Genomic DNA, 57179 nt, shown 5'->3' with positions numbered 1-57179 from the left:
CAGGCGCTGACGGACGAGTGGGGCAAGGAGACCGTCCTGATGGGGTCGGGGGCCTCGATCCCGATCGTCACCGATTTCAAGAAGACGCTCGGCCTCGACTCGCTCCTGGTCGGCTTCGGTCTCGACGACGACAACATCCATTCGCCGAACGAGAAGTACGACCTCAAGAGCTACCACAAGGGCATCCGCTCCTGGGCGCGCATTCTCGCCGCGCTCGCAGAGATGCCGCGCTGATGCTCTAAACCAAGATCACGGTTCGATGGCGGGAGAGGTGTCCTCTCCCGCCATTTTTGTTTCGTGAGAGCGAGGCCGTCTCAGCCCGACGTCCGCGCCCGCGCGCGGTCATCCGCGACCGGCGCGACCTCCACGGTGGCATTGCCGAGCGCGCGGTCGCGTTCGAAGACGAGGCGGACGCGCTGCCCGACCGGCGTCAGCCCGATCAAATTGCGAACCTGCGTTGCGCTGCGCACCGGCATGTCGTTCGCCTTGACGATGATGTCGCCCTTGCGCAGGCCCGCGCGTTCGGCCGGCGAGCCTGCGGTCACGTCGGCGACGCGCGCGCCGACGACGCGGCCGTCTGTCGTCGAGTCCAGGTCGAGCAGCGTGACGCCGATGCGGCCGCGATCGACGCGGCCGTTGACGACCAGTTGCTCCATCACCCGGCGCGCCATGTTGATCGGCACGGCGAAGCCAATGCCGACATTGCCGCCGCCGGGCGAAATGATGGCGGTGTTGATGCCCACGAGCTCGCCGCGCAGATTGATCAGTGCGCCGCCGGAATTGCCGGGGTTGATCGCTGCATCGGTCTGGATGAAATCCTCATAGCCCTGCTTGCCGAGCCCAGTTCGTCCCAGCGCGCTGACCAGGCCCGAGGTGACGGTCTGTCCCAAGCCGAAGGGATTGCCGACGGCGATCACGAAGTCGCCGACCTCGAGCGCGTCGCTGTTGCCGAACGCGATCGCCCTGAGATCGGCGGGATCCTCCATCTGCAACAGCGCGATGTCGGTGGCGGGATCACGCCCGACAAGGCGTGCGGCGAATCTGCGGCCGTCCTTCGTCCTGATCTGCACCATGTCGGAATGTTCGACGACGTGGTTGGCCGTCATCACATAGCCGCGCTGCGCATCGACGATCACGCCCGAGCCGGTGGCGCTGATCTGCCGCTCGACCTGCTTGGGGATGTCGCTGAAGTCGCGGGATCGCGAGTTCTGATAGAGCGGATTGTCCTGCCGGATCTTGCCCTCGACCGAGATGTTGACGACCGCGGGGGTGACCTCCTTGACCAGCGGAGCCAGCGTCGGCACGCGTCCGAGCTTGAGATCGGGGATCTGAGCCGGGGCAGGGCTTGCCAGGAGCGAGAGCACAATAACCGGCATCAGGACCAAAGGCCGGACACAACGCAGAAGCTGCATCGTTTTTCCTCGACGGGATGGGGCGGATTTTGGCGCCAGTAGAACTGGTCAGGACGGCGCCCCCGGTCAAGGGTCGTCCTGGCAATCGTTCCCACCGGCTGCCAAAATTTTGCGTGACCCCCCTTGAACGTAAACTTCGGCTTTCCCAAGTCGATCGTCGCCCGGGGGCCTCATGGGACCCGAGGCTTATGACATCGCTGATCTGTAAAGGAGGATGTGCATGCATTTCCGTCCATTGCACGACCGCGTGCTCGTGCGCCGTATCGATGCCGACGAGAAGACCAAGGGCGGCATCATCATTCCCGACACCGCCAAGGAGAAGCCGCAGGAGGGCGAGATCGTCGCTGCCGGCCCGGGGGCGCGGAACGAGCAGGGGCAGCTGGTCGCCCTCGACGTGAAGCCGGGGGACCGCGTGCTGTTCGGAAAATGGTCCGGCACGGAAGTGAAGATCGACGGCAAGGATCTCCTGATCATGAAGGAGAGCGACCTGCTCGGCATCATCGATGCTCCCGTGACGGCGAAAAAGGCCGCTTGATCAAGAGCAGTAACCGACAGTCATCGGAGAAAGGAGACGACCAACATGGCTGCCAAGGACGTGAAGTTTTCCACCGACGCCCGCGACCGCATGCTGCGCGGCGTCGACATCCTCGCCAATGCCGTCAAGGTCACGCTCGGTCCCAAGGGCCGCAACGTCGTGATCGAGAAATCGTTCGGCGCGCCGCGTATCACCAAGGACGGCGTGACCGTCGCCAAGGAAATCGAGCTGGAGGACAAGTTCGAGAACATGGGCGCGCAGATGGTGCGCGAGGTGGCCTCGAAGACCGCCGATCTTGCCGGCGACGGCACCACTACTGCTACCGTGCTCGCCCAGGCGATCGTGAGAGAAGGCGCGAAGTCCGTAGCTGCCGGCATGAACCCGATGGATCTCAAGCGCGGCATCGATCTCGCCGTCGAAGCCATCGTCAAGGATCTCAAGGCGCACGCCAGGAAGATCACCAGCAATGACGAGATCGCCCAGGTCGGCACCATCTCAGCCAATGGCGACCACGAGATCGGCCGTTTCCTCGCCGAGGCCATGCAGAAGGTCGGCAATGAAGGCGTGATCACGGTCGAGGAGGCCAAGAGCCTGGATACCGAACTCGAGGTGGTCGAGGGCATGCAGTTCGACCGCGGCTATGTCTCGCCGTATTTCGTCACCAACTCCGAGAAGATGCGGGTCGAGCTCGAGGATCCCTACATCCTGATCCACGAGAAGAAGCTGTCGGGCCTGCAGACCATGCTGCCGCTGCTGGAGGCCGTGGTGCAGTCCGGCAAGCCGCTGCTGATCGTCGCTGAGGACGTCGAGGGCGAGGCGCTGGCAACTCTGGTCGTCAACAAGCTGCGCGGCGGCCTGAAGATCGCTGCCGTCAAGGCGCCGGGCTTCGGCGACCGCCGCAAGGCCATGCTGGAGGACATCGCGATCCTCACCGGCGGCACGACGATCTCAGAGGATCTCGGAATCAAGCTGGAGAACGTCACCCTGTCGATGCTCGGCCGCGCCAAGAAGGTCGTGATCGACAAGGAGAACACCACGATCGTCAACGGCGCCGGCGCCAGGAAGGACATCGAGGCGCGGGCGCAGCAGATCAAGCTCCAGATCGAGGAGACCACCTCCGACTACGACCGCGAGAAGCTGCAGGAGCGGCTGGCCAAGCTCGCCGGCGGCGTCGCGGTGATCCGGGTCGGCGGCGCCACCGAGGTCGAGGTCAAGGAGCGCAAGGACCGCGTCGACGATGCGCTGCACGCCACCCGCGCGGCGGTGGAGGAGGGCATCCTGCCCGGCGGCGGCGTGGCACTGCTGCGCGCCACCAAGGTGCTCGACGGCGTCAAGACGGCCAACTCCGACCAGAAGGCGGGCGTGGACATCATCCGGCGCGCCATCCAGGTGCCGGTGCGGCAGATCGTCCAGAACGCCGGCGATGACGGCTCGCTGGTGGTCGGCAAGCTCCTGGAGAAGGACACCTACAGCTGGGGCTTCAACGCCGCGACCGGTGAGTACCAGGATCTGGTGCAGGCCGGCGTGATCGACCCGGCCAAGGTGGTCCGCACCGCGCTGCAGGATGCGGCCTCGGTCGCCTCGCTGCTGATTACCACCGAGGCGCTGGTAGCCGACAAGCCGAAGAAGGCCGAGCCTGCCGCAGCGGCGCCGGCGATGGACTTCTGATACCCTGTTGGCCGCGGCGGATGTGCGCTGGCACGTCCGCCGCGGCTGCTCTGGAATAAAAGGTCTTGCCGCCGCGGCTGGCCGTGGATCGGCCACAACGCGCAGCTATCAATCAGATCTACGATCGCAAACCGTCCAGAACCCGCCACAATCATAGACGCGGCCGGGCTTGGGGGACAGACGATCGACGGGAGGTGCGGCCGCGCTGACGCGCCGCCCGGAGTTGGCCCAGCGCTCTTGGGCAGGGGCGATCATGCCTTCGTGGCAGTACGACCATCCGCCGCCGAATCTGGCCGCTGTCATGAGCGCGACGGATCCCCGGCGCCTGACCCGCTTCCTGATCGCCAGCGAACAGCGCGTCGTCGCGCATTGCCAGACGGTGTTGTCGCAGGGCGATCTCGACGCCCGCGAGCGCGACCGGCTGGTCAGCGTGCTGCGCGAGGCCACGATGCGGCTGCAGCGGCTGTCGGCGGTGGCCGCCTGACGGCAACTCGCCGCAGGAGATGCGACAAAAAAATCGAAGGCCACCTCTTGAAATCGGCTTCGGCTTTTTCTAATTCGTTTTTCGCCGCTTCGGCGGCGCCGGGTGCCATCAGGGCCCGGTTGTGATCTGGGCGCTGACCGGTTGTTGGTCCTCGGAAAAGTCCTGCATCGGCTGGCGCTCCTTCGTATCCATCTTGCTCCTAGGAGGACTTGGCTATGAGGACTTATGACTTCGCCCCGCTGTGGCGCTCCACCATCGGCTTCGACCGCCTGTTCGACATGCTCGACGAGACGCAGCGCGCCGTCGAGGACAATTATCCTCCCTACAATATCGAGCGGCTTGGTGAGGACCGCTATCAGATCTCGTTGGCGCTGGCCGGCTTCGCGCCGGACGAACTCGCCATCACGGCCGAGCACAACGTGCTCACCGTGGAAGGGCGCAAGGCCGACATGGAGAGCCGCGAGTACCTCTATCAGGGCATCTCGGCGCGGCCGTTCAAGCGGCAGTTCAATCTTGCCGACTACGTGCAGGTCACCAGCGCCTCGTTCGATAATGGCCTGCTGCGCATCGAGCTCGTGCGGGAAATTCCCGAGGCGATGAAGCCGCGGCGAATTGCGATCGGCACGCCGCCGGTGGAGCAGATCGCACGGCAGAAGGCGGCCTGAGATCGTTCTGGTCTGCGACGCGGGCGCTTGATTGCCCGCGTCCTTCATCATCCGTCTCTCGTGAAAGGAGCGTAGGAGGAGACATCTCATGAGCGAGCGCAGTCTTTCGATCACCGCTGGCGGGGCCGCTTTCCACCCGGTCTCGCATTATGCATCCCCGACGAGCCTGCTGAACGACGCCGGGCTTTCCATCGCCGAGAAGCGGCTGATCCTGTCGTCCTGGGCCTCGGACATGTACGCCGTCGAGTCGCGGCCGGGCCTGCGCAAGATCCCCGGCATCGCGCGTCCGCTGCATCTGGCCGACATCCTGAGCGCGTTGCGGCAGCTCGACCGCGAGGATCAGCCGCCACGGCCGGGCGGTGGTGCAGCCATGCGCATCGTTCCGCGGGTGGACGTCGAAGCCGTTGGTGCCGCGGAGACGTCGCCGGGCGCGGCGAGCGTCCGGATGCGGCCGCCCGCCCGCCTGCGGTTTTCCCGGGAGGCCAACGTGCGGCGTCATCGCCGGCTGCTGGCGACCAAGCTTGCCGATCACGAGCGCCGGTTCGTCGAACGGCGTCTGGCCGCAGAGCTGAAGGGGCTTTGCGGGCCGCAGTCGTGAGCGCGAGCTCGATCGACTCAAGCCAAACGCAAAAACGCCGCCCGGAATTGGACGGCGTTTCATTCCAAAAAGCGCAGAGGGTGATGGGCTCTTGTTAGCCGATCAGCGCGCGAAAATCAATTCCGGTAGCCGGGATTGACCCGATCGAGCCGGCGCAGCAGCGGCGGCCAGACCAACTGGGTGGAGCGGAGTTCGACGCGCTCTTCGTTGTCGAACAGCTTGGCATTCTTGTCGATCACCTCGTCGCGGACAGGATAGGCCGACGGACCGAGCGTGCGCGTGCGAACCTGGATCGAGCAGGCGCGCTCCAGGTGATACATGCGCTCGAAGGCCGAGGCGACCGAGCGGCCTACCGTCAGCGTGCCGTGATTGCGCAGCAGCATGCAGTTCTTGGTACCAAGGTCGCGCTGCAGCCGCGGCCGCTCGTCATGATCCAGCGCCACGCCTTCATAGTCGTGATAGGCGAGGTCGTGGGTGACGTATTGCGCGATCTGGTTCAGCGGCAGCAGGCCGTCGGCGCAGCTCGACACGGCCACGCCGTCCAGCGTGTGCAGATGGATGACGCAGCCGGCATCCTCGCGTACCTCGTGGATCGCGGAATGGATGGTGAAGCCCGCGGGGTTGATGCTGTACTCGCTCTCGGAGAGCTGGTTGCCGTAGAGGTCGACCTTGATCAGGCTCGAGGCGGTGATCTCCTCGAACAACAGGCCATAGGGATTGATCAGGAAGTGATGCTCGGGTCCGGGCACGCGGGCCGAAATGTGGGTGTCGACCAGATCATCCCAGCCGAACATCGCGACCAGGCGGTAGGCGGCGGCGAGATTGACCCGCTGCGACCACTCCGCTTCCGTCATGTTCGACGGGACTTCCTTCAGGCGGGCTTCCGCGGGCGACATGGCATCCTCCGATCTCTTGCTTGGTCGGAGCGTAAGCGGCCTCTCCCGGCTCGGCAAGGCGCGGAGCCGGGAGGGCTGTCATGTCGTTTGGCTGAGCCGATCGCGTCAGGGCGCGGGGATCGACAGCAGGCTCGAAATGCTGCGGCCACGGATGTCGTAGACCCGGGCGAACACGACGTCGTCGCGCTTGATCTCGACCATGACAGGCGCGGTCAGTCCCTTGCAGTAGAACTCGCCGAGCGTCATGGCGAAATCCGCCGCATGGCTGTCCCAGCCGATGGTGAAATCGGGGCCGAGCGCAACCTGGGCCGGGCGCTGCGGACCGCACACCGCGACCTTCCATTTGTGCCCGATCGGCACCTCCTGGCGCTCGTCGAGCTGTTCCTTGAGCCCGTCCGAGGCCTGTTTCAGCGCCAGCCCCCAATAATCGAGCATGAAGCGGGTATCGGCCTCGCGTACGGTGCCGGCGATGAAGTTGAAGTGGGTGTACTGATAGGGGTGGAGGCGGATCATCTCGGCCAGCGGCAGCAGCAGGCCGAAGCAGAAGGCTGCGATCGCCACCGGCTGCCAACTGCGGCGCTCGTCGGGATTGAGCCACGACAGCAGCCAGGAGAACGCGACGCCACCGAGCAGCGCCATCGGCGGGATCACGAACACGAAGTGGCGGATGCCGTTGTAGAGTGCCGGGCGTTTGACGATCGCGATCAGGATCGGCAGCGTCGCCGCCAAGGTCAGCATCAACAGGATGGTCTTCTGGCGGGCCGGCATGTCGGGCCGCGACAGCGACATCAACGAGGCCACCACGCCGGCCACGAACAGCGCGATCATCAGCTCGGGCATCTGCAGCGCGAACAGCGTCGGCAGATAGGACCAGGGCATGTCGGGAACCGACACCAGCGCGCCGTCGAACATCTCCTTCCACGGCTTCTCGAAGAAGTGCGAGAAGTAGGTCAGGGCGCGCAACGGATTGGCCGGTTCGATGATCGACCACGGCCAGATCAGGCCCATGATCAGATAGCCCAGGATCAGGCCGGGGATCAGAACGTAAAGCACGTGCGCAAAACGGCGGATCGCCTCGCGCGCGCCCTGCTTGCGGTATTCCTCCAGCAGCAGGGGCATGAAGCCGACCAGGGCATAGACCACGGCCATGCCTCCGAGGATGCGCGAGCCGATCGAGAAGCCGGCGCCGAGCCCGAGGATCAAGACCGTGCGCGGCGAGGGGTAGGGATACTCCTCGGCCAGGCGGACGAGTCCCATCAGCAGGACGACCATGGCGACCGCGAAGGGGGCATCCTTCGGATTCATGAACATGTGGCCGTAGAAGATCGGGCACAGCGCCAGCAGCAACAGGGCCGCGACGCCGGCCACGGCACCGCCTATGCGGCGCGCCAGCCGCCAGGTGACGGCGAGGCCGATCAGCCCGACGATCGCGCCGACCAGCCGGCGCGTCTCGAACAATTCCAACGGCAGGATCTTGTGCAGCAGTGCTGCAACCATGTCGAACCCGCCGCCGTACATATAGAGATTGGCGAACGACAGCGCCGCCGTGTCCCTGAAACCGGAACCGTACATGCGCAGCAACAGATCGGCGTACTCGGCATGGGTGTAGTCGTCCCAGCCCAGGCCATAATCCCGGAACGTCAGTCCGGCCACCACCGCGACGGCGGCGAGCACGAACATGGCGAGATCGTCACAAGTCCGCTCGAGTGTCCGCCGTGTCGGCGTCTCGAGGACCGAAGTGGTTATCGATGTCATGGCTGATAGTGACCCGGCGTCCCCCAACGACCCCGCTTCCGCGCTTCAGGTCTGTTTCCCCACCTGCGTATAGCGCGTCCCGATTTTCGAGGTGTCGGAAATATGAGCGTCACGCGTCCATCGCACTGCAGCAGGAACCCGAATTTCGGCTGCTTGGCGCCATATTGCCACAGCGACATGAACGCGTCCTGAACCAGCGGCACGGGACAAACCTGGAGGAACCCAAGCTGGTTCCACGGGTTGCGGGAGGAGATTGTGTCATGATCGAGGCGCATCTGGTGGTTTTGGCGGGGATGGTGCGGCGCGATAGCCGAACTTCTGCTGCAAATTGTCGCGGATTTCGACTAAAATCCGAACGGGGGACGCGGGCAACCGCAGGCTAACTCATGTGATAAGGGTCGGACGCCGTCCGGGACTGACGCATTAGAGGATGGGTTCGATGATGAGTGCTATGTTGGTCGCTGGGGCCGTCGCCGTATTGGCCGGGCTCGGAGCGATCGCCTATGGAATTCCGATCAAGGACTTCAGCGTCGGGAACACGCTGATCCAGTCGGGCACTCTCGGCGTCTGCAGCGGCTTGCTCCTGTTTGCACTGTCGGCCGTTCTCAACGAGCTGAAGATCATCTCGAGCCGGTTGCGGCAGCAGCGCCCGGCGTCCGACGAGGTCCGGCCGCTGCAGCTGCCGGCCCTCGGCAAAAGGCCCGAGCTCGAGCCTCCGCCGGTGCCGCCCACCGAGGAGCTCTGGCGGGAGAGCGGCTCATCGCGGCTGCGCCCGCGCATGCCGGATCTCGCCTCGCCGCTGTCGTCCTCGCCGTTGCCGTCGTCCCCGCTGCGTCCCGCCGCACCGGAGCCTGCCGGCGAGGAGGTTGCGGCGGAGCCGGTGGAGCGGCCGAAGCGCAACCTGTTGTTCGCCTCCACCTCGCGCCGCGAGCGGGAACGTGCGGAAAAGCGCGGCGCGGAAGCGCTCGGCTCCGATTTCCGTTCGCCGCCCCTGAGTGAACCACCGGCTGCGCCGGTCGACGAGCCGTCGCCGGCCGAACCTGCGCCACCGGCTTTCGAGGATGGCTGGTCGAGATCGGAACGGGCCCGCGAGAGCGACGCGCCGCGGCCGCCTTTTCCGCGCCGCTTCACCCGCGCCGCGCCCGCCTTCGTCGAGCCCGAACCTGCGCCCGAGCCTGAGCCGCCGGCAGCAGAGGCCCCGCCTGCCGTCGTGATCGTCAAATCCGGCGTCGTCGATGGGATGGCCTATTCGCTCTATTCGGATGGCTCGATCGAAGCGCAAATGCCGGAGGGGATGATGCGCTTCGCCTCGATCGACGAGCTGCGCACCCACCTCGAGGGCCGCGGCTGAGCGGCGCCTGGCGTCACGGGCCCGATCGCGAAAGCTTGGTATAAGGCAACCGATACTGCTGATTGGACAGATCTTCTCAAGAAGAGGTCTTCACCTTCTTGTCATTTCGCCAGTCATTTGCCCATATTGACTGGAGAATTGCCGGACAACGCGGTCGCTCGATCGGAGCGATACTTGCGAATGATAGTCACCGGACAAAGCGTGGCGAGGGGGACATGACGGACGGGGCCGGCAAGAGCTTCATCGATCTGACGGCCGACATCGTCTCGGCCTATCTCAGCAACAACCCGACGCCGGCGGCCGAAATTCCTTCGCTGATCAGTCAGGTACACGCGGCGCTGACGCGGGTGGCGTCCGGCCGCAGCGAACCGGCGCCGGAGCCGGCGCGGCCGGCGGTGCCGGTGAAGAAGTCGATCCACGCGGACTATCTGGTCTGCCTCGAGGACGGCAAGCGCTTCAAGTCGCTGCGCCGGCATCTGCGGACCCAGTACAACATGACGCCCGAGCAATATCGCGACAAATGGAACCTGCCGCCGGACTATCCGATGGTGGCCCCGAACTACGCGGTCACGCGCTCCCAGCTCGCCAAGAAGATGGGCCTCGGCCAGCAGCGGCCCGAGCGCGAGAAATAGCAACGGAACCGGTTCAGGACGCCGCGGCCAGCGCTTCGCGGGCGTCGGAGCGGATGCGCTCGACCATCGAGCGCAGGCCGTTGGATCGCTGTGGCGTCAGGTGCTCGCGGAACCCGAGCTCGTCGAACACGGCGGGCGCGTCGACCTTCAGAATGTCCTGCGGGGTCCGGCCCGAATACAGCGTGAGCAGGATCGCGATCAGGCCGCGCACGATGTGGGCATCGCTGTCGCCGAGATAGTTGAGAATCGGCACGGCGCCGTTGTGGTCGACGTGACGGGACAGCCAGACCTGGCTCGCGCAGCCCTGCACCTTGTTGGCGGCGGAATGCTCGTCCTCGGGCATCGGCGCCAAGGTGCGGCCGAGCTCGATCACGTAGCGGTAGCGATCGTCCCAATCGTCCAGCAGGGCGAAATTGTCGCGGATCTCATCGATCGTCATGGTGCTCTCAATATCCCGGTTCGAGCTTTCATATAGGCGCTCGGCGGGATGAAAGCGACAGCGGTTCCGTGCGTCAGGGCGTCGGCGGCAGGTGCCATTCGGCCGCGAGGTCATCGGCGGACAGCGTGTCCACCGTGGCCGGGCCGGCCGGCACTTCCTCGACCATTGGCGCGTCGATCGAGCCGGTGTGATCGTTAGAACGCTTGTCGAGATTGGACGGCTTCACCGGCCCGATGAACTTGTCGGCGGCGCCGGATTTCTCGGCGGCTTCGGGCTTGTCGGTAATGATCTGGTAGATCTTGCGCGCGCCTTCCTGGGCACGGTGGCCGATCACGGTGGCGGCCTGGCCTCCGACCTCGCAGGCCTGCGGCTGGCGCTTGCAGAACTGGCTCATGTCGGAGACGGCGGCGGTCGCGGCCTGCACCGCTTCGTGCGCATGGATCTGCGGCAGCTTGTCGGTGTCAGGGCTCTTCTCGCGCGGCAGCAGTACGAGCACGAGCCCGAGCCAGAATGCCATTCGAAGCAGAAAGAACATCACGCAACCCCGACCGTCGCTGCGATCTCGCGCCTGTCCTCACCGACGCCGTCGAGATCCACAGCTGTCTTGTTCTATGTCGCGCCTCTTGCATTGCGCCTAATTGGTTGAGAATTCGCCAAGCGAAGCTCGGAACTTTTTTCGGCGTAAATTTTTCGTTGGCGTGAGCCGAAATCGAAATGCAACCGGCTGGAGATCGCGACGCTTTCGCAACCGCCCGCGCGGCCGGAAACGATGCGTTCACCATCCCGGCCGAATGGCGCGGCCGCCGCATCCTGGCCCTTAGCGTTCGCTTAATGCGAGTCTGACACGGTGACTTCCGACGACAGGGGGCGTCCCGGCGCGTTCTTCGCTTCCGAAGAGCGACCGACAGGCCGAGGCGCGAGAGCCGTGAGTGTGTTGAGTATCATCCGCGATTGTCTTGATGCCTTGTTGCATCCATCGGCTCGAACTGATGCGATGACGCGCGCGCGCCATCGTGCCTTCATCGCTCCGCGCCTGCTCGGCAGCCTCGCCGCCTTCGCCGTCTTCCCCGCCTATCTCGCGATGCGCGGCGCGCCGAGCGCGCTGGAAGTCGGCGCGCTCGCCTGGCTGATCGCCCCCATTCTGCTGTCCTGGTATCTGTCGCGGACCGGCCGCTATGAGAGCGCCTGCGCGTTGTCGTCGCTCGCATTGTCGGCACTGATCATGGCGGTGTCGATCGAGACCGGCGGCATCGAATCCTTTGCCGCTGTATGGCTGATCGTCATTCCCCTGGAAGCGGCGTTCTCGGCGTCGCGCCGCGTCGTGCTGTTTTCGGCCGCGCTGGCGCTGTCATGCGCGCTGCTGCTGATTCTCATCGGCCATCTGGGATGGCTGCCGAAGCCGGAGACCAATCCGGCGCTGCGCACGAGCCTGCTCGCCTTCGGCGTCGCCTCGGCCACGCTCTACGCTGCCGTGCTCGCCTTTGCCGCCGACACGCTGGCGCGCACCAGTGTGACGCTGCTGTCGAGGGAGGAAGAGCGCTATCGTCTGCTCGCGCGCAACATGAGCGACGTGATTTCCCGTCACCGCCGCAACGGCGCGGTCATGTTCATCTCGCCGGCGGTAGAGAATCTGCTCGGCACGCCCGTGACCCAGCTGCATGGCCACGGCCTGTTCGAGCGTGTTCACGTCGCCGATCGCCCCGCCTATCTCACGGCGCTGTCGGAAGCGGCGCGCGGCAGCGAGGCGTCGAGTGTCGAGTTCCGCCTGCGGCGCGATGCTGCCGGCGAGCAGCGCACCACGCATGATTTCATCTGGGTCGAAATGCGCTGCCGTCCGCTCGATGCCGCCGGACCAGTGCCGAGCGGATCGGATCAGGAGGTCGTCGCGGTCATGCGCGACGTCACCGATCGCAAGCTGCAGGAGCAGGCGCTCGAGCTGGCACGCAGTGCCGCCGAACGCGCCGATGCGGCCAAGACGCGGTTCCTCGCCACGATGAGCCACGAGCTGCGCACGCCGCTCAACGCCATCATCGGCTTCTCGGAAATGCTGATGCAGGAGCAGGTGCTGATGCTGAATCCGGCACGGCGCCGCGAATATTCTCAGCTGATCAACGATTCCGGCCAGCATCTGCTGTCCGTCGTGAACGGCATCCTCGACATGTCGAAGATGGAGTCGGGCAATTTCGAGCTGACGCCGGAGCCGTTCGCGCCCCGTGCCGCGCTGATCAATTGCTGCAATCTGCTGGCGCTGCGGGCGCGGGAAAACGGCGTCGATCTGTCGGCCGATGTGCCGCAGGATCTTCCCATGATCACTGGCGATCCGCGTGCCTTCAAGCAGATCGTGATCAACCTGGTTTCGAACGCCATCAAGTTCACCGAGCGCGGCGGTCGCGTCGCGGTGTCGGCCGGTGTCGACGGGTCGCGGCTGTTGCTGCGCGTCACCGACACCGGCGTCGGCATTGCGGCCGATGATCTCAAGCGAATCGGCGATCCGTTCTTTCAGGCCGGCAAGACCTATCAGCGGCGTCACGAGGGAACCGGGCTCGGTCTCTCGATCGTGAAGAGTCTCGTGAACTTGCACGGCGGTGAAATGTCGATAGAAAGCAAGCTCGACGAGGGGACGACGGTCACGATCGGACTTCCCATCGATTGCCTTGCTGCGGCGAGCGCCACCGTGACGCCGTTGTCGCCGTCGCGATCCGCCCAGGCCGGGCCGATGATTCAGGTGAAGAAGAGTGCCTAGACGAGCTGCAGACGAGGATGAGGCGCCGCCGCGCCGCCGCAAGCGTGCCAGGGCCGCCGCGGCCGTGATCGACGTCGCGGAGGAGCGCGGCTGGCTGATGCGGGCCATGCTCCACAGTCCGAAGGATCTGTTCGCGGGGCTGCTGGCCTGTGCGGCGGGCAGCGCGATCATCGTCAATGCCGTGTTCCTGCAATCGGGACCGCATCCCGCACCGATGTTCGGTTCGATCGTCACGATCCCTCCGGTGCTCACCAGCGCGAATCCGTTGCCGCGGCCCCGGCCGATGGAAGCCGATATGTCGCCGTTCGATCCGAAGGTGATCGAGACGCGGCCTCCCGAGACCCGGGCGGTGGAACAAAGGGCCGCCGAGCAGCGCGCCGCCGATGCGCGATCGGATCAGAAATACGCCGATCCGCTCGCCGATCTCGTGCGCTCGGTCAGCGGTGGCCAGGGCGCTTCACGCGGGCAGCCGACGCAGGGCGGCAATGCGCGCCGCGTCGCCGCAGTTCAGCGTGCGCTGACTGACTATGGCTACGGTCAGCTCAAGCCGACGGGAATGATCGGCACCGACACCCAGGCCGCGATCCAGAAGTTCGAGCGCGAGCGCAAGCTGCCGGTGACGGGGCAGGTGACGGATCGCCTCGTGCGCGAGCTCGCAATTGTCATCGGTCACCCGATCGAATAGAGCAGGCGGGCGGCTGCCGATCACGGCACGCGATCACTCGGCTTGAATCATCATGCGCCTGAAGACGAGCATCTGGGTCAGCGCCTATCTGCGCCGCTGTCAGTCGGCGGGCGCATTCAGCGCAATCCGCCGGCGTGGCGCCGAGGAGGCGGGTGCGGTATTCGTGAAGGTTGCGCTGATGGACGGCACGGCCCAGCTCTACGTTCCGGCGCCGCAGACGGTCTATGACGACAGCCGCCCGATCGAGCGCCTGTTCGTTGCGATCGCTCCGCAGCCGGTCGCGGAAGCGCAGATCGAGGAGCGTCTGGTCAAGGAGCAGCGCTTCGATCCGGACGCCTGGATCGTCGAGACCGAGGACAAGCAGGGCCGGCACTTCCTCGATCTGGTGCGCGACCCGTCCTAGCCGGTCGAGCGTCCGCGTGGCGAACGCATTCTCATTCTGACGATACCGGCGCGCGCAGCGGGCGACGACGCACGTCAGCGCTTGAACCCGTCCGTCCCGGTGCGGATGATCGGCCGGACCGATGTCGCCGGCCGCGCCGCGCCGGCGCGAACATGCTGCCGTTCATCGTCATAAAGTGCCGGGCGATGCTTCGCCCTCATCGCCGCCACCGCCGAGCCACGCCACGCCGCCAGCATGATCAGGGCCGCGCGATCGCTCAGCCGCTCGTAGAAGCGCGACAGCCGGAACACGGTCTGCACCGACTGACCCATCTCCGGCTTGAGGAACAGCAGCACCCGCTCGAACACCGCGTTCGGCATGCCCAATGCCTTCGCGGCGCAGGCGAGCGGCTCGCCGCTCGCATCATCCATCACCTCCTGGGTGACGCGTGCGGGCAGGATCAGGCTTTCGCCGAGCTCGATCGTGAACGTCTCGACGTCGGCATTGAAGGCCGCCATCTCCAGCGCCTCGATCGCCTGCGCGGCGCGGTGCTGCGGCGTCGGTGCGGCCGGCTTCAATGGCGCCGTAGCCAGATTTTCGAGGATGGCGATGCGCTCCTTCGCGCCGGCGCGCAGGAACATCTCGCTGAGCTCGGCGGCGTCCCTCGGCTGCATCGCCAGGTCGGCGGAATTTGCATCGTCGCGCGCGGGCGACCGAGACGGCGCGCGGAGGTTCGGCGGAATCAGGCTGGCGAGCGGCAGCTTGGGCTCGTCCTGCGCCGGCCGCAGCCCGAGCTTGCCGAGGATCTCGATCGGTGTGCCCGGATAGATGGCGAGGCGCGCGCGCACCGCCGCGCGGGTGGCGTCATCGACATCGTCGACCAGTCGCGACACCAGCTCGACGAATTGCCGCTCCTCATCAGCCGAATGAGTGCTCGCTTGAACGTAGAGGTCGGTCAGCACGCGGAGCAGCGTGGGTTTGATGTCGACACCCTCGCGTCGCGAGAGTGTGAGCAGCCCGTCGAAGCCGGGGAACAGCGATGATCTTGTCATGTCGGGTACGCAACTTCGGCAATCGTTGCGCCGATTAGAGCCGAGTTGTTTTAATGGGGCGTTAAGGAAAACAATCGGTGAAGATGGCCGAATTTTCCCGGTGAGACCGAGGCGCAACGCTGGCTTGCCATTTCCCCACGCTCTGCACGCGATCCGTGTCCGAGGCCCGCGCATTAAGAACCTCTTAACCACGTCCTGATCTTAATCGAACCGTTCGATGATCTCGCCTTGGCTGCGTCACGCCGCCGGTTTGATCATCTCCGTGCGAATGCCGCGGCCTGTCTCGTCGTGATGCGCATTCGTGATCGTCAGTTTTGCGTGCCCTCTTGCCTGCGAAGTTCGGGCAGCGGGGAGTTTGGGGGTAAGAACTTCGGGCACGAAAGAGAGTAGACATGGCGACCATCATTGACTTCCCGGCGGATGCTGCGCGTCGCGCGCGACCTGCCGCGACCGGCGCGCCGAAGGAGGGCATGGGAACGATTCTTATTCTTCCCGTCGTTCGGATCGAGCGCGAAAGTTCGACCGACGATCGCGGCCCCCGCGAGGGTGCCGCACCGAGCCGCCGCCGCCGTCGTCGCTGACAGGCCGGAGACATGGGAATGCCGGCCATGATGCTCCCGGTCCGGCGTGTTGCGCCGATCCTTGCACTTCTTCTCGCGGGTCAACTGCTCGGCGCCTGCAGCGGCGGTGATTTCGGCCGCACCCGCGCGGAGATGCGCAACGACGACATGCACAAATGGATCGGGGCGGAAGCCACGGCCAGCGTCGGCGTCAAGCCATCGCAGTTCCAGCTGACGGACAATGAGCGCCAGCTGCGCGATCTCGCTTATCCGCTGATCGAGCCGCCGCATTCACGTCCCGCCTGGAAGACGGTGTTCGGCGACTATGCGCCCTCGGCGCCGCCCTGGCGCCAGAAGGTGGCGTTCGACCGCACCGCCTATGGCCGCACCCTGATCGACGAGCCGCACCGCTCGCATGCCTCGCGCTATCAGCAGCTGATCGAGGACGTACGCGACGACATCACGCGCTTCGAGCCGTTCTTCTCCTCCGCAATCCGCGTCATCGACCTCGACCGCAAGCGCGACGCCAGCATGAAGTTCATGACCGAGCTGTCGCCGCGCGAACGTTCCGACGCGGTCGCGCGCATGCAGGAGAATTCGCTGATCGTGCAATGGGTGCAGATCAGCCTGGAGCAGCGCGTCTCATCCTATCGCTGGGCGCTGGAGCGTCTCGTGCTGCAGGCACCCGACGGAATCGCCGCCGATGCCGATCGCCTCATCAGCGAGCTGGCGTCGCAGACCGCCAACCCTCCGGTCGCGGCACGGCCCCTGATCGAGCGCCCGCTGACGACGCGCGGCTGAGGCGACGACGTCCGTAGCCCCGTCAGTCCGGCCTGAGCAGGCGGAACGCCTCCTCGAGCAGATGCGGCGAGTGCTTGCCGGTCGAATCGCGGCAGGCGCGTTCGAAATAGTCCGACAATGCAGGGCGGAATTTCGGGTGTGCCGTCGTCTCGATGATGATGCGCGCGCGCTGTTTCGGCGACAGACCGCGCAGGTCGGCGAGGCCATGCTCGGTGACCAGGATCTGGACGTCATGCTCGGTGTGATCGACATGCGTGACCATCGGCACGATGCAGGAGATGGTGCCGCTCTTCGCGGTCGACGGCGTCATGAAGATCGACAGATAGGCGTTGCGGGCGAAGTCGCCGGAGCCGCCGATGCCGTTCATGATGCTGCTGCCGCGCACATGGGTCGAATTGACGTTGCCGTAGATGTCGGCCTCGATCAGGCCATTCATCGCGATGACGCCGAGCCTGCGGATCACCTCGGGATGGTTGGAGATCTCCTGCGGCCGCAGCACGATGCGGTCGCGCAGGAACTCGATCTCGCGGTTGAACTCAATGGCAGCGTCAGAGCTCAGCGACAGCGCCGTCGCTGAGGCGAGTTCCATCCGTCCGGAGCGGATCAGGTTCAGCATGCCGTCCTGCAGCACCTCCGTATAGGCGGTCAGATGCGGGAAGGGGCCTTCGTCGAGCCCGGCCATCACGGCGTTGGCGACGTTGCCGACGCCGGACTGCAGCGGCAGCAGGTTGCGCGGCAGCCGGCCCTGCTTCACCTCGTGTTCGAAGAACTCCAGGATGTGGCCCGCGATTGCGCCGGAGATCGCGTCCGGCGCGGCAAAGGTCGTGTTGCGGTCCGGCGCGTAGGTCTCGACCACCGCGATGACCTTGTCGGGGTCACAGCGATAGGTCGTCTCGCCGATACGGTCGCCGGGGGCGATGATGGGAATCGGCTTGCGATGCGGCGGCAGCCGCGTGCCGTAATAGATATCGTGCATGCCGAGCAGCGCCGGGTTCATCCACGAATTGACCTCGATGATGACACTGTCGGCCTGATCGAGCCAGGTCTTGTTGTTGCCGATCGAGGTGGACGGAATCAGCCGTCCGTCCGGCATGATGCCGGCGCATTCGATCACGGCGACGTCGAGATGGCCGAGAAAGCCGAACCAGACAAACTGCGCGACATGGCTGAGATGCAGGTCGATGTATTCGATGCTGCCGGCATTGATGCGCTGGCGCGTGGTCGGGTCGGACTGATAGGGCAGGCGGAGGTCGATGCCATTTGCTTTGGCGAGAGCGCCGTCGAGCTCGGGCGCGGTCGAGGCGCCGGTCCACACGCCGATACGAAACGGCTCGCCGCGCGCATGCGCAGCCTCGATGCGCCGGGCGAGGGCAAGCGGCACGGCCTTGGGATAGCCCGAGCCGGTGAAGCCGCTCATGCCGACATGGCTGCCCGGCTTGACCAGCGCGGCGGCCTCGTCCGCCGACACGATCTTGGCGCGCAGCGCCTGCGACATCACCTGCGATGAACTCATCCTGGCAAAACTCCGTGTGCAGGCCATTCAGGCCCGCCAAAGTCCGCGCTGTTTAAGATGGGCGTCGCAGGGGCGGTTTGACACCGGTCAATCAGGTGATACGCGCATCACAGGCCTGCAAGACGCGCGCGGCGCAGCTCGCGCACCGTTGCCGCGCGCAAGCGCTCGGTCAGCATGTTGGCCTTGCTGTAGCGCGGATCGCCGGTGACCTCGTCGCCGACCCAATCGGGCAGCGTCACGACGGTCGTTTCGCTCGGCAGCTCGATCTCGGCGATGACGATACCGTCGAGCTCGCCGTGATAGACGTCGACCTCCCAGATGCCGCTCTCGCCCGGCACGTAATGGCGCGTCTTCTCCATGATGCGCCCCTCGCAATGCGCGAACAACGCCTCCGCATGATCACGGGGAATTTCGTATTCGAATTCCTCGCGCGACAGGCCGCGCCGGCCGCTCTTCACGCAGAGCGTCGTCCGGTTGCCGTAGCAGCGGACGCGGACCTTCAGACCGTCCTGGCGCGCGACGAGACCGTCGCGAAGGGATTCACTGTGTGTCGCCTGATCCCGCCAAGCATCGGTCTTGACGAGAAACTTCCGTTCGATTTCGAGAGGCATTGACCTGTTGGTGAGCGAGGCGTCGCGGAGCTGCGGCAACATATCAGCTGATCGCTCCAGCCTCTATGCCACGAAGGGTGAAGACAGGGTTGCGCTGCCGGCTGCGGTAGCGAAACTTACCGCTTTCCGCGCGGCTTTTCCGCCTTGGCCGGAGCTTCGCCCTGCACGCCGCAACTGGCCGCTGCAAGGGAGGCCTGCGCCTGCGGCATGAGACCGGGTTCGGCGGCCAGCGCCTTCAGCACGATCAGGCCCGTCGTGCTCGGCGAGTCGATGATGAGGCGATCGGCGGCCGTGATCTCCTCATCCTCGGGCAGATCCTCGTGCTGATTCTCGGTCATCAGATCGAGCTCGATGACGCGCTTGCCGGCGGAGCGATCGTTGATCGCGTAATAGGCGATCTCGTTGCGGGTGTAGAACGACACCGACGTATAGGCTTGGCTCACCGGCACGGTCAGCTTCAGCGGCCCGTCGGAGAGATCGTAGCGGCAGATCGCCATCGCGAAGGCCGGGTCCATGAACGGCATCGGCGAATTGCCGGGATCGGCGATCGGCAGCGGCGTGACGGCGTTGAGCTTGGTCATCGGCGTCAGCCGCGAATACGCGTCCTGGGTCGAGATCCGCGGCAGCGCCAGCACGCTGACGAGATGGACCACGCCGCCGAGCAGCACACCGACGACGACCGTGAACAGCAACCGGATCATGACGGGCAGCCCACCGTGGTGATCGACGGCATCGGCGCGTCACGCTGCGTGCGGGTCGCGACCCCGACCGGCGTGTCGTAGAGCCGCAGCATCAGCGCATAGCGCTCGATGCCGCCGGTCGGCAGCCAGTTGCCGGAGCGCGAACGTGCGGCGACGCGGATCTCGAACGAGCCGTCGGCGCCACGCACCAGCTCCTGGCTGGTGAAGCCGTAGCGCTGCAGCGTGTTGGCGACGAGGTGGCCCTTGCGATCGTAGAGCGTCAGTGTCCAGAACCGCGCCGGCGGCGTCACGCCGCTGACGACGATGTCGCAGCGGCCGTCGAGCGGCTTCTTGGTGTCGTCGGCGATGGCGGTGAAGGCGACGCCGTCGCCGGTGCCGATCGGCAGCTCGCCGTTGCGGGTGATGGTGGCGCGCGCATACGGATCGACATCGGCGGTGCCGGTCTTCGGGCGAGCGGTCCAGGCGCCGATCGTCAGGGTGCCGAATTCGGTGCCGCGCGTCGTGGTCATCCAGGTCGCACCGATGCCGACGCCGGTGGCGATCAGGAGCGTGACCAATGTAATGAAGAGCAGCCGCACGGGAAATCGCTGTCGTCAGTTCTTGCGAAGGGCAGGGGTCGCCGCGCCATCGGCTGTCGCAGCGGCGTAGTTCTCGGGGAAGGCCAGCGCGCTCGATGACACCGGCTTGCCCGGCTTCTTCGGATCGGCGGGCGCCGTCTTTTCGGCGACGCGCGCGGCATCGTCGAGCATCTTTTCGACCTGCACCAGAACATCGGCGCCGCGACGGGTCAGCACCGGCGGCGGGCCAGGCTTGATCTCGAGCGTTTTCGGCTGGCCGGCCTGCGCCATCGCCGCGGACGCCGGCTGCGGCAGCTTCTCGCCCATGCCGACGCCGGGCAGTTCCTTCACCTCGACGCCCTGATGCGCAGCAAGCATGATGTCATGCCAGGTCTGCGCCGGCAGCGAGCCGCCGGTCATGCGGTTGGTCGGCGAATAGTCGTCATTGCCGTACCAGACGGCGCAGGTGAAGTTGCCGGTGTAACCGACGAACCAGGCGTCACGATACGCGTTGGTGGTGCCGGTTTTGCCGGCGGTCGGGATGCCGTCGAGCGCGGCGCGGCGCGCGGTGCCCTCGCTGACGACGTGGCTCATCATGCCGGCCATGTCGGCGGCCACCGAGGCCGGGATCGCCTGGCGCGGCTTCGGCCCGTCGCGGTCCCAGCGCCAGACCGGATCGCCGGCGCCGGTGCGCACCTCCAGCACGGAATGCGGCGTCACCGCCTTGCCTTTGTTGGGGAAGGTCGCATAGGCGACCGCGTGCTCCAGCACCGTCACCTCGTCCGAGCCGATCGGCATCGACGGGGTGTCGGGCAGCGGCGCCTTGATGCCGAAGCGGCGGGCGACCTCGACGATTTTGGCGCGGCCGGCCTTCGGACCCTCCTTGCCGCCGAGCATGATCGACAGCTTCACCGGGACGACGTTGATCGATCGGGTGATCGCCTGGGTCAGGGTCACCGTGCCGGAATAGGAATGACCGTAGTTCTGCGGGCACCAATTGCCGATGCAGACCGGGCCGTCGACGATGGTCGAAGTCGGCTTCAATCCGTTCAGCAGCGCGGTCGTATAGACATAAGGCTTGAACGACGAACCAGGCTGCCGGTAGGCATCGGTGGCGCGGTTGAACTGGCTGGAGCCATAGTCGCGGCCACCGACCATGGCGCGGATGCCGCCATCGAGATCGGAGACCACGGTCGCCGCCTGGGTCGCGTGGTAGTCGCGGCCGAACTGGCGCAGCTGGTTCTCGATCGCCTCGTCGGCGGCATGCTGCACGTTCATGTCGATCGAGGTCCGCACCACGAACACGCGCTCGGTGTAGGACTTCGGGAACGTGTCGACCAGCTTGCGCATCTCGTCGAAGGCATAGTCGAGGAAGTAGTTGGGCGAGCTTTCGTCGCGGCGGTCGACCGCGAAGGCAGGATTCCGGCGGGCACCAAACACCTGGCCCTCGGTCATGAAACCGGCGTCGACCAGATTGTCGAGCACGACGTTGGCGCGGGCGCGCGCGGCGGGCAGGTTGATGTGGGGCGCGAACTTGGTCGGCGCCTTGAACAGGCCGGCCAGCATCGCCGCTTCCGACAGGTTGATGTCGCGCACCGACTTGTTGAAATAGAAATGCGCCGCGCCGTCGACGCCGAACGTGCCGCCGCCCATGTAGGCGCGGTCGAGATAGAGCTTGAGGATCTCGTTCTTGGTCAGGCGGGTTTCCAGCCAGATCGCCAGGAACGCCTCGTTGACCTTGCGCTCGATGGTGCGCTCGTTGGACAGGAACAGGTTCTTGGCGAGCTGCTGGCTGATCGAGGAGCCGCCCTGGCGGACGCCGCCGGCCTGGGCGTTGGTCACCAGCGCGCGGGCGAGGCCGGGGAAGTCGATGCCGAAATGGTCGTAGAAGCGGCGGTCCTCGGTGGCCAGGGTCGCCTTGATCAGGTTGTCCGGGAAGTCTTCCAGCGGGATCGAATCATTGTGCTTGATGCCGCGGCTGCCGATCGGCGTGCCGTAGCGGTCGAGGAAGGTCACGGCGAGGTCCGACTTCTTCAGCCAGTCCTCGTCGGCGGTCTCGCGGAACGCGGGGATGGCCAGCGCCAGCATCAGCACCAGGCCGCCGAGGCCGATCGTGGCGGCTTCCGAGAACGGCTCGACGAACACCCAGCGCTTCCAGCCGCCGACATAAAAGCGGTCCATGAACGCCGAATACCGCTCGTACAGTTCGCGGGTCCCGCGCAGCGAGGAGAACAGCGCCGAATCGAACCGCGCGTCGAGATCCAGGCGGAAATTGTTGATCCGCTTCTTCCAATGGTCTGGAATGATCTGCCGCACGGGGACCCTGGTCGTTTCGAAAGCGTGTCAGCGGGCTTCGAAAGCACTCAGCACGCGGGCTGGGAGCCATCGGAGGGTCTTGCGCGATTGTTGCGGCAAACCCAAGGCACTAGACGGGTAACGCTGGGCGCCGCCGTCGCAGTGACTCAAGCTCATAATCTAGCCGAGCGGGGGTCACAAACCAATGGTTCCCCTCACAATTTGATGCACAAAGCTAACGTCCCGCTTGAACCGCAAGGGTGCCCCTTGCGCCGCGCGGGGCAGGCCACCTAGATGGCGGCCACGCCCCGCCCCGCCTGGATTCGACCGATGACCGCACCGCTCAAACGTCCCTCGGGCCAGGAGGGAATGTTCTGGAAGACCAAGACCTTGGAGGAGATGTCCGAGGCGGAATGGGAAAGCCTGTGCGACGGCTGCGGGCGCTGCTGCCTGGAAAAGCTTGAGGACGAGGATACCGGCGACATCTACTTCACCCACATTTCCTGCAAGCTTCTGGATGCCGGCCTATGTGCCTGCAAGGATTACCCGAACCGCTCCGAACAGGTGTCCGATTGCGTTCGCCTGACGCCCGAGAACGTCCGCACCATCACCTGGTTGCCGCCGAGCTGCGGCTACCGCCTGGTCGCGGAGGGACGTGATCTCTATTGGTGGCACCCGCTGATTTCCGGCGATCCTCAGACGGTGCATGAGGCCGGTGTGTCCGTGCGCGGCCGGGTCGAGGGCACCGAGGACGACGTTCCCGACGACGAACTCGAAGACCACATCGTGCAGTGGCCCGTGCTTTTACCGAAGCTCGCCAAGCTGAAGCGCCGGCCGAAATAGGCAGATCACTTCGCACTCGCAGCAAGTCACGATGATGCGACCAGTCCCGTGCTGCCGGGAGGCACCCATGCGCGCGACCCGCTGCCGCAAGGGAAAATTATGCCTTAAGTAGTTCGCTATCTAAGCGAATCCGCGCGGCGTTCGTCGCGCCTGGCACAGCATTCATCTCATGAACAAGTTCGAACGGCAGAGCCAATATCCTGCCGCGTCCCAATCCTTGTCCGAAGAGCTCGCCGCCGAGCTGCCGGCGATTCCGCCGCAGGTCCAGGCGATCGAGGATGCGCCCCCGCTCGCTGCCCCGGTGCCGCTGACCCCGGCCGAGGTGCGCACCATCCTGATGAGCCTGCTGCTGACGATGTTCCTGGCGGCGCTCGACCAGACCATCGTCGCAACCGCGCTGCCGACCATCGGCCGCGAGTTCCAGGACGTCACCAATCTGTCCTGGGTGATCACCGCCTATCTACTGGCCTCCACGGCCGTGGCGCCGGTGTTCGGTACCCTCTGCGATATTTACGGCCGGCGCTCGATGATCATCACCGCGCTCAGCCTGTTCGTGGTCGGGTCCGTGGTCTGCGCGCTGGCGCCGAACATGCCGGTGCTGATCCTCGCGCGCGGCCTGCAGGGGCTCGGCGGCGGCGGTATCATGCCTGTCGTGCAGACCGTCATCTCCGACGTCGTCAGCCCGCGCGAGCGCGGCCAGTACCAGGCCTGGTTCAGCGGCGTCTGGCTGCTCGCGGGACTGCTCGGGCCGGTCATCGGCGGCTTCTTCGCCGATCACCTGCACTGGTCGATGATCTTCTGGATCAACGTTCCCCTCGCAATCGCGGCGCTGGCGCTGCTGCTGCCGAAGATGGGCCGGCTGCCGGTCTATCACCGCCTGCGCAAGGTCGACTGGGCCGGCGGCCTGCTGCTGATGGCCTCGGCGATCGTGTTCATGCTGGTGCTGACCTGGGGCGGCCACAAGCTGGCCTGGCTGTCGCCGACGATCCTGGCGATGATCGGCAGCGCCGTGGCGCTGGGGCTGGCTTTCGTCTGGCACGCCAAGCGCGCGGACGAGCCGTTCCTGCCGCTGTCGCTGATGGGTGGTACGGTCGTGCCTTATGGCCTGCTGGCGAGCGGCTGTGCGCTCGGCGCCCTGATCGGGCTCACGGTGCATCTGCCACTGTATTACGAGCTGGTCTACCACCTGACGCCGAGCGAGGCCGGCCTCGGCCTGATCCCGATCGCGGCGATCTCGACGTTCGGCGCAGGGATCGCCGGCCGCACCATGGCCCGGGTGAAGCACTACAAGCGCGTCGCCATCATCGGCACGCTGATCGGGACGATCGCCGCCGCGGTCATGACCGTGACGACGCCGTCGCTGTGGGTGCTGATGGTGCTGCTGTCAATCTTCGGCATCGGGCTCGGCACCGCGTTCCCGATCTCGGTGGTGTCGCTGCAGAACGCGGTCGACCGCTCGCAGATCGGCACCATCACCGGCGCGATGAACTTCTTCCGTTCGATGATGTCGTCATTCACGGTCGCGGCCTTCAGCGCCATCCTGCTGATGGTGCTCGGCGCCGACATCTCGCTCGCCGAGGGCGCCCACGGCGCGGTCAGCGGCATCGCCGAAGCCGACATGATCCACGCCTTCCGCTTCGTCTATGCCGCAGCCACCGTGATGCTGGCCTGCGCTTCGGTCTGCATGATCCTGATGGAGGAGCGCCCGCTGGCCGGCCCGTCGCGCAGCGAGCCGGTGGAGATGGCGGAGTAGAACCGTAGGATGGGCAAAGGCGCGAGGCACGACCGTCATTTCAGGCAGGCTGTCGCGCGCCGTGCCCACCATCTCACAGCATGGCCGGCGGCAAGACGGTGGGCACGGCGCCATCGTGATTGCGGGTGTGGAGAGGGCGCGTCAGCGCCTTTGCCCACCCTACGAACCGTTTGCTTGGCGCGCTACTCGCGCGGCGGGGTGACCTCGACGTTGTCCTGCCCGCGCGAGCCGTCGTCGAGCGAGGATTTGACGAGACCCGCTTCGGCGCGACGGGAGAATTCGGTCGTGCCGCCGCTCGCCAGCTCCCTCGCCTGGCTGATCCATTGCTCGCGCTCGATGCGGCCGGCGAAGGCGAGATAGGACCCGACCCATTTGGCATGTTCGGCGGTCCAGGACGCGATCTGGGCGAAATGCCAGATGCCGAGGCCATGCAGCCGCGCCTCGTTCTGCTTGCCGATGCCTTTGATCAGCTTGAGATCGTCAGCCTGACCGCCGCGCGGCGCCGCCAGGCCGAGCGGCCGTGCACCGCCATGGGCGTCCTGGTTCTCGACCGGCGGCATCAGTGCCGGCAGGTGGGCGAGCAGGTAGCTGGCCTCGTCCTCGCTCAGCGGCGCGTCTGCCTGGTCGTCGATCGTGATCGCGCCCGATTTCACCGCGGTCGAATGCGCCGTGTCGAGGCCGGCGGCAAGCAGCTTGGCCTGCGCGATCCAGTGCTCGCGCTCGATGCGGCCGGGGAACGCCATGTGGTGGCCGACCCAGTCCGCATGCGCCGGCGACCAGTCCGCGATCTGGCTGAAATGATGCACGCCGATGTCGTTGAGGATGGCCTCATTCTTCGGCCCGATGCCCTTGATGAGCTTGAGATCGTCGGCGCTGCCGTCGGGCGCGGGCAGGGCGGGCGGCCGTCCATCATCGCTGCTGCTAGGCGCCGGCTCGTCAGCCGACGCAGCGACTTCGGCGGCGAGGCGATCGGCTTCGGCATTCGCTGCGGCGTCGGCGGCCGTACGATCCGCTTCGGCCTTTGCGGCGGCCCCAGCCGCCAGACGTTCGGCCTCGGCCTTGGCCATCGCCTCCGCGGCAACGCGCTGCGCTTCCGCCTCCGCATGTGCGACGGCTTCGGCAGCCAGACGTTCGGCCTCGGCCTTTGCAGCCGCTTCGGCGGCGAGACGGTCAGCCTCGGCCTTTGCCGCAGCTTCGGCAGCAAGACGGTCGGCCTCGGCCTTTGCGGCGGCTTCAGCGGCGAGACGTTCGGCCTCGGCCTTTGCCGCGGCTTCGGCAGCAAGACGATCGGCCTCGGCCTTTGCTGCTGCTTCAGCGGCGAGACGATCCGCCTCGGCCTTTGCGGCGGCTTCGGCGGCGAGACGGTCGGCCTCGGCCTTTGCTGCGGCTTCCGCGGCGAGACGGTCGGCCTCGGCCTTTGCAGCCGCTTCGGCGGCGAGACGGTCGGCCTCGGCCTTCGCGGCGGCTTCAGCGGCGAGACGGTCAGCCTCGGCCTTTGCCGCAGCCTCAGCAGCGAGACGGTCAGCCTCGGCCTTTGCGGCAGCTTCAGCGGCGAGACGATCGGCCTCGGCTTTTGCGGCAGCCTCAGCAGCAAGACGATCCGCCTCGGCCTTCGCCGCAGTTTCAGCGGCAAGACGATCAGCCTCGATGCTGGCCGCAGCCTGCGCGGCCGGCGATGGGCTGTCGGCCCAGGGGGGACGGGTTGGCGCCGTGAACGCCGCCACTCCGCCCGGCCCACCGGGGGCCATCGCGCTGCCGTCGCCAAGTCCGACATATTCCTTCAGCTGTCCGCCGACCAGGCAACCGACCACATAGGCGCCGACCATCAGCAGCGCGACCTCGAGCCACAGCCCGGCGCGGCCCGGCAGCACGCTCAGCATCGCCATCAGCGAGCCAATGATGAAGGCCAGGATGACGGGCAGCAGCCAGCTCCGCATCCAGTCCGGCTGCTTCGCATCCGACCAGGTGTGCCAGCCGACGAAGCCGCCGATGATGACGCAGAGGATGATCCAGAACAGAAACGTCGCAAGGTCGTACATCATGATGTCAGCGCCTCACTTCACGACGAATTCGATGCGGCGATTCTGCGCGCGGCCTTCCGCGCTGTCGTTGGAGGCAACCGGCTTGGTCTGACCGTAGCCTTCCGAGCTCATGCGTGCGGTGTCGATTCCGGCCTCGCCGATGTAGCCGACCACGGCCGCCGCCCGCCGCTTCGAGAGGTCCATGTTGCTGTCCTCGTCGCCGACATTGTCGGTGTGGCCTTCGATCGCGATCTCGGCCTCCTTGCAGCGCTGCGCCACGTCGACGATGTGGTCGAGCAGCGCCAGCGACTCGCGGCTCAGCTCGGCGCTGCCGGTCGCAAAGCGGATGCGGCCCTTGGCGAGCAGGCCTTCGAACGCCGGTTGGCATTCGGCCACGGCGAGGGGCGGGCTCGCCGGCTTGACCCCGATCTTGACGTCGGTGAGCTTGATGTCGCCTGCGGCGGCATCGGCAAGCTCCTTGCGGACCTGCTCGGCTGATTTGTCGTAGATCGCGAGCGCGTCGACCGAGAGGGCCGCATCCTTCGCGGTCAGCGCGCCGGACCACAGCCGCGCCAGCGCCGGGAACGTTGCCTTGAGCGATGCGACGAAATCCTTCGGTGCGCCGTCGCCGAGCTTCAGCGCATCCTCGACCGTCTCGGTGACGAAGGCCTGGGTTGCTGCGTCGACGAGATCGCGACGGGCGGCGTCATTGGGCACGTAGCCGGTCAGCCTGACGCGGCCATCCTGCTTCTGCAGTTGGAACGAATAGGGCGACACCGGACCGTCGCGGACATCGACCGCGGCGATCGTGAACGGCGCGGGCAGGGCGCCCGCCAGCTCCTCGCGCACGGCGGCGCCGGTGACGTTGGCAAGGCCGGCGCCATTGAGCGAGACCTTGGTCTCGTTGATCTCGGCGCGGCCCTGCGCCAGCCGGGCGAGCTGCTTCAGCAGACTGGCGCTCGCCTTGGCAAGGTCGCCATCGGGGGCACCGCGGGCGATGCCGATCTCGCTCTTGATCGGTTTGCCGTCGAACTGTCCGCTGGCGGAGCCCAGCATCGCTTCGCGCACGGCGGTCGCGGGGGCAAGGCCGGCGAGGTTCAGCGCGGTGCCGTTGAAGTCCGCCGACCAGCGGTACGGCTTGATCTCCGGCGGCAGGATGTCGGCCTTGGCCAGGGTCAGCCCGCGCGGCAGCTTGCCGACGCCGGCCATCGCCTCGTCGTAGGCCGCGCTGGACGGCGCCTCGCCGGAGATCGTGTAGTTCGCATCGGAGATGACGACGCGTCCTGTGCTCAACCGGCCGAGCTCGGCCAGCGCATAGGTCGTGTAGGCGTTGAAATCGCCCGATGGCGCACCGCGTGCGATCTGCATCTGATGCATCACGGATGATCCGGGCCACGCCTTGACCGCCGCGGCCTCCAGCGCGCGCCGGATCTCATCGTTCGGAACGACACCGGACATCACGACCGACTTGTCGTCGCGCACCGCGCTCCAGATGAACGGCTTGGCCTCGGGCGGCAGGATGGCGACGTTGGCGAGCACGGCGCCGCCGGGCAGCTGCCGCGTCGCGGCGATCGCCGCCTCATAGATGTCGGACGAGGTCGCGGCGCCGGCGAGCGAATAGGCCTTGTCCGCGAGCGAGAAGGTCCCGCCATTGAGTTTCGTCGCCTGGACCACGCCGTGGCTGGCGATGGCGGCAAAATTCCCCGGGGCGCCCAGGGCATAGCCGAGCCGATCGACGACCTCGCCGCCGGTGGTCGCAGAACGCGCGGCGGTGAGGACGGCGACGCGAACGGCGGGCGTCGGGACGCCGCCCTCGAGCACGACCTGGCTGCCGTTGCGTGCGGCGCGGAAGGCATAGGGTTTGGGGGTCGGCAGCTTGTCGTAGCTGTCGTCGACGAGGCGGACGCCGTTGACCGTCGCCGCATCGCTCAGCCGTTCGGACTGGTCGGCGCTGAACTCCGGTCCCTGGATGAAAACGTCGCGGCCTCTGACCGAGACCTTCAGTGCCGCGGCGGTATCGGGGGCGGCCGCTGCGACAGCGGCTTGCGCTCGCGGCGCAATATCGTCTTCCACGCTCGCCGTCTTGAAACTGATGGCCGCGAGCCAGAGCACGCTGACCACGATCAGTCCCGGCCACCATTTCGATGGTTGATGCATGTGAGAGCCCCCCGTTTCCCCACCTGCGCTTGGTTCACTCGGATCGTCCCGTCGTCGTGAACCACGCGTCGAGCGTATCAGAATCACCCTCGGAGACCAGCCGTCTGCGCGTTGTGTAGCAAACTATGCACAAGCGGAGATGGCGTTCGTGTTCGCAGCCGCACTTCCCCGGGACGGCCGCTGCGCGATGATCTGCCAGCGGATCGAGGTTGCGATCAAACTGTGACCGTTCGACGACGAGATCGTTCCGGCCACGGGGGCCGTCACCCCTCCAGCGCCCGCCTGAGGCGGCGGATGATGACGCCGCGGGCGCGGTCGTCGGCGGCCTGCTCGATGCGCTCATGGATGTCGAGCAGCAGGCCCGACATGTCGTTGTGCCAGTCGAGCCGGGTCACCGCGTCCGGCGCCAGGCGCCGTCGACGCGCCGCTTCGAGCGGGGTCGGCACGCTGCTCGTCAGCTCGTAGATGTCGTCGAGCAGGGGCGAGAACACCTTGGCGGACGGCACGATGCGCTCCGCGACGCGCCCGGCCAGCGCGGCGATCGCGGCCTCCTCGCCATGCGACAGGAACAGCCCGCGCGCGATCGGACGGCGGGCCGCGATCCAGCGGGCGATCTCGGCGCCGTCGGCGTGGCCGGAATAGTCGTCGATCATGCGGATGCGCGCCGCGACCTTGATCTCGTCGCCCTGGATGCGCACCGCCTTGACGCCGTCCTGCAGGAAGCGTCCCAGCGTGCCATTGGCCTGATAGCCGACCAGCAGCACGGTGGCGCGGTTGTTCCACAGCCAGCGCTTCAGATGATGACGGATGCGCCCCGCGTCGCACATGCCGCTCGCGGCGATGACGATGTGGAAGCCCGTCAACTTGGCGATCGCCTTGCTCTCGTCGACCGTCTCGGTGAAGCGCAGATGCGGCGAGGACAGCAGCCGGCCGACGTCGCTGCCGCCGTCGAGGCTCGCGGCGTGCGTGCGAAACACCTCGGTGGCGTGGATGGCGAGCGGGGAGTCCAGGAAGATCGGCGCGACCGGGATCTCGCCTTGCTCCATCAGGCCGACGAGATCGACGATCAGCTCCTGTGTCCGTTCGACCGCGAAGGCCGGGATGAGCAGCGCACCCTTCGCGTCTGCGGCGTCGCGCACCTCGCCGGCCAGACGCGCGCGGCGCTGCTCGGGCGTGGTCGGCTCGCGCATGCGGTCGCCATAGGTGGCTTCCGAGATCACGTAGTCGAAACCTTCGGGCGCTCGGGGATCGGGCTGCAGCAGCTTGGCGTCCGGGCCGACATCGCCCGACGCGAGCAGCCGCAGCGGCGCGCCGTCGCTGCCTTGTCCCGCGAATTCGATCTCGATCGAGGCCGAGCCCAAAAGATGCCCGGCATTCCAGTAGCGGGCGCGGACGCCGGGGATGATGTCGGTCCAGCTCTCATAGGCGACGGGTTGAAAATATTGCAGCGAGGCGATCGCATCGGCCTGGGTGTAGATCGGGCTGACCTCCTCGCGGCCGCGCGCGATGTTGCGCCGGTTCAGCGCCAGCACCTCCTGCTCCTGGATGTTGCCGGCATCGGGCAGCATCCACGAGCAGAGATCGATGGTGCCGCGCGTCGCGAAGATCTTGCCGTCGAATCCCAAGCGCACCAGCTTCGGCAATAGGCCGCTGTGATCGATATGGGCATGTGTCAGCAGCACCGCGTCGATCTCTTCCGGGCGAAACGGAAAGTCGCCGTAGTTGAGCTCCTTCAGCGTCTTCTGGCCCTGGAACAGGCCGCAATCGATCAGGATCTGGCCCTGGTCCGTCCGCACCAGATAGCAGGCCCCGGTGACGGTATGTGCGGCACCGCAGAAGCGAAGGGTCACACTCATGCGGCGGTCTCCTGCAAGGAATGGAGGAAGCTTCGACTTGGGCTCATCACCGGTGGCCGTTCGGCGTGTCGGCGAAGGCATAGCCGTTGTCGGCGTCGGCTGCGGCAGCGGCGAGATCATGCTCCGACGGATCGCAGGTGAACACGCGGTAGAGTGGCTCACCCCGCTCGACGCGGTCGCCGATCTTCTTGAACAGGCTGATGCCGGCGCCCTTGTTGACGGGCGCACCGGCGGTGCGGGCCAGACGGTTCAGCCGCAGGCAGTCGATCGCCGAGACGACACCGTCGCTGCCGGCCTTGACGTCGAAGGCGAGATCGCCGAGCTCGCTGCCGCACTCCGGCGGTCCCTGGGCATCGATGATCTTCAGCATCTGCTTCAGCGCCGCGCCGCTGTCGAGCAGCTCGCGTGCCCGCGCATATCCGGCGCCGCCGCGCAGCTTCGGATCGTATTCGAGCAGATGCGCGGCGAGCCGCAGCGACTTCTCGCGCAGGTCCGCGGGCGCCGACGGCTCGTTGCCGAGCACCGCCATCACGTCCCGTGCTTCGAGCACCGGACCGATGCCGTTGCCGATCGGCTGGCGGCCGTCGGTCGTGATCACCTCGACCTTGAGGCCAAAGCGGTCGCCGACGAATTCGAACAGCTTGCGCAGCCGCATCGCATCAGCGCCGCTGGTGAGCTTGGCGGTCGGGCCGACCGGCAGGTCGAGCAGGAGATGAGTCGAGCCCGCGGCGATCTTCTTCGACAGGATCGAGGCGACCATCTGCTCGCGGGTATCCAGGCTGAGCGGGCGCTCCACCGAGATCAGGATGTCGTCGGCCGGCGACAGATTGACGTGGCCGCCCCAGATCACGCAGCCATTGCAGGCCGCCACGATCGATTTCATTTCCTCGGCGCCGACATTGACCCGCGCCAGCACCTCCATCGTGTCGGCGGTGCCGGCCGGCGAGGTGATCGCGCGCGACGAGGTCTTCGGAATGGTCAGGCCGTGCGCGGCAACGATGGGCACCACCACCATGGACGTACGGTTGCCGGGGATGCCGCCGATGCAGTGCTTGTCGACCACGACGGGCTCCGGCCATGTCAGCTGCGTCCCCGCATTGGCCATGGCGCGGGTCAGCGCCAACAGCTCGCCCGAGCTCATGAAGCTGGCCGAGCCGATCAGGAACGCCGCGATCTCCATGTCGGAGTAGCGATAATGCGCGAGATCGTCGATGACGGCTGCGATGGCCTCGTCGCTCAAGGTCTCGCCGCGGATTTTGGCGCGGACGGCTTCCAGGCTGTCGGGCGGAGTCGCGGGCGACACCGTGGCGAGCGTGCCGGCCGGCTCGGCGAAGCGCCGCAGCGCCGGCTCGGACAGGCCGATCTCGTCGGGGCCGACCAGCGCATCATCGTCGGTGATCAGCAGCGTTGCCAGCAGCGTTCGCGAATTGCAGCGCAGCTCGACCCGAGAGAAGCCGCGGAAGACTTCGGGCCGCAACGCCTTCGAACGGCGCGAGATCACGACGACGTTCTCCCGCCCAGTATCGAGCGCGACACTGCGGAGCTTGAGTTGGGGGCGAGTCGAATCTGCTGGTGTCATGGTAGTTAGTATAGACCTTAGCGCCGCAGCTGCCATGATCGTTGACCGAGATCATGCCGCGTCATCCGGCGAACAGGCCGAATTTTTTCTGAATGCGTCGACGAGGGATTGCGGCGATCCGCTCGCGCAGCGGGATTGCCGGCAGGCTGGCGACCTGGAGCGAACGCGAGGAGATTCAGATGTTTGCACCCGGGCCCGGTTCCAGACTCTGAACCGCTGGAGGCGCGCGATCGCGGGCCGGCAGCCGGCTTCGAGGACGCCGCCTCCTCGATCAGTTAACCGTTTGTTCAAGCCGATGATCGAGGGTTTTTCTGGGGCATCCGTCCCGGCCTTTGCGCGCGCCGTGTCGGCGCCTCAAACGATCGAGCCCGAGCGGAGTGGTAGATGCGGCAGTTGATTGCGAGCTTCCTGAAGAACGAGGCTGGCGCGACCTCGATCGAATACGCCATCATCGCGGGCGGGCTGAGCATCGTGATCGTGGCCGCCGTCAATGGGCTGGGCACCCAGCTCAGCAGCAAGTTCTCGTCGATCAACAGCTCGCTCAAATAGGCGCCGAGCGCCTTTCAGATCATGCTCGTTCGCGAGGGCTCGCCTGCCCAGGCCTGCTGAGCAGGTTTGGCTTGGCCGGTCACCCGGCCTTTTCACCCGGCCTTGCGTGAGCGCGCCGTGGTCCGGGCCGGCTTCTCGGCCTTCTTCGGCTCTTCCGCCTTCTTCGGCTCGTCCTTGGCCTTCTTGCCGCTGATCGGCAGCAGCATCTCGCGCTGGCCCTCGACGCGCTTCTTCGCCTTCTTGGGCTTCGCTTTCGGAGCAGGAGCGGAGGCGGCGGGCGCCTTGTCGCCTTCGCCGGCAAGGCTGCGCTTCAGCGCATCCATCAGGTTGATGACGTTGCCGCTCGACTTCGGCGCCGCTTTGGCGGTGATCGTGACGCCGCTGCGCTTCTTGTTGATCAGCTCGATCAGCGCAGCCTCGTAGTGATCCTCGAAAGCCTCCGGTTCGAACTCGGCCGATTTCTTCTCGACGATGTGCTTGGCGAGATCCAGCATGTCGCTGGTGATCTTCACGTCCTGAATGTCGTCGAAATATTCGTCCTCCTTGCGTACCTCATAGGGGTAGCGCAGCAGCGTGCCCATCAGGCCCTTGCCGAGCGGCTCCAGCGCGATGATGTGCTCGCGGTTGGTCAGCACGACGCGTCCGATCGCGACCTTGTCCATGCTGCGGATGGTTTCGCGAATGACCGCAAAGGCGTCATGGCCGACTTTTCCATCCGGCACGAGGTAATACGGCCGGATCAGATAGCGGCTGTCGATGTCGGTGCGCGGCACGAATTCGTCGATCTCGATGGTGTGCGTCGATTCCAGCGCGATGTCGTCGAGCTCGTCCTTCGTCACTTCGATATAGGTGTCGGTGTCGACCTTGTAGCCCTTGACGATGTCCTCGTTGGCCACTTCCTCGCCGGTCTCGGCGTCGACCCGGCTGTACTTGATGCGGTGGCCGGTCTTGCGGTTGATCTGGTTGAAGGAGACCTTCTCGGACTCGGAGGTCGCCGGATAGAGCGCGACCGGACAGGTCACGAGTGACAGCCGCAGAAATCCCTTCCAATTGGCGCGCGGGGCCATTCCTCAACTCCACTCAACTGCAAACTGACAGGTGCAAACTGACGGGAATGTGCTCTCCCGGACCGGGCTGCTGCGGGCGTAGTTCTCGCCGCGACCGCGAGGATAACATCGCAGGCCGCGGATTCAACAAGCCTAGCTGCAGATTCTAAGGGCGGCGTTAACTGGTCGCAGCCCGTCCCCGCAGCCGGAACATCATCTGGCGGCCGACGTTGCCACCCGAGCAACTGAGAGAGCGCGAACCCGCGTTCGGCCAGATACCAGCAGCTGAGGGCACCATGGCAACAAGACGAGGGCCACAGATCGTCGAAACTCCCACCGAAGCCCGGCAGGGTGAACCCGGCCCGTCGGTCCTGGCGATGCTCGCCATCTCCACGGGACTGGCGCTGCTGGTGCTCGGACTGATCTGGTTCGTGTTCTTCCACACCTGAGGGCGGCGCCCGAAACCGGGTCGCCTGCCTGTCGCGAGGCGGGCCGCCTCCCGTCTTCCCGCGCCTTGCGCATGTCGCTCCCATACGCTCGAGCCCGGCCGCACAGCCGGGCTTTTCATTGTTGCTTCCGAGAGCTTATATCCGCCCCAATTCTGCTGGCCCTTGCCGGCGAAGCCCGATCGAGATGACCAAAAAGTAACGTGGTCGGTCGGGTTCCGTTCATGCACGGTTCACGGCCTTCCGGTTCATCTTGAGGGCGGAAATCGTGCAGTTCAGCTTTGGAGGCAAGCGTGCGTCTGCTCGTTGTCGAGGACGATCCGGATCTCAATCGTCAGCTCACCACGGCGTTGAGCGACGCCGGCTACGTCGTGGACCGTGCGTTCGATGGTGAAGAGGGGCACTATTTGGGCGACAGCGAGCCCTACGACGCTGTCGTGCTCGACATCGGTCTGCCCAAGATGGACGGCATCTCGGTGCTGGAAGCGTGGCGGCGCAATGGCCGGGCGATGCCGGTGCTGATCCTCACCGCGCGGGATCGCTGGAGCGACAAGGTGCAGGGCTTCGACGCCGGCGCCGATGACTATGTCGCCAAGCCGTTCCACCTCGAGGAGGTGCTGGCCCGCATCCGCGCGCTGCTGCGCCGTTCGGCGGGGCATGCCCAGAGCGAACTGACCTGCGGACCGGTCACGCTCGATACCCGTACGGGTAAGGTCAGCGTGTCGGGCAACCCCGTCAAGATGACCTCACATGAGTACCGGCTGCTGTCGTACCTGATGCACCATTCCGGCCGCGTGGTCTCGCGCAGCGAACTGGTCGAGCATCTCTACGACCAGGACTTCGACCGCGACTCGAACACCATCGAGGTATTCGTCGGCCGCATCCGCAAGAAGCTGGATTGCGACGTCATCCAGACCGTGCGCGGCCTCGGCTACCTGCTGACGCCGCCGCCGGCCGCGGGCGCCTGATCCCGTCCGGCGTCCGCCATTCAAGGTGGCCGGGCGCCGGCCGTTTCGCTAGTTTGCGGTGATGCGCCAGAGTTCACTTGCCACCCGGTTGTTCCTGTCCGCGACCGCGTGGCTCGTGGTCATTCTCGCCATCACCGGCATCGTGCTGTCGTCGGTCTATCGCAACGCGACCGAGCGCGCCTTCGACCGCCGGCTCAACCTGTATCTGCGCACCCTGATCGCCGAGGTCGCCACGCCCGACGATCCGCCGGACCGGCAATTCCAGTCGCTCGGCGAGCCCTTGTTCGAGCTGCCGCTGTCCGGCTGGTACTGGCAGATCACCCGCACCGACACCGAGAAGCCGGAGGTGCGGGCCTCGCGCTCGCTATGGGACAAGAAGCTGCCCAAGCTGGAAGAGCAGGGGATCGATCTGACCGCCGCCGGTATCCGGATCGGGTACGTGGACGGTCCTGAGAATCAGGACCTGCGCATGGTCGAGCGCCCGGTCGATCTCGGCTCCGACGGCAAATTCCTGGTCAGCGTTGCCGGCGATGCGTCGGAGATCTTCGACGAGACCCGCAGCTTCGATTATTACCTCGGCGGCACCTTTACCGCGCTCGGCATCGTGCTGCTGCTCACCACGCTGTTCCAGGTGCGCTACGGCCTGGCGCCGCTGAAGCGGATCTCGGAATCGATCGCCGACATCCGCTCCGGCCGGGCGGAGCGGCTGGAGGGCGAGTTTCCGGTCGAAATCGCGCCACTGGCGCGCGAGACCAACGCGCTGATCGATGCCAACCGCGAGATCGTCGAGCGCGCGCGCACCCACGTCGGCAATCTCGCCCACGCCATCAAGACGCCGCTCTCCGTCATCGTGAATGAAGCGACCACCCACGCGGCGGATCCGTTCGCGGCCAAGGTCATGGAGCAGGCCGACGTGATGCGCGACCAGGTCGCCCATCATCTCGAGCGGGCCCGGATCGCCGCCCGCGTGACGATCGTGTCGACAGTCACCGAAGTGGCGCCGGCGATCGAGGCGCTGCGCCGCACCATGGAAAAGATCTATCGCTCGCGCAGCATCGCCGTCGAGGCGACCGCCGATCCCGCCGCCCGCTTTCGCGGCGAGCGCCAGGATCTCGAGGAGATGGTCGGCAATCTGGTCGACAACGCCTGCAAATGGGCCACGTCGCGGGTCTCCGTCGAGGTCACGGTGCAGCCGCCGGCCCAGGCGGGGGCGACGCCCAGCTTGCGGATCGTCGTCGACGACGACGGCCGCGGCCTGTCGGCGGCCGAGCGGGCCCAGGTGCTGCGGCGCGGCCAGAGGCTCGACGAATCCAAGCCGGGCTCCGGCCTCGGGCTGTCGATCGTCAGCGACCTGGCCGCGCTCTATGGCGGCCGCCTGACCCTGGGCGATGCGCCGGTCGGAGGGCTGCGGGCCGAGCTCACCTTGCCCGGCGTTTGACGGATTGCGAAGTTCGCCATCCTAAAGGTGTTCTTAATACCGCAGACCCTATGGTTGCGGCAGGGGTGCGCGATGTGCGCTCTCGCCGTGGAAATTTGCACGCCGGCGCATGAGTCAGACAGCTCACGAGCGATTGAGGGACTATCTCGGGCAGCTGCCGCCAAGCGCGCAGTCGCTCCTGATGCGCGAGTTCGAGCGCGCCATCGAGCGTGGCCAGGACGTCGCCGTGGCCACCATGGTGCTCGAGCAATTGCGCAAGGTGGTTCGTCCGGCCGCGCCTCCGGCGCCTGCGCCTGAGCCGGCTCGTCCGCAACCCGCCGCCGAGGCTGCGCGTCCTCAGCCTCGCGAGGAGCGCCGCCAGAGCGGCGATGGCCCGCGCCGGCTGTTCCGGCCGCTCGAGCCGTTCCTCACCGATTCCACCGGTCCGCTGCGTCCCGGCCAGATCCGTCGCGCCTCGCTGCTGGCCGTCTGGCAGTGGCTCGGCCGCGACGGCGCACCCGAGCGCTACAGTGAGTTCGAGGCCGCGATGTCGGCCTCCGCCGAAACGTCGCGCGAGGTCGAGGTGGCCGCGCGCAAGCTGCAGCTCGCGGCGGCCGAGGAGCTGATGAAGCTGGTCGGCCCCAATGCAACCGGCGACCGCCAGCGCGCGCTCGCCCGCATCGGCGCGCCGAGCGTGATCGAGGACCTGCTGCCGATCGCACTGATTTTGCAGAATCGCGAGGCGCTCGACGGCCTCAACGGGCGGCTGCCCAGCATCATCCGCGTGCTCGGCGATTCCCAGATCGCCTCCGTCACCGACGCCATCAACGTGCCGTCGCTGCAGACGCCGCTGATGCTGCCCTTCGCGCTGTCGATGGTGATGCAGCGGCTTGCCGCGCCCTGGCAGATCATCCGCCTTGCCACCAAGATCGCCGCCTCCGACGACGAGATCCGGGTGGCGGCGACGCCGTTCGGCGTCGCGGTGACCATCGCGCTGAACGATCTCGCCAGCCTCGCCGCGACCTTGCGTGCCGACATCAGGCGCGGGCATTTCGCCAATCTCGCCGATACGCTGAAATCGCTGCACGACGGCGCCCGCGGCCTGCGCACCGAACTCGACCTGCGCTCCGAATCGAACTGGGGCAAGCAGCTCACCGCGATCCGTGCCGACATCTCCAATGCGTTGCAATCTGAGATTGATGGCGTGCCGGGCCGGGCGCGGCGCATCCTGCGCCAGCGCGCCGACAAGGACATTCCCGCCGGCGCCGGCGTCGACGGCGGCGAGGTCGAGGAGGTGGCGGCGCTGATCGAGTTCGTCGCAGTGTGCCGCAACTACGCCAGCGAGCTCGCCATCAATGAGGTGACGCTGCGCACCTACACCGACCTGCAGCAATATGTCGAGAAGGCCACCGAAGCGCTTGTTCAGTCGCTGCGTTCGGGTGACGCACGGGCGCGCGCCTATCGGCAGTCGCAGGTGTCGGCGGCGATCCGCTTCTGCCACGTCCTGTTCGGCAACGACTACGCCCAATTGATGAGCCGCGCGGCCGAGAATGCATTGAATGGCGAGCGAAAATCGTCGCGCGCCGGCTGATCCGTTCGTTATCCTGCAAACGTTTTTCCTCGTTCAATTTTAGGTTGACCACAGGCCGTAGCCACGCATAGGTTCCCGTCGTCCAGTCCATATCTTTTTCTCAAGTGCAATGATTTCCATCATCAACTTTATCGAAGTCGAGAATCGCGTCGTGCGCGCGACCTATCGCAACCTCATGATCAAGGCCAAGGTCGTGATCGTGGACCGGACGAGCGGCGCGCCGCTCGAAGATCCCGTCACCACCATTTCCTCGCCGGTCCCGGTCGGCTCGCTGCGGATCCGGCTGACCGACGCCGTCAGGCCGGGCACCTATTTCCTGATGGCCCTCAACGGGCACGGCAGCTACCTCGCCAAGAGCGCCGATTTCGAGGTGCCGTAATTACGTAATCGTCCTGAGTTTTTTGCCCGGCAGGGCTGGGGTACCAGGGTGGCAATTGTGAATTGCCGCCGGGAACGGTGCTGGTTAAAAGCGGCGCAACGAGCGCCCGCCGGTGGGCGCTGCTGGAACTCTGCCTGATGACGCTCTGGTTCGTGTTCGCCGTGATGACGGCCGCGGCGATCTTCGCCGTCCTGCTGCCGCTCGGGCTGGGCGCGCGCAACGGCTCCGATGGCCGCGAGGTCGTGGTCTACAAGGACCAACTGGCCGAGATCGAACGCGATGTCGAGACCGGGCTGATCGGCAAGGTCGAGGCGGAGGCGGCGCGGGTCGAGATCGGCCGGCGGCTGCTGGCCGCTGCCGACCAGGAAAGCGAGGTCGCGGCCAAGCCGAGCCTCGGCCTGCGGCGCGTCGCGGCGGTGCTGGCTCTGATCGGCGTGCCCCTGGTGGCGCTCGCGGTCTATCTGCCGCTCGGCTCGCCGCAACTGCCTGACTTTCCGCTGACCGCCCGCGCCAAGCCGGCCGACGGCTCGCAGCCGCTGGAGACCCTGGTGTCGCAGGTCGAGCAGCATCTGCAGAAGAACCCGACCGACGGCCGCGGCTGGACGGTGCTCGCCCCGGTCCTGGCGCGGCTCGGCCGCACCGAGGACGCCATCCGCGCCTATCGCAACATGATCACCTATGCCGGCGACGGCGCCGCCAAGCGCGCCGATCTCGGCGAGATGATCGCGACTGCCGCGGGCGGGGTGGTCACCGCCGAGGCCAAGGCCGAGTTCGAGCGCGGCCATGCGCTCGACGCCGAGGAGCCGAAGTCCAACTATTATCTCGGGCTCGCGGCCGAGCAGGACGGCCGCAAGGACGATGCCGCCAACATCTGGCGCGGGATGCTGAGCAAGGGCTCGCCTGACGCGCCGTGGCGGCCGCTGGTCAGCGCCGCGCTCGCCCGCGTCGGCGGCGGCGAGGCCCCGGCGCTGCCGAGCGAGGCGATGGCCGCCGCCAAGGACATGAGTTCGGGCGACCGCGACGCGATGATCCGCGGCATGGTCGATCGGCTCGCCACGCGGCTGAAGCAGAATGGCGACGACGTCGAGGGCTGGCTGCGGCTGGTGCGCGCCTATGTCGTGATGGGTGATCTCGACAAGGCCAGATCGGCGTTGTCCGATGCGCGGCAGGCCGTGAAGGATGCCGAGCAGTTGCGCCAGCTCAACGAGGCGGTGAAGACGTTCGGGCTGGATGGTTGAGGCGCGGCGCGTCCGCCGCCAACGGGATGTTGTGATGACACGCAAGCAGAGGCGTTTGACGATCATCGGTGGTGCGCTGTTCGTGCTCGCGGTCGCAGCCGCGCTGGTGCTGAACGCGCTGCGCGACTCCATCGTGTTCTTCTCGACGCCGACCATGGTCGCCGAGAAGCACGTCGCGCCGGGTAAGCGCTTCCGGCTCGGCGGCCTGGTGCAGCCGGGCTCGCTGAAGAAGGGCGACGATCTCGCGGTCACGTTCGAGGTCGCCGATGGCGGCGCCAAGCTGCCGGTCGCCTACAAGGGCATTTTGCCGGACCTGTTCCGCGAAGGGCAGGGCGTCGTCGCCGAGGGCGCGCTCGATGCGTCCGGGGTGTTCAAGGCCGACACCGTGCTCGCCAAGCATGACGAGACCTACATGCCGAAGGAAGTCGCCGATTCCTTGAAGAAGCAGGGCCATTGGAAGGACGATTACGGCAAGCCAGGCGCCGCGAAGGCGGGGCCTGTATCGATGCGTGAGGGCGCCGAGAAGAGCGCTGCAGGAGCGACGCAGTGATTGCAGAGAGCGGACATTATGCCCTGGTGCTGGCGCTCGCGCTGGCGCTGATCCAGTCGACGGTGCCGATGCTGGGTGCCGCCCAGCGCGACGTCGCGCTGATGAATGTCGGCCGCTCCGCCGCGCTGGCGCAACTCGTGTTCGCCGGCCTCTCGTTCATCGCGCTGATCACCCTGCACGTGACCTCGGACTTCTCCGTTGCCAACGTGTTCGAGAACTCGCACTCGATGAAGCCGCTGCTCTACAAGATCACCGGCGTGTGGGGCAATCATGAAGGCTCGATGCTGCTGTGGGTGTCGATCCTGGCGCTGTTCGGCGCGATGGTTGCGCTGTTCGGCAACAATCTGCCGCGGTCGCTGCGGGCTCGCGTGCTGTCGGTGCAGGCCTGGGTCGCGAGCGCGTTCTATCTGTTCATCCTGACCACCTCGAACCCGTTTGCGCGCCTCGCCACGCCGCCGATCGAGGGTCGCGACCTCAATCCGGTGCTGCAGGACATTGGGCTGGCCGTGCATCCGCCGATGCTCTATCTCGGCTATGTCGGCTTCTCGATCTCGTTCTCGTTCGCCATCGCAGCGCTGATCGAAGGCCGCATCGATGCGGCCTGGGCGCGCTGGGTGCGGCCTTGGACCTTGATGGCGTGGATCTTCCTGACGCTCGGCATCGCCATGGGTTCGTACTGGGCGTATTACGAGCTCGGCTGGGGCGGCTGGTGGTTCTGGGACCCGGTCGAGAACGCCTCGCTGATGCCCTGGCTCGCCGGCACCGCGCTGCTGCACTCCGCGCTGGTCATGGAGAAGCGCAACGCGCTCAAGGTCTGGACCATTCTTCTTTCGATCCTGACCTTCTCGCTGTCGCTGCTCGGCACCTTCCTGGTGCGCTCCGGCGTCATCACCTCGGTGCATGCGTTCGCCAGCGATCCGACGCGCGGCGTGTTCATTCTCGGCATCCTCGTGCTGTTCATCGGCGGCAGCCTGACCTTGTTCGCCGGCCGCGCCACCGCGCTGAAGCAGGGCGGGCTGTTCGCGCCGATCTCGCGCGAGGGCGCGCTGGTGCTGAACAATCTGCTGCTCACCGTGTCCTGCGCCACCGTGCTGTTCGGCACGTTGTATCCGGTGATCATGGAAGCGCTCGACTTCAAGCTCTCGGTCGGTGCGCCCTTCTACAATCTCACCTTCGGTCCGTTGTTCGCGCTGCTGCTCCTGATGGTGCCGTTCGGTCCGATGCTGGCGTGGAAGCGCGGCGATCTGGTCGCTGCGATGCAGCGGCTGCTCGCGGCCGGCGTCGTCGCGCTGGTGGCGATCGCGATCGCCTGGGCCTGGGCGCGCGGCGGCAGTGCGCTGGCGCCGCTCGGCATCGGCTTGGGCGTCTTCGTCATCGTCGGTGCCGTCGTCGATCTCGTCGAGCGCAGCGGCGTCACCCGCGTGCCGTTCAAGACCGCGCTGCACCGGACGCGCGGCCTGCCGCGCTCGGTGTGGGGCACGGCGTTCGCGCATGCCGGCCTTGGCGTTGCGCTGCTCGGCATCGTCTGCGAGACCACCTGGAACAGCGAGCTGATCTCGACGCTGCGCCCGGGCGACCTCCGCAACCTCGCCGGCTACCAGATCAAGTTCGACGGCATGACCCAGCGCCAGGGCCCGAACTTCAGCGAGGTCGTCAGCACCTTCATCATCAGCGAGGACGGCAGGCAGCTCGCGGTGATGACGCCGAGCAAGCGCAGCTTCTCGACCAGGGGCATGTCGACCACGGAAGCCGCGCTGCTGACGCGCGGCGTCAGCCAGCTCTACGTCTCGCTCGGCGATACCACCGCCGATGGCGGGCTGGCCGTGCGCATCTATCACAAGCCGCTGGTGCTGCTGATCTGGTTCGGCCCGGTGCTGATGGCGTTCGGCGGCCTGCTGTCGCTGTCGGATCGCCGCCTGCGCGTCGGCGCGCCGCGTCCGGCACGGGCGGCGCGCGCGCTGCAGCCGGCGGAGTAGGGCGGATGCGACGTACTCTCAGCTTCCTCGCGCTCGCGCTGCTGCTGTTGAGCGCGCCAGTCGCGCAGGCCGTGCAGCCCGACGAGGTGATGTCGGATACGACCAAGGAGCAGCGCGCCCGCGCGTTGTCGCGCGAATTGCGCTGCATGGTCTGCCAGAACCAGTCGATCGACGATTCCGACGCGCCGCTGGCGCGCGATCTGCGCCTGCTGGTGCGCGAGCGTCTCGCCGCCGGTGACAGCGACAATCAGGTGCTGGATTTCCTGGTCGCTCGTTACGGCCAGTTCGTGCTGCTGAAGCCGCGCTTCGAGCGCCAGACGCTAATGCTGTGGCTGTTGCCGCCGGTGCTGCTGCTCGGCGGCGGGCTGGCGCTGTGGCTGCAGGTCCGCCGCCGCGGCCAGCGCGGCGGAGAGGTTGCACCGAAGCTGACCGCGGAGGAAGAGGCGCGGCTGGCCGCGCTCATGGCGGCGGAGAAGCAGCCGCCGGCGGTTTGAAGAGCAAGTGTAGTTCGTTGCGGTGTTGCTCCTCTCCATGAACACGCGGCTTGTGGTCACGTGCAACTCCGGCTTCGGAGTTGGCCTCTCTTCCCGCTTCTCGATCTCTGGCCTTTTGATGATCTTGTTCGAAGCAGCCTGCAACCTCCGCACCGCTGTACGATGCAGTGCCCTCGCCCCTTGTGGGAGAGGGCATCGCCGGCTGATCCGCAGGCTCGGTAGGGTGAGGGGTTCTCTCCGCGAGCGCAATTCGTTGAAGCAGACCCCTCACCCGACCGAGATCGTTGCGCTATTGTCCATGCCCTCTCCCACAAGGGGCGAGGGCGCAGTCACGGCCATCGCACCCGCGGCAAGGTCGATCCGTTTTCCACTTCTCCATGACCGGGCCTCGCCCTTCGAGACGCGCGCCAAGTGGCGCGCTCCTCAGGGCGAGGGGTGAGAGCGGTTTGGCGACGCGTGTGAAGCGTCAACGGTCACGCAATCGACAACGCTTCCAACTCGCAACTCACGCCTCCGCAAAACCCCGTGCTCTCCCGTGGTCGGGACTACGCCATCGGCTTTCATCTTATTTTACCATTGTCTGAAAACGTGCTGACGACATTCCGTCTGACGCGTCCGGGCAAGCTTCATGTTCTCCAACAGCAATCTGACGATCCGCTTCCTCGTGGGAGGCGTCGTGGCGTCTCTGCTCCTGTTGCTGGCGATCGGCGGCGGCACCGGCTTCGTCGCGGTGCTGTATCTCAACAATCAGATCACCAGCCTGTCGTCGGACTTCGCGGCGCTGAGCGGGCCGGCGCGCGATCATGCGACCTTGATCTATCAGCAGGCGCAGTCGGCGTTCTCCTGGTTCCTGATCGCCTGCGTCGCGATCGCGGTGTTCGCCAGCGCGGTCTGCCTGATGACCTACGCCGCCGCGCAGAACGGCATCCTGCGGCCGCTCGCGGCGATGGTCCGCGCCATGCGCGACGTCGCCGACCAGAAATACGACACGCGCATTCCCGGCCTTGGCCTTAGCAACGAGATCGGCCAGCTCGCTGGCGCGCTCGAGGTGTTCAAGACCAACGGCATCGAGCGCCAGCGCCTGACGGAGCGCGAGCTGCAGGAGGCGCAGCGCCAGGGCGAGCGTTCGCGTTTTCTCGACGGCCGCATCCACAGCTTCAACGATCTCGTCGCCAGCGTCGTCGGCAGCGTCGCCGCGTCGGCCGTGCGGCTGAAGAGCAATGCGGAGACGCTGTCGCGCGCCGCCAATGATACGTCTGCGAAAGCGAACGCGGTCGAGGCCGCCGCCAACCACGCCAATCGCAGCGTGCAGACGGTGGCCGGCTCGGCCGAGGAGATGTCGAGCTCGATCGGCACCATCAGCCGCCGCGTCTCCGATGCCACGCAGCGCGCCGAGGGCGCGGCCTCGCAGGCCGAGAAGAGCAAGAACACCATCCATTCGCTGTCGGATGCCGCCGAGAAGATCGGCGCCGTGGTCCAGCTGGTGCAGGCGATCGCCTCGCAGACCAATTTGCTGGCGCTGAACGCCACTATCGAGGCCGCGCGCGCCGGCGAGGCGGGCCGGGGCTTCTCGGTGGTCGCCTCCGAGGTCAAGAACCTCGCCAACCAGACCAGCAAGGCGACCGACGAGATCTCGGCGCACGTCGCCAGCATCCAGGGCATCACCGCGGAGACCCGCGGCGCCATCGACGGCATCTCGACCACATTGAGCGAGATCAGCGCCATCATGTCCGGCATCGAAATCGACACCTCGCAGCAGCGCAACGCCACCCAGGACATCTCCAAGAGCGTCCAGGAAGCCGCCCGGGGCACCCTCGACGTCTCCAACCACATCGCCCAGATCACCTCGACATCAGCCGACACCGGCCGCCTCGCCACCGAGGCCCGCGACGCCGCGGGCGACCTGTCGCAGCAGGCCGAGACGCTGAAGCGCGAGGTCGACGCGTTCATCGTGAGCGTGAAGGCGAGCTGAGCTGCTGGGTAGAGTAGGGCGGATGAGCGGAGCGTGCTGCGCCGCTGTAGACCGCGATCAGGTGCGGCGCTGATCCGGGCCGCGAGACTGCCAGTGTGATGCGAGCGGCATCCACACTCTCCGGTGTCGTCCCTGCGAACGCAGGGACCCATAATCCCAGAGAGATGTTGTTGCGCCCGATGCCGGACGAGTGTCGCTTTTCCAACAGGCGTCCGGGATTATGGGTCCCTGCGTTCGCAGGGACGACAGCGGCGTGTGGAGCGGCCGCTCGCGCTACACTGGCGGGGCGGTCGCCCGCTCGCGCGAACGGCGTGTGACGAGGCCGCTCGCGGACCACCAGCACACCGCCGTTCGCGGTACTCTCTAACCCGCCATTAGCAAATATCACTCATCGTGCCCCGGCAGAGTCGTCGGCCGGGCGGCCGATGCTGCGCGGCAGGTGCGCGGCGATGGAACGCCCGTCTGCCGCGGTGGGGAAGTCGACGAGGAATCATGATGCGCTTGAAGATCAGGGGACGTCTCTACGCCGGCTTTGCGGCGCTCGTCGTGGTGGGCGCTGTGATGGCGGCCATGGCGGTATGGAACCTGTGGGCCGTGCGCGACCAGGTCGCCAGCATGTCGGCGCTGTCGGACGCGACCGCGCGCATCCTGCAGATCTCCAACCATCTCCAGGCGATCCAGCGCGCCAATCTGCGCTACATCCACGATTCCAACGAGCCGGCCCTCAAGGAGGCCGCCGACCGCGAGGCCGCCGCGACCGAGCTGCTGCAGGCGGCGACCAAGGGCCCGCTCTCGGCGGAGCGGCGCAAGCTCTACGACGATCTGCTCGCCGGCATCGCCCAGATGCGCACCCAGCGTGATCAGCTGCAGGAGGCCGTCAAGCAGATGAAGAGCGGCCGCGCCGCACTGCTGCCGGGCGGCGAGGACCTCGCCGCCAAGACCGCAAAGCTCTCGATATCAGCGCGCATCTCGAAGGAGCCCGAGGTGATGACCGCGGTCGCCGACATCGAGAACCGGCTGCAACTCGTCCGCATCGCGACCTGGCGCTTCCTGGCGCTGCGCGACACCAAGTCCGCCTCCGCCTTCCGCGCCGGCGTCGACAATGTCGAGCAGCGGCTGGCGACGCTGGAGGGCAATTCGCCGCCGGCCAGCGTGGTGGCGGCGATCGCGCCGGTGAAGGCCTCGCTCGACGTCAACAAACAGGCGTTCGAAGCCACCGCCGCCGCGGCGCTCAAGTCCGAGGACATCTATGCCAATGCGATCGAGCCGCTGATCGCCAAGAGCGTCGAGACCCTCAAGACCGCCGAGACCAGCGTGAACGCCGAGTATCACGCCTCGCGCACGACCGCCGAGAGCGCCATCGGCAGCACCATCTCGCTGCAGATGCAGGTCGGCGCGGCCGTCGTGCTGTTCGGCTGCATCGTCGCGTTCTTCATCGCGCGCGGCATCGTCGGTCCGCTGGCGTCGATGACGCAGGCGATGGGCCGGCTCGCCAGCGGCGACGTCACTGTGGAGATCCCCGGCCGCGGCAACCGCGACGAGATCGGCGCCATGGCCAAGGCGATCCAGGTGTTCAAGGAGAACATGGTCGAGACCGAGCGCCTGCGCGGCGAGCATGCCGACGCCGAGGCGCGGCGCGAGCACGAGCGCAAGGCGGACATGGCCAGGCTCGCGCACCAGTTCGAGCACGCCGTCGGCGAGATCATCGATGCGGTGTCGCGGGCCTCGAGCGAGCTCGAAGCCTCCGCCGGCACGCTGACCAGCACCGCCGCGCGCGGCCAGGACCTGTCGACCGAGGTCGCCGCCGCCTCGCAGGAAGCGTCGTCCAACGTCCAGACGGTGGCCTCCGCCGCCGAGGAGCTGTCGTCCTCGGTCAGCGAGATCTCGCGCCAGGTGCAGGAATCCGCCCGCATCGCCAGCGAGGCCGTGGCGCAGGCCAACCGCACCAATGAGCGCGTCGGCACCTTGTCGAAGGCCGCCACGCGGATCGGCGACGTGCTCGAGCTGATCTCCTCGATCGCCGGCCAGACCAACCTGCTGGCGCTCAACGCCACCATCGAGGCCGCCCGCGCCGGCGAAGCCGGCCGCGGCTTCGCGGTGGTCGCCGCCGAGGTCAAGGCGCTGGCCGAGCAGACCGCGAAAGCCACCGGCGAGATCGCCCAGCAGGTCTCCGGCATCCAGGCCGCCACCGAGGAGTCGGTCGGCTCGATCAAGGAGATCGGCAGCACCATCGGCCGCCTCTCCGAAATCTCCGCCGCCGTCTCCGCCGCCGTGGAAGAGCAGGGCGCCGCCACGCAAGAGATCTCCCGCAACGTCCAGCACGCCGCCAACGGCACCCAGCGCGTCTCCCGCAACATCGACGACGTCCAGCGCGGCGCATCGGAGACGGGCTCGGCGTCGGCGCAAGTGCTGACCGCGGCCAGGTCGCTGTCGGCGGAGAGCGGACGGCTGAAGCGCGAGGTGAGCCGCTTCTTGGGCTCGCTGCAGGCGGCGTGACGCCCGGCTCTCGCAGTTCGACGATCGAAGTGGCGCGCTCATCCGCCTCCACATCGTCATGGCCGGGCTCGTCCCGGCCATCCTCGTCGCCCGGCGCGCTGAGCACGACGTGGATGCCCGGGACAAGCCCGGGCATGACGGAGTAACTAACTGCTAGTTCTTGCGCTCGCTGCAGGCGGCGTGACGAGAGCTCGTCTCGCGCATCGATCCCGACCGCGTAGGGCGGATTAGCGCAGCGTAATCCGCCATCCCCACCCAACAAACAGCGGCGGCTTACGCCTCCGGCTAAGCCGCGCTACGCACCGCCGCTGCCGCCGCGAAAGCCGTCACACTCAGCCCTCCGCTGTCGTCCCGGACAAGCGTGCGCAGCACGCGCCGATCCGGGGCCCATAACCCCAGGCGGATGTGATTGGCGGGATGCCGGACCAGTCTTTTCTCACAACGACCGCCGCGGAGTATGGGTCCCTGCGTTCGCAGGGACGACAGCGGAGTTTGTGGCGGCCGCTCGCGTCGCGCCGGGCGGATTCGGAGGCCATGCTGCCGGCTGAACCCCGGTGTCGCTTCACTCATCCGGGCTACGCGCTGCGCTCTTTCGGCGAAGCTTATCCACGGTAGCTGTTTCGAATAATCGTTTGTTAGGCGATAAATCCAATTGACCATCTGCGCGAAGTGACAACAATGGAAATCTATCAAAGGTTGATATTGTGTAGTTGAGGGTCTATGGATGCGCGAAAGATTTCCTGGATATTATACTCCCAGCCCCGATGAGTTTAGTAAGTTGTGGCAGGAGTGTCTCTTTTTGCCAGACGCTAACATCCTGCTTCATCTTTTTCGGTATGGAGCAAATACTACGGCTCAAGTGCTGGATGTTTTCGAACGTCTCAAGCCACGGGTTTGGGTTCCTTATCGGGTAGCATACGAGTTTCATCGCAGGTGGCGCGATGTGGATCAAGCCAATCGCGACTCTTACGACAAGCTTTCTAAGGAAATTGAAGCACTTGGCAGAAAGCTAAGTGGTCTTTTCGATGAGTATACGCGGCATCAGACGATCGACGCTCAAAAGGAGAAGGATGAAGTCGATAAGTTCGTAAAAGGGTTTGTTGATCGGATCGAGGCAAGTAGAGCTAAACATCCCAAGCTAGAAGATGCCTATGCGGTACTAAACAAACTCTCTGATCTAGTGGGCGATTCAGTGGGTGTAGGTCCCTCCGATGAGCAGTTTGCAAAGTTGGTCGAGGAGGGTAGGCGAAGGTTCGAAAAGTCAATCCCTCCTGGATTGCGTGACAATAAAAAAGAGGGAGGGGATGCATATGGAGATTATTTTATTTGGAAGGAGGCCTTGGACAGGGCGAAGAATCAGCAGAAGCCGATCATAATAATAACGGATGATGTTAAAGATGATTGGTGGTTAGAGTTTCGAGGTCAGAAGTTCGGGCCGCGACCAGAGCTCGTTGCGGAAATGTTGGCATACGCAGGTCAGCGTTTCTATCTATATACGCTGAGTCAGTTTCTCGACTACGCAACAACCTTCCTCCGACAAAAGATTGATCCGGCAGCTATCAAAGAAATCAAGCGCGACGAAGTTAATTTAAGAAAGGCTGCCGCTCAGTCTGTTGGAATTGTGCACAAAAAGCGGGCTTTCTCAGAGCTCAACTCATTGCTGATCCAGAATCGTAACTTCCTGCTCTATCGGTTGAAGATGGTGGACAATGAAATCGATGATTTGCTTTTATCAGAAGATCCCAGGTTCGAGGAAAAATCGAAAGCATTGATGCATGAAAAGTGGCGGCTGAAGAAGCAGCTCGATCGGGCGGAGCGCAATATTCGATTGGCGATAAAGTTTGAAGGATCGTCGGACGAGAATGTGCAAAGAACTAAAGTTGAGGGCGAAATCCTGGATGGAGACTTGCCTGCAACCGAAGCGCTGATTGAACAGGGGGTGGTTGGCGCAGGAGGTCTAAGTACGCCAACCGAGATTGAAGATGAGGCGGATGATGTCTGATTTTGTTGATTCTTATACCCGCGCTCCAGAGTAGGAGTGCTGGTTTCATTTGGTGAAAATGGAGATCTTCTATCTCAATATTTGGTCGGGAGTTTCCTGGAGTTGCGCTCCGCCGCTGGCCGGCTAAATCACCCAGAATTCTAGGCTACGCCAAGCCTTCCGAAAATCAAAAATCCTCTTGCCATCCACCCCAAATCACCCGTATCTTCCGCCGCGTTCCGTTCCACCGAGGGGGCGTATCGCGATCGTCACGGACGTCGGGATGGAATGCGATGGACGTGGGCTGCTGCAGCGGGGTTTTGCCTCGCCGACGAAACAGCGGAGCGCGGACGTGAAATCGTGTCGTCCTGGCCTCCCGGTGCCGAGGCCAAGCTGGTGGTGATGATCCGCCGGCGACGGGGTCAATCAGCCGGTCCCCGGGGAGAGCGCGTATAACCGTTAACACCATCGCGCAGGGAGGGCCGGGCGTGTTCGGCCAGACCTGTGGTTCTGCCGCCTGCATTTTTTTCCGCAGGCGGGCCACGGGCGCGGCCAGCGCCCGGCCTTCCCTGCGCCCTCGTTATCGAGGGGGCGAGTTCGACGGGCATGACTCGGGCGCGGGATGCGTCGCGGGGATGATGATGGTCGTCTCGTTGTGGTGTTTCTCCGAGGGCTGTTTGTCAGTGTGGATCGCGATAGTTGCTCCGGGCGTCATTGCGAGCGGAGCGAAGCAATCCAGGGTCCCGCCCACCACCCTGGATTGCTTCCGCCTTCGCCCGATGGGCTTCGGCGGACACGTCGCTTCGCTCGCAATGACGGAGTTCGGGGCGGGCAGCGTGCCTCACACTGCTGTCATCCTCCGCGGAGCTCCCGCATCTCGCTTCGCCCGTGCGGTTGCAGACGCCGCCGCGCTGGGTAGGGCGGATTAGCGCAGCGTAATCCGCCGGGGCTGGCTCGGTTGCGGACGGGGGCGGCGCGGTCGGATGCGGCACGGCGGGTTACGCCTGCGGCTAACCCGCCCTACGAGGGGCGGTTCGACTTTTGTCGGAGGGGCCGAAATGATGGCGATGGTCGGGCGTGCGGTGGTCTGGCAAGCGATTGAGATCATTCAATTTATCGCCTGCGGTCCACCGTCCGCGCCATTCCGCCGCAGTCTTTGCCACCGTGCATTACGGAAGTTTAACGCCGCAGCCAGCACGCCGTAAGGCGGCAAGTCCCATCTTCACTGACGAACGGGGCGAACAGCCCGGGACCCACAGAGTTTAGACCTTGACCAAAATCACTTGCGGAGAAAACCGTATGACCGACCGTCCGACCGACCTGTCCTCGCTTCCATCTTATCGTCAGCCCCGGCGGGGCCTGTTCTCGGCGCGCAAGTTTGCGCTGATGGCTTCCGTGGTCGCGGGCCTCGGCGTCGCCGCCTATGGCCTGGCGCCGCAGGGCGCGCCGCTCGATCTGTTCACGACCTCGGCGCATGCGCAGGTCGCCAACGAGGTCAGCAAGGTCGCGCGCCCGGTCGGCTTTGCCGACATCGTGGAGCGGGTGAAGCCGTCGGTGATTTCGGTCAAGGTCAACATCGCCGAGAAGGTCGCCAAGAACGACAATGACGACGACACGCCGTTCCAGCCGGGCTCGCCGATGGAGCGCTTCTTCCGCCGCTTCGGCGGTGAGAACGGCATTCCCGGCATGCCGGGCCGCGGCGGCCGCGGTGGCGGTCGCGCCGTGACCGGACAGGGCTCCGGCTTCTTCATCTCCGCCGACGGCTATGCCGTGACCAACAATCACGTGGTCGACGGCGCCGACAAGGTCGAGGTGACGACCGACGACGGCAAGACCTACAGCGCCAAGGTGATCGGCACCGATCAGCGCACGGATCTCGCGCTGATCAAGGTCGAGGGCTCTTCGAACTTCCCGTTCGCGAAACTCGCCGACGGCAAGCCGCGCATCGGCGACTGGGTGCTGGCGGTCGGCAACCCCTTCGGCCTCGGCGGCACGGTGACCGCGGGCATCGTCTCGGCCGTGGGCCGCGACATTGGCAACGGCCCGTATGACGATTTCATCCAGATCGACGCGCCCGTGAACAAGGGCAACTCGGGTGGCCCGGCGTTCGATGTCGACGGCAACGTGGTCGGCGTCAACACCGCGATCTACTCGCCGTCCGGCGGCAGCGTCGGCATCGCGTTCTCGATTCCCGCCTCGACGGTGAAGAGCGTGATCGCGCAGTTGAAGGACAACGGCTCGGTCAGCCGTGGCTGGATCGGCGTGCAGATCCAGCCGGTGACGCAGGACATCGCCGACAGCCTCGGCATGAAGAAAGCCGAGGGCGCGCTGGTCGCCGAGCCGCAGGCCAATGGCCCGGCGGCAAAGGCGGGCATCGTGTCCGGCGACGTCATCACCGCGGTCAATGGCGAGCCGGTGAAGGACGCGCGTGAGCTCGCCCGCACCATCGGCGGCATCGCGCCGGGCGCTGCGGTCAAGCTCAACGTGCTGTCGAAGGGCCAGGAGAAGACCATCAACCTGACGCTCGGCAAGCTGCCGAACACGGTCGAGGCCAAGGCCGACACCGGTGGTGACAACGACAACGCCAACCCGACCCGCGGCGCCGACGTGCCGAAGCTCGGCATGACCGTCGCTCCGGCGTCGAGCGTGGCCGGCGCCGGCAAGGATGGCGTCATCGTCACCCAGGTCGATCCGAAGAGCGCAGCAGCCGAGCGCGGCTTCAAGGAAGGCGACGTCATCCTCGAAGTCGCCGGCAAGTCGGTGGCCTCGGTCGGTGACGTGCGCGACGCGATCAACGCCGCGCGCAACGACAACAAGAACAGCGTGCTGATGCGGGTGAAGAGCGGCGGCCAGTCGCGCTTCGTCGCGGTGCCGCTGGCCAAGGGTTAACGCGTTCACGAGATGAAGGGTCGCCGTCATGTGCCCCCGCGTCGGCGGCTCTTCCTGGGAGTGGGCGAAAGTCCCGCTCCCTCACACCTTCCGTAGGAACAACGCCCCCCTCCGTCGGAAGGAACTCGGGCGGTGAGGTCCCCCAGCCTCACCGCCCACTTTCCTGTCGATCAACCCCGGTCCTCAAGCCGCCTTGCACCGAAACGGCAGCCGGGCCATGTAGATGGACATCGAACCGTGACTGCCGCCCCCGTTTCCGCAATGCGCCTCCTGATCATCGAAGACGACCGCGAGTCCGCCGACTATCTGGTCAAGGCGTTCCGCGAAGTCGGACATGTCGCAGACCTCGCCAGCGACGGCGAGGAGGGGCTCGCCATGGCCGAGAGCGGTGATTACGACGTGCTGGTGGTCGACCGCATGCTGCCCAGGCGCGACGGCCTGTCGCTGATCGGCGCCCTGCGCGACAAGGGCAACCGGACGCCGGTCTTGATCCTGTCCGCGCTGGGCCAGGTCGACGACCGCATCAAGGGCCTGCGCGCCGGCGGCGACGACTATCTGCCCAAGCCTTACGCTTTTGCCGAGCTGCTCGCCCGCGTCGAGGTGCTGTCGCGCCGCCATGGCGGGCCGGCCGAGGAGACGACCTACAAGGTCGGCGATCTCGAGCTCGACCGCCTGTCGCATCGCGTCGCGCGCGGCAAGGACGAATTGACCCTGCAGCCGCGCGAGTTCCGGCTGCTCGAATATCTGATGAAGCATGCCGGACAGGTCGTCACGCGCACGATGCTGCTGGAGAACGTGTGGGACTATCACTTCGATCCGCAGACCAACGTGATCGACGTCCACATCTCGCGGCTGCGCTCCAAGATCGACAAGGGTTTCGACCGCCCGCTGCTGCACACCATCCGCGGCGCGGGATACATGATCCGTGACGGGCTGCGCTAGGCGAGCTTTACGGCGCGCTCAGCCAGCCCTTGGCGATGGCATAGTGGATCAGCTCGACGCGGTTGTGGAAGCCGAGCTTGGTCATGCAGCGCTTCTTGTAGGTCTCGACGCTCTTGACCCCGATCTTCAGCTTCAGCGCAATCGTCTTGGCGCTGTATCCGGCCGCGGTCAGCCGCGCGACCTCGACCTCGCGCAGGCTGAGCTCGCCAGCGGACGGTGCGTCGGCCCGGCTTGCAGCGGGGCGCTCCCGCGTGCGCTGGTCGACCCGGCCCAGCACGACCTCGAGCAGCGCCACGCGGAGCCGCTGCGCGGCTTCGATCTCGGCCTCGAGCCAGGGCGAGGCGTGCAGCCGGACCTGCTGCTGCCACATCGCAAAGCTGGTTCGCGGCGTCAGCATCTGACGCTCGCCTTGCTCCGCCTTGGTGGGACGTCCGGCCCAGTTGACCGTCCTGACCAGCTCGGGCCGGAACCAGAGCATGTAGTCGCGCGCGGTCTTGGAGCCCGACAAGGCGAGCATTCCGCTCGCGACGGCGGCGAAGCGTTCCGCGCGCGGATAGATCAGCGGCAGCTGGTCGGTCTGGAACACGTCATCGGTCACGGTCGCGCTCAGCCAGCCGACAAGGGCCTCGATCTCGTCGCGATCCGGCGTGGCGCCGATGTGGGTGAAGTGGCCGTCGATCCACAGGCCGACGCCGCCGGCGGGAACGAGGTCGAGCAGATTGGGCCGCGAGCGGATCAGCCCGGCCGCGAGCTCGGATTCCTGGCTCAGACGATTGAGCAGATCCTCATGGACCGCAGCGCTGCGCTGCTGGATTTTGAGGCTTTCGGCGGCAAGCCGCGCCTCGAGCTGCGACGACACCATCTCCGCGAACAGCTCGCACGCCGCGCGCAAGCCATGCGGCAGGTAGCGCGGCTCGCGATGATGGCAAGCAATCAGCCCCCACAGCCGGCCGCGGACGATGATCGACATCGACATCGACGCCACCACGCCCATGTTGGCGAGGTATTGGCGATGGATCGGCGACACGCTGCGCAACGTGCTCGGGCCGAGATCGAGCGTCGCGGAGGAGGGCGCATCTGGCAGGGCCAGGATCGGCGCCGCTTCATAGCGCGCATCGGGGATCGTGCGAATCCAGTTGGTGCAGTAGAGCTCGCGCGCCTGCTTCGGGATATCGGACGCAGGGTAGTGCAGGCCGAGAAACGATTCGACGCCGGGGCTCGCGGCCTCGGCGATGACGGAACCGCTGCCGTCATCGATGAAGCGATACAGCATCACCCGATCGAAGCCGATCAGGCGCCTGACCTCGTCGACTACCGCCTGGCAGAACGACGGCGTTGCGTCGGTCTGCTGGACGCTGCGGAGCATGCTCGTGACGGCCGCGAGCGGATTGTCGGGCGGCTGCTCACGGCGGGGCTCGATCTCGAGCACCAGCAGGGCGCCGCTGCGAAACGCTGTCACGTCGGCGCTGGTCGAAGCCGGCGATCCGGCCACACTGCTGAAGGCATGCACCGCGCGCGCCGGGCCTGCGCCTGCTGCCAGCCCGTGCAGCCGCCGCAGCTGGTCGGCAGAAAACAGCGTCGCAACGTGCTCGCCGAGCAGCGTCTGCGCCGGCCTGCGCAGCAGGCCCAGCGTGTCGCCGCCGGCATGGGTGATTCGCTGCCGGTCCGGCGCGAACGCCAGCAGCGCACCATGCGGCTGGATCGCGCCCGGCCGGTGGATCGGCTCGCGGTCGCAAGGCGTCAGGTCCGTCGCATCGACGCTGCCGGCGGAGGCCGCGCTCTCCGAGATGGGATCGATGGCTCGCGTCGTCACCACGCCCTCGCTGAACGGCTGACCGTCGCTTATCGGCGCGACTGGCGGGCCCATCAGGACTCTCGCTGTCCGGGATGATCCTGACAGCCGTCAATGTCCATTATATTTGACATTAACGCATGTAAATCAGATTTTACGTGCGGCGGTTCCCGTCCGGTTCCCGGATGGGAACACCGCCAGTCTGGACAACAAAACGCTGCTCATGCGGGCCGGCGGTGGCACCGTCGTGCGCGGATTGAACCGGTTGCCTAAGTCCAGGTGCGAGCCCTGCGCTCGCGAAGGTGAATTGCGGCCCGACGCGGGGGCAGCACGAGACCAACCACGAGGACGACAACACAGGAGGTAACCTGATGCCGGATGATCCCAACAGAGTTTGGCCGACGGGACTGACGATCCCGGAATCGGAGGAGTTGCACAAGCATGTCATCGACGGCGCACGCGTATTCTTCGTGATCGCGTGTGTCGCGCACCTGCTGGCGTATATCTATTCGCCCTGGCTGCATTGAGGGGGCTGCCATGAATCAAGGTCGTATCTGGTGCGTGGTCAACCCCACCGTCGGCTTGCCGCTGTTTCTCGGAAGCGTCGCGCTCACCTCGCTGTGCGTCCACTACACGATCCTGTCGCACACCTCCTGGATGGGCGCCTACTGGGAAGGCGGCAAGTCCAAGAAGGCGTCTCTCGAGGAGACGGTGTCGCCGGTGGCCCTGAATACGCAGGCCGTGCCGGGCTATGTCATTTCGGTCGCTCCCGCGGCTGGTGACAGCGCACGGCCCGCCTCGTCCTTCGTGGTCACGGTCGCGCCTGCTCCTGCGCAGGTTCAAGCTGCGGCTGACGACGCCGCGCCACAGGCGCCGGACCGGGTTTCGCTCGCGACACTCGCGCCGCGCGACGCCAAATAGCCGTTCGTGAGAACGGACGGCGGCGAACTGAAAAGGTCCGGGATCTGCGGATCCCGGCCACCTTCATGGTCACGACGAAAGCCGGCGCGCCCCTGAATGATGGTGCGCATCTGCTCGGACGATTCCAGTGATGATGAACCGTTGATCTCAGTGATGATGAACCGTGTCAGCCAGAATTTGATGAAGAGCTGGATCGGGTTGGGATCACGCTTCCTGCCCTTTGCAGACGCCGCGACGCCCGATCTGCCGCTCTCCCGGCTGCTTCGGCTGTCGCTGTTTCAGGTCTCGGTGGGCATGTCGCTGGTGCTTCTGATCGGCACGCTCAATCGTGTGATGATCGTCGAACTCGGGGTGCCGGCATCGCTCGTCGGCATCATGCTGTCGCTGCCGCTGATCTTCGCTCCGTTCCGTGCCGTGATCGGATTCCGCTCCGATACGCACCGCTCCGAACTCGGCTGGAAGCGCGTGCCCTTCATCTACAAGGGGACGATGCTGCAGTTCGGCGGCCTCGCCATCATGCCATTCGCGCTGCTGGTGCTGTCCGGCGGCGGCCAGGCTGCCGGCGCGCCGGCCTGGATCGGTCAGCTCGGCGCCGCGCTGTCCTTCCTGCTGGTCGGGGTTGGATTGCATATGACACAGACCGTCGGGCTCGCCCTCGCGACGGATCTTGCGCCGGTCGAGTCGCAGCCGAAGGTGGTCGGGCTGATGTATGTGATGCTGCTGTTCGGCACCATCGCCAGCGCGCTGTTGTTCGGCATCCTGCTCGCGAATTTCAGTCCGGCGCGTCTGGTCCAGGTCATCCAGGGCACCGCCATCGCGACCATCGTGTTCAACGCCACCGCGTTGTGGAAGATGGAGGCGCGCGGCCGCGCGACGACGACGGCCCGGCGGCAGCCCAGCTTCCGGGAATCCTGGGACAGCTATGTCAGCGGCGGGCAGGCGATGCGCCGGCTCGTGACCATCGGCCTCGGCACCATGGCATTCAGCA

The 57179-nt window shown here is 66.1% G+C and carries 49 protein-coding genes and 1 pseudogene (2 of these 50 only partly in view); 33 read left to right on the top strand and 17 right to left on the bottom strand.

Annotation, left to right across the window (positions count from 1 at the left end; translation table 11 throughout):
* On the top strand, window positions 1-234 hold the 3' end of the coding sequence (locus ACQR1I_RS22730) for a M20/M25/M40 family metallo-hydrolase (protein WP_434868379.1). 1170 nt of this gene lie to the left of the window's left edge; the window shows 234 of its 1404 coding nt (coding positions 1171-1404); its start codon lies beyond the left edge, outside the window; its stop codon occupies window positions 232-234.
* 80 nt (window positions 235-314) lie between these two features.
* Here the strand turns inward: ACQR1I_RS22730 and ACQR1I_RS22725 are convergent, their stop codons facing one another.
* Window positions 315-1412 carry a trypsin-like peptidase domain-containing protein gene (locus ACQR1I_RS22725; RefSeq protein WP_434868380.1) on the bottom strand — a complete coding sequence of 366 codons (1098 nt, stop codon included), beginning with the start codon at window positions 1410-1412 and terminating at the stop codon, window positions 315-317.
* 220 nt (window positions 1413-1632) lie between these two features.
* On the opposite strand from ACQR1I_RS22725, the gene groES reads away from it, so the two are divergent.
* The 5 genes from groES (at window position 1633) to ACQR1I_RS22700 (ending at window position 5362) form a co-directional block, all read left to right on the top strand.
* Window positions 1633-1947 (top strand): co-chaperone GroES, encoded by a 315-nt coding sequence (groES, locus tag ACQR1I_RS22720; protein ID WP_434868381.1) that lies wholly within the window; start codon window positions 1633-1635, stop codon window positions 1945-1947.
* A gap of 45 nt (window positions 1948-1992) precedes the next feature.
* Complete coding sequence (gene groL / locus ACQR1I_RS22715; protein WP_434868382.1) at window positions 1993-3615, top strand: chaperonin GroEL; 1623 nt, start codon at window positions 1993-1995, stop codon at window positions 3613-3615.
* A 253-nt stretch (window positions 3616-3868) separates the two neighbouring features.
* Window positions 3869-4099 carry a hypothetical protein gene (locus ACQR1I_RS22710; protein WP_434868383.1) on the top strand — a complete coding sequence of 77 codons (231 nt, stop codon included), beginning with the start codon at window positions 3869-3871 and terminating at the stop codon, window positions 4097-4099.
* Between the two features lie 215 nt (window positions 4100-4314).
* Entirely contained in the window at window positions 4315-4764 is a 450-nt protein-coding gene (locus tag ACQR1I_RS22705) for an Hsp20 family protein (protein WP_434868384.1), read from the top strand.
* 88 nt (window positions 4765-4852) lie between these two features.
* On the top strand, window positions 4853-5362 hold the full coding sequence (locus tag ACQR1I_RS22700; protein ID WP_434868385.1) for a hypothetical protein: 510 nt from the start codon (window positions 4853-4855) through the stop codon (window positions 5360-5362).
* A 116-nt stretch (window positions 5363-5478) separates the two neighbouring features.
* Here the strand turns inward: ACQR1I_RS22700 and ACQR1I_RS22695 are convergent, their stop codons facing one another.
* The gene (locus ACQR1I_RS22695; protein ID WP_434868386.1) at window positions 5479-6258 is read right to left on the bottom strand and encodes a class II aldolase/adducin family protein; all 780 of its coding nucleotides are present in this window, start codon (window positions 6256-6258) and stop codon (window positions 5479-5481) included.
* Window positions 6259-6363: 105 nt separating this feature from the next.
* A complete protein-coding gene (locus ACQR1I_RS22690; protein ID WP_434868387.1) occupies window positions 6364-8013 on the bottom strand; it encodes a glycosyltransferase family 39 protein in 1650 nt (549 codons plus the stop codon).
* Between the two features lie 439 nt (window positions 8014-8452).
* On the opposite strand from ACQR1I_RS22690, the gene ACQR1I_RS22685 reads away from it, so the two are divergent.
* Window positions 8453-9364 carry a hypothetical protein gene (locus ACQR1I_RS22685; RefSeq protein ID WP_434868388.1) on the top strand — a complete coding sequence of 304 codons (912 nt, stop codon included), beginning with the start codon at window positions 8453-8455 and terminating at the stop codon, window positions 9362-9364.
* 215 nt (window positions 9365-9579) lie between these two features.
* Window positions 9580-9996 (top strand): MucR family transcriptional regulator, encoded by a 417-nt coding sequence (locus tag ACQR1I_RS22680; RefSeq protein ID WP_434868389.1) that lies wholly within the window; start codon window positions 9580-9582, stop codon window positions 9994-9996.
* Between the two features lie 13 nt (window positions 9997-10009).
* On the opposite strand, the gene ACQR1I_RS22675 is transcribed toward ACQR1I_RS22680, so the two are convergent.
* Window positions 10010-10435 carry a SufE family protein gene (locus ACQR1I_RS22675; protein WP_434868390.1) on the bottom strand — a complete coding sequence of 142 codons (426 nt, stop codon included), beginning with the start codon at window positions 10433-10435 and terminating at the stop codon, window positions 10010-10012.
* 73 nt (window positions 10436-10508) lie between these two features.
* Window positions 10509-10970, bottom strand: a complete 462-nt coding sequence (locus tag ACQR1I_RS22670) for a DUF5330 domain-containing protein (protein ID WP_434868391.1) — start codon at window positions 10968-10970, stop codon at window positions 10509-10511.
* Window positions 10971-11360: 390 nt separating this feature from the next.
* On the opposite strand from ACQR1I_RS22670, the gene ACQR1I_RS22665 reads away from it, so the two are divergent.
* Genes ACQR1I_RS22665 through ACQR1I_RS22655 form a run of 3 tightly spaced genes read left to right on the top strand, consistent with a single transcriptional unit; the run spans window position 11361 to window position 14266 of the window.
* Window positions 11361-13178, top strand: a complete 1818-nt coding sequence (locus tag ACQR1I_RS22665) for a PAS domain-containing sensor histidine kinase (RefSeq protein ID WP_434868392.1) — start codon at window positions 11361-11363, stop codon at window positions 13176-13178.
* Window positions 13171-13863 carry a peptidoglycan-binding domain-containing protein gene (locus ACQR1I_RS22660; protein ID WP_434868393.1) on the top strand — a complete coding sequence of 231 codons (693 nt, stop codon included), beginning with the start codon at window positions 13171-13173 and terminating at the stop codon, window positions 13861-13863. Before ACQR1I_RS22665 ends, ACQR1I_RS22660 begins: the two co-directional genes overlap by 8 nt.
* 52 nt (window positions 13864-13915) lie before the next feature.
* The gene (locus ACQR1I_RS22655; protein WP_434868394.1) at window positions 13916-14266 is read left to right on the top strand and encodes a DUF1491 family protein; all 351 of its coding nucleotides are present in this window, start codon (window positions 13916-13918) and stop codon (window positions 14264-14266) included.
* 74 nt (window positions 14267-14340) lie between these two features.
* On the opposite strand, the gene ACQR1I_RS22650 is transcribed toward ACQR1I_RS22655, so the two are convergent.
* A complete protein-coding gene (locus ACQR1I_RS22650) occupies window positions 14341-15297 on the bottom strand; it encodes a DUF2336 domain-containing protein (RefSeq protein WP_434868395.1) in 957 nt (318 codons plus the stop codon).
* A 392-nt stretch (window positions 15298-15689) separates the two neighbouring features.
* Here ACQR1I_RS22650 and ACQR1I_RS22645 point away from each other — a divergent pair, with 392 nt between their 5' ends.
* A complete protein-coding gene (locus ACQR1I_RS22645) occupies window positions 15690-15878 on the top strand; it encodes a hypothetical protein (RefSeq protein WP_434868396.1) in 189 nt (62 codons plus the stop codon).
* Window positions 15879-15908: 30 nt separating this feature from the next.
* A complete protein-coding gene (locus ACQR1I_RS22640) occupies window positions 15909-16658 on the top strand; it encodes a hypothetical protein (protein WP_434868458.1) in 750 nt (249 codons plus the stop codon).
* A gap of 22 nt (window positions 16659-16680) precedes the next feature.
* Here ACQR1I_RS22640 and ACQR1I_RS22635 read toward each other — a convergent pair whose 3' ends face one another.
* The 5 genes from ACQR1I_RS22635 to ACQR1I_RS22615 form a co-directional block, all read right to left on the bottom strand.
* Complete coding sequence (locus ACQR1I_RS22635) at window positions 16681-18171, bottom strand: acetyl-CoA hydrolase/transferase family protein (protein ID WP_434868397.1); 1491 nt, start codon at window positions 18169-18171, stop codon at window positions 16681-16683.
* 107 nt (window positions 18172-18278) lie between these two features.
* Window positions 18279-18782, bottom strand: coding sequence for a CYTH domain-containing protein (locus ACQR1I_RS22630; RefSeq protein ID WP_434868398.1), 504 nt, complete (start codon window positions 18780-18782; stop codon window positions 18279-18281).
* A 116-nt stretch (window positions 18783-18898) separates the two neighbouring features.
* Window positions 18899-19483 carry a DUF1254 domain-containing protein gene (locus ACQR1I_RS22625; RefSeq protein WP_434868399.1) on the bottom strand — a complete coding sequence of 195 codons (585 nt, stop codon included), beginning with the start codon at window positions 19481-19483 and terminating at the stop codon, window positions 18899-18901.
* Window positions 19480-20061 carry a DUF1214 domain-containing protein gene (locus tag ACQR1I_RS22620; protein WP_434868400.1) on the bottom strand — a complete coding sequence of 194 codons (582 nt, stop codon included), beginning with the start codon at window positions 20059-20061 and terminating at the stop codon, window positions 19480-19482. The genes ACQR1I_RS22625 and ACQR1I_RS22620 overlap by 4 nt, the downstream gene beginning before the upstream one ends.
* 15 nt (window positions 20062-20076) lie before the next feature.
* Window positions 20077-22356 (bottom strand): transglycosylase domain-containing protein, encoded by a 2280-nt coding sequence (locus ACQR1I_RS22615; protein WP_434868401.1) that lies wholly within the window; start codon window positions 22354-22356, stop codon window positions 20077-20079.
* Between the two features lie 309 nt (window positions 22357-22665).
* Here ACQR1I_RS22615 and ACQR1I_RS22610 point away from each other — a divergent pair, with 309 nt between their 5' ends.
* Together ACQR1I_RS22610 and ACQR1I_RS22605 are read left to right on the top strand one after the other, a co-directional pair.
* Window positions 22666-23178 carry a YcgN family cysteine cluster protein gene (locus ACQR1I_RS22610; protein WP_434868402.1) on the top strand — a complete coding sequence of 171 codons (513 nt, stop codon included), beginning with the start codon at window positions 22666-22668 and terminating at the stop codon, window positions 23176-23178.
* A gap of 169 nt (window positions 23179-23347) precedes the next feature.
* Window positions 23348-24931 carry an MDR family MFS transporter gene (locus tag ACQR1I_RS22605; protein ID WP_434868403.1) on the top strand — a complete coding sequence of 528 codons (1584 nt, stop codon included), beginning with the start codon at window positions 23348-23350 and terminating at the stop codon, window positions 24929-24931.
* Window positions 24932-25113: 182 nt separating this feature from the next.
* Here ACQR1I_RS22605 and ACQR1I_RS22600 read toward each other — a convergent pair whose 3' ends face one another.
* The 4 genes from ACQR1I_RS22600 to ACQR1I_RS22585 form a co-directional block, all read right to left on the bottom strand.
* A complete protein-coding gene (locus ACQR1I_RS22600; RefSeq protein WP_434868404.1) occupies window positions 25114-26973 on the bottom strand; it encodes a cell envelope biogenesis protein TolA in 1860 nt (619 codons plus the stop codon).
* 12 nt (window positions 26974-26985) lie between these two features.
* Window positions 26986-29109 (bottom strand): OmpA family protein, encoded by a 2124-nt coding sequence (locus ACQR1I_RS22595; protein ID WP_434868405.1) that lies wholly within the window; start codon window positions 29107-29109, stop codon window positions 26986-26988.
* 263 nt (window positions 29110-29372) lie between these two features.
* On the bottom strand, window positions 29373-30965 hold the full coding sequence (locus ACQR1I_RS22590) for an MBL fold metallo-hydrolase (protein ID WP_434868406.1): 1593 nt from the start codon (window positions 30963-30965) through the stop codon (window positions 29373-29375).
* A gap of 46 nt (window positions 30966-31011) precedes the next feature.
* A complete protein-coding gene (locus tag ACQR1I_RS22585) occupies window positions 31012-32544 on the bottom strand; it encodes a thymidine phosphorylase family protein (protein WP_434868407.1) in 1533 nt (510 codons plus the stop codon).
* A gap of 384 nt (window positions 32545-32928) precedes the next feature.
* Between ACQR1I_RS22585 and ACQR1I_RS22580 the strand changes: the two genes are divergently transcribed.
* Window positions 32929-33093, top strand: a complete 165-nt coding sequence (locus ACQR1I_RS22580; protein WP_434868408.1) for a Flp family type IVb pilin — start codon at window positions 32929-32931, stop codon at window positions 33091-33093.
* A 92-nt stretch (window positions 33094-33185) separates the two neighbouring features.
* Here ACQR1I_RS22580 and ACQR1I_RS22575 read toward each other — a convergent pair whose 3' ends face one another.
* Window positions 33186-34160: a Ku protein gene (locus ACQR1I_RS22575; protein WP_434868409.1), complete on the bottom strand. Its 975-nt coding sequence runs from the start codon at window positions 34158-34160 to the stop codon at window positions 33186-33188.
* A gap of 275 nt (window positions 34161-34435) precedes the next feature.
* On the opposite strand from ACQR1I_RS22575, the gene ACQR1I_RS22570 reads away from it, so the two are divergent.
* The 14 genes from ACQR1I_RS22570 to ACQR1I_RS22505 all read left to right on the top strand — a co-directional run bounded on the left by ACQR1I_RS22570 (window position 34436) and on the right by ACQR1I_RS22505 (window position 53478).
* Entirely contained in the window at window positions 34436-34588 is a 153-nt protein-coding gene (locus ACQR1I_RS22570) for a hypothetical protein (protein WP_434868410.1), read from the top strand.
* A gap of 290 nt (window positions 34589-34878) precedes the next feature.
* On the top strand, window positions 34879-35553 hold the full coding sequence (locus tag ACQR1I_RS22565) for a response regulator transcription factor (RefSeq protein WP_006614547.1): 675 nt from the start codon (window positions 34879-34881) through the stop codon (window positions 35551-35553).
* A 61-nt stretch (window positions 35554-35614) separates the two neighbouring features.
* Entirely contained in the window at window positions 35615-36991 is a 1377-nt protein-coding gene (locus ACQR1I_RS22560; RefSeq protein WP_434868411.1) for an ATP-binding protein, read from the top strand.
* Window positions 36992-37100: 109 nt separating this feature from the next.
* The gene (locus ACQR1I_RS22555) at window positions 37101-38561 is read left to right on the top strand and encodes a hypothetical protein (RefSeq protein WP_434868412.1); all 1461 of its coding nucleotides are present in this window, start codon (window positions 37101-37103) and stop codon (window positions 38559-38561) included.
* A 109-nt stretch (window positions 38562-38670) separates the two neighbouring features.
* Window positions 38671-38940: a hypothetical protein gene (locus ACQR1I_RS22550; RefSeq protein WP_434868413.1), complete on the top strand. Its 270-nt coding sequence runs from the start codon at window positions 38671-38673 to the stop codon at window positions 38938-38940.
* A gap of 137 nt (window positions 38941-39077) precedes the next feature.
* Entirely contained in the window at window positions 39078-40178 is a 1101-nt protein-coding gene (ccmI, locus tag ACQR1I_RS22545; RefSeq protein ID WP_434868414.1) for a c-type cytochrome biogenesis protein CcmI, read from the top strand.
* Between the two features lie 34 nt (window positions 40179-40212).
* The gene (ccmE, locus tag ACQR1I_RS22540) at window positions 40213-40728 is read left to right on the top strand and encodes a cytochrome c maturation protein CcmE (RefSeq protein WP_434868415.1); all 516 of its coding nucleotides are present in this window, start codon (window positions 40213-40215) and stop codon (window positions 40726-40728) included.
* Window positions 40725-42704, top strand: coding sequence for a heme lyase CcmF/NrfE family subunit (locus tag ACQR1I_RS22535; protein ID WP_434868416.1), 1980 nt, complete (start codon window positions 40725-40727; stop codon window positions 42702-42704). Before ccmE ends, ACQR1I_RS22535 begins: the two co-directional genes overlap by 4 nt.
* A gap of 5 nt (window positions 42705-42709) precedes the next feature.
* The gene (locus ACQR1I_RS22530; protein WP_434868417.1) at window positions 42710-43198 is read left to right on the top strand and encodes a cytochrome c-type biogenesis protein; all 489 of its coding nucleotides are present in this window, start codon (window positions 42710-42712) and stop codon (window positions 43196-43198) included.
* Between the two features lie 628 nt (window positions 43199-43826).
* On the top strand, window positions 43827-45170 hold the full coding sequence (locus ACQR1I_RS22525; protein WP_434868418.1) for a methyl-accepting chemotaxis protein: 1344 nt from the start codon (window positions 43827-43829) through the stop codon (window positions 45168-45170).
* A gap of 495 nt (window positions 45171-45665) precedes the next feature.
* Complete coding sequence (locus tag ACQR1I_RS22520) at window positions 45666-47666, top strand: HAMP domain-containing methyl-accepting chemotaxis protein (protein ID WP_434868459.1); 2001 nt, start codon at window positions 45666-45668, stop codon at window positions 47664-47666.
* 724 nt (window positions 47667-48390) lie between these two features.
* Entirely contained in the window at window positions 48391-49668 is a 1278-nt protein-coding gene (locus tag ACQR1I_RS22515) for a PIN-like domain-containing protein (RefSeq protein WP_434868419.1), read from the top strand.
* A gap of 1278 nt (window positions 49669-50946) precedes the next feature.
* Entirely contained in the window at window positions 50947-52536 is a 1590-nt protein-coding gene (locus tag ACQR1I_RS22510) for a Do family serine endopeptidase (RefSeq protein ID WP_434868420.1), read from the top strand.
* Between the two features lie 261 nt (window positions 52537-52797).
* Window positions 52798-53478, top strand: a complete 681-nt coding sequence (locus ACQR1I_RS22505; RefSeq protein WP_434868421.1) for a winged helix-turn-helix domain-containing protein — start codon at window positions 52798-52800, stop codon at window positions 53476-53478.
* A 7-nt stretch (window positions 53479-53485) separates the two neighbouring features.
* On the opposite strand, the gene ACQR1I_RS22500 is transcribed toward ACQR1I_RS22505, so the two are convergent.
* Window positions 53486-55345 carry a GAF domain-containing protein gene (locus ACQR1I_RS22500; RefSeq protein WP_434868422.1) on the bottom strand — a complete coding sequence of 620 codons (1860 nt, stop codon included), beginning with the start codon at window positions 55343-55345 and terminating at the stop codon, window positions 53486-53488.
* Between the two features lie 296 nt (window positions 55346-55641).
* Here ACQR1I_RS22500 and pufB point away from each other — a divergent pair, with 296 nt between their 5' ends.
* The 3 genes and pseudogenes from pufB to ACQR1I_RS22485 form a co-directional block, all read left to right on the top strand.
* On the top strand, window positions 55642-55797 hold the full coding sequence (gene pufB / locus ACQR1I_RS22495; RefSeq protein ID WP_008963656.1) for a light-harvesting antenna LH1, beta subunit: 156 nt from the start codon (window positions 55642-55644) through the stop codon (window positions 55795-55797).
* A 10-nt stretch (window positions 55798-55807) separates the two neighbouring features.
* Window positions 55808-55984, top strand: a pseudogene (locus tag ACQR1I_RS22490) (light-harvesting protein); the annotation flags it as partial.
* Window positions 55985-56347: 363 nt separating this feature from the next.
* Window positions 56348-57179 carry the 5' portion of a PucC family protein gene (locus tag ACQR1I_RS22485; RefSeq protein ID WP_434868460.1) on the top strand. The gene runs 629 nt beyond the window's last position, so only the first 832 of its 1461 coding nucleotides appear in the window; its start codon is at window positions 56348-56350; the stop codon falls past the right edge of the window.

It is taken from the genome of Bradyrhizobium sp. HKCCYLS2038 (genome assembly GCF_051167655.1).
In the GTDB taxonomy this organism is placed as follows: Bacteria; Pseudomonadota; Alphaproteobacteria; order Rhizobiales; family Xanthobacteraceae; genus Bradyrhizobium.
This window is presented reverse-complemented; position numbering and strand designations above follow the sequence as displayed.

Excerpts from the sequence above, each read along its gene's own strand:
- ACQR1I_RS22725 (WP_434868380.1), bottom strand. The coding sequence starts at position 1,412 with ATGCAGCTTCTGCGTTGTGTCCGGCCTTTGGTCCTGATGCCGGTTATT.
- ACQR1I_RS22680 (WP_434868389.1), top strand. The coding sequence starts at position 9,580 with ATGACGGACGGGGCCGGCAAGAGCTTCATCGATCTGACGGCCGACATC.
- ACQR1I_RS22575 (WP_434868409.1), bottom strand. The coding sequence starts at position 34,160 with ATGGCCCCGCGCGCCAATTGGAAGGGATTTCTGCGGCTGTCACTCGTG.
- ACQR1I_RS22705 (WP_434868384.1), top strand. The coding sequence starts at position 4,315 with ATGAGGACTTATGACTTCGCCCCGCTGTGGCGCTCCACCATCGGCTTC.
- ACQR1I_RS22695 (WP_434868386.1), bottom strand. The coding sequence starts at position 6,258 with ATGTCGCCCGCGGAAGCCCGCCTGAAGGAAGTCCCGTCGAACATGACG.
- ACQR1I_RS22675 (WP_434868390.1), bottom strand. The coding sequence starts at position 10,435 with ATGACGATCGATGAGATCCGCGACAATTTCGCCCTGCTGGACGATTGG.
- ACQR1I_RS22610 (WP_434868402.1), top strand. The coding sequence starts at position 22,666 with ATGACCGCACCGCTCAAACGTCCCTCGGGCCAGGAGGGAATGTTCTGG.
- ACQR1I_RS22530 (WP_434868417.1), top strand. The coding sequence starts at position 42,710 with ATGCGACGTACTCTCAGCTTCCTCGCGCTCGCGCTGCTGCTGTTGAGC.
- ACQR1I_RS22515 (WP_434868419.1), top strand. The coding sequence starts at position 48,391 with ATGCGCGAAAGATTTCCTGGATATTATACTCCCAGCCCCGATGAGTTT.
- ACQR1I_RS22555 (WP_434868412.1), top strand. The coding sequence starts at position 37,101 with ATGAGTCAGACAGCTCACGAGCGATTGAGGGACTATCTCGGGCAGCTG.
- ACQR1I_RS22670 (WP_434868391.1), bottom strand. The coding sequence starts at position 10,970 with ATGTTCTTTCTGCTTCGAATGGCATTCTGGCTCGGGCTCGTGCTCGTA.
- ACQR1I_RS22525 (WP_434868418.1), top strand. The coding sequence starts at position 43,827 with ATGTTCTCCAACAGCAATCTGACGATCCGCTTCCTCGTGGGAGGCGTC.
- ACQR1I_RS22580 (WP_434868408.1), top strand. The coding sequence starts at position 32,929 with ATGCGGCAGTTGATTGCGAGCTTCCTGAAGAACGAGGCTGGCGCGACC.
- ACQR1I_RS22640 (WP_434868458.1), top strand. The coding sequence starts at position 15,909 with ATGCTCCCGGTCCGGCGTGTTGCGCCGATCCTTGCACTTCTTCTCGCG.
- ACQR1I_RS22635 (WP_434868397.1), bottom strand. The coding sequence starts at position 18,171 with ATGAGTTCATCGCAGGTGATGTCGCAGGCGCTGCGCGCCAAGATCGTG.
- ACQR1I_RS22630 (WP_434868398.1), bottom strand. The coding sequence starts at position 18,782 with ATGCCTCTCGAAATCGAACGGAAGTTTCTCGTCAAGACCGATGCTTGG.
- groL (WP_434868382.1), top strand. The coding sequence starts at position 1,993 with ATGGCTGCCAAGGACGTGAAGTTTTCCACCGACGCCCGCGACCGCATG.
- ACQR1I_RS22600 (WP_434868404.1), bottom strand. The coding sequence starts at position 26,973 with ATGATGTACGACCTTGCGACGTTTCTGTTCTGGATCATCCTCTGCGTC.
- ACQR1I_RS22650 (WP_434868395.1), bottom strand. The coding sequence starts at position 15,297 with ATGACAAGATCATCGCTGTTCCCCGGCTTCGACGGGCTGCTCACACTC.
- ccmE (WP_434868415.1), top strand. The coding sequence starts at position 40,213 with ATGACACGCAAGCAGAGGCGTTTGACGATCATCGGTGGTGCGCTGTTC.
- ACQR1I_RS22690 (WP_434868387.1), bottom strand. The coding sequence starts at position 8,013 with ATGACATCGATAACCACTTCGGTCCTCGAGACGCCGACACGGCGGACA.
- ACQR1I_RS22595 (WP_434868405.1), bottom strand. The coding sequence starts at position 29,109 with ATGCATCAACCATCGAAATGGTGGCCGGGACTGATCGTGGTCAGCGTG.
- ACQR1I_RS22510 (WP_434868420.1), top strand. The coding sequence starts at position 50,947 with ATGACCGACCGTCCGACCGACCTGTCCTCGCTTCCATCTTATCGTCAG.
- ACQR1I_RS22710 (WP_434868383.1), top strand. The coding sequence starts at position 3,869 with ATGCCTTCGTGGCAGTACGACCATCCGCCGCCGAATCTGGCCGCTGTC.
- ACQR1I_RS22570 (WP_434868410.1), top strand. The coding sequence starts at position 34,436 with ATGGCAACAAGACGAGGGCCACAGATCGTCGAAACTCCCACCGAAGCC.
- ACQR1I_RS22585 (WP_434868407.1), bottom strand. The coding sequence starts at position 32,544 with ATGACACCAGCAGATTCGACTCGCCCCCAACTCAAGCTCCGCAGTGTC.
- ACQR1I_RS22655 (WP_434868394.1), top strand. The coding sequence starts at position 13,916 with ATGCGCCTGAAGACGAGCATCTGGGTCAGCGCCTATCTGCGCCGCTGT.
- ACQR1I_RS22625 (WP_434868399.1), bottom strand. The coding sequence starts at position 19,483 with ATGATCCGGTTGCTGTTCACGGTCGTCGTCGGTGTGCTGCTCGGCGGC.
- pufB (WP_008963656.1), top strand. The coding sequence starts at position 55,642 with ATGCCGGATGATCCCAACAGAGTTTGGCCGACGGGACTGACGATCCCG.
- ACQR1I_RS22645 (WP_434868396.1), top strand. The coding sequence starts at position 15,690 with ATGGCGACCATCATTGACTTCCCGGCGGATGCTGCGCGTCGCGCGCGA.
- ACQR1I_RS22685 (WP_434868388.1), top strand. The coding sequence starts at position 8,453 with ATGATGAGTGCTATGTTGGTCGCTGGGGCCGTCGCCGTATTGGCCGGG.
- ccmI (WP_434868414.1), top strand. The coding sequence starts at position 39,078 with ATGACGCTCTGGTTCGTGTTCGCCGTGATGACGGCCGCGGCGATCTTC.
- ACQR1I_RS22590 (WP_434868406.1), bottom strand. The coding sequence starts at position 30,965 with ATGAGTGTGACCCTTCGCTTCTGCGGTGCCGCACATACCGTCACCGGG.
- ACQR1I_RS22500 (WP_434868422.1), bottom strand. The coding sequence starts at position 55,345 with ATGGGCCCGCCAGTCGCGCCGATAAGCGACGGTCAGCCGTTCAGCGAG.
- groES (WP_434868381.1), top strand. The coding sequence starts at position 1,633 with ATGCATTTCCGTCCATTGCACGACCGCGTGCTCGTGCGCCGTATCGAT.
- ACQR1I_RS22550 (WP_434868413.1), top strand. The coding sequence starts at position 38,671 with ATGATTTCCATCATCAACTTTATCGAAGTCGAGAATCGCGTCGTGCGC.
- ACQR1I_RS22605 (WP_434868403.1), top strand. The coding sequence starts at position 23,348 with ATGAACAAGTTCGAACGGCAGAGCCAATATCCTGCCGCGTCCCAATCC.
- ACQR1I_RS22505 (WP_434868421.1), top strand. The coding sequence starts at position 52,798 with ATGCGCCTCCTGATCATCGAAGACGACCGCGAGTCCGCCGACTATCTG.
- ACQR1I_RS22520 (WP_434868459.1), top strand. The coding sequence starts at position 45,666 with ATGCGCTTGAAGATCAGGGGACGTCTCTACGCCGGCTTTGCGGCGCTC.
- ACQR1I_RS22560 (WP_434868411.1), top strand. The coding sequence starts at position 35,615 with ATGCGCCAGAGTTCACTTGCCACCCGGTTGTTCCTGTCCGCGACCGCG.
- ACQR1I_RS22700 (WP_434868385.1), top strand. The coding sequence starts at position 4,853 with ATGAGCGAGCGCAGTCTTTCGATCACCGCTGGCGGGGCCGCTTTCCAC.